At 49.9% G+C, this 57671-nt stretch carries 56 protein-coding genes and 2 riboswitches (1 of these 58 running past the window's edge); of the genes, 39 read left to right on the top strand and 17 right to left on the bottom strand.

The window, feature by feature from the left end:
• Window positions 1-181, bottom strand: the start of a protein-coding gene (locus tag HCN83_RS11175) for a PadR family transcriptional regulator (protein ID WP_168007315.1). Its footprint begins 359 nt before the window's first position; the window shows 181 of its 540 coding nt (coding positions 1-181); the start codon lies at window positions 179-181; its stop codon lies beyond the left edge, outside the window.
• A 145-nt stretch (window positions 182-326) separates the two neighbouring features.
• Here HCN83_RS11175 and HCN83_RS11170 point away from each other — a divergent pair, with 145 nt between their 5' ends.
• Window positions 327-1106, top strand: a complete 780-nt coding sequence (locus HCN83_RS11170; protein WP_168007313.1) for an SDR family oxidoreductase — start codon at window positions 327-329, stop codon at window positions 1104-1106.
• Between the two features lie 287 nt (window positions 1107-1393).
• Here the strand turns inward: HCN83_RS11170 and thpD are convergent, their stop codons facing one another.
• Entirely contained in the window at window positions 1394-2320 is a 927-nt protein-coding gene (thpD, locus tag HCN83_RS11165) for an ectoine hydroxylase (RefSeq protein WP_168007311.1), read from the bottom strand.
• A 557-nt stretch (window positions 2321-2877) separates the two neighbouring features.
• Between thpD and sat the strand changes: the two genes are divergently transcribed.
• The 8 genes from sat to HCN83_RS11125 are packed head-to-tail and all read left to right on the top strand — an operon-like array spanning window position 2878 to window position 11670.
• On the top strand, window positions 2878-4026 hold the full coding sequence (gene sat, locus HCN83_RS11160) for a sulfate adenylyltransferase (protein ID WP_168007309.1): 1149 nt from the start codon (window positions 2878-2880) through the stop codon (window positions 4024-4026).
• A gap of 21 nt (window positions 4027-4047) precedes the next feature.
• Entirely contained in the window at window positions 4048-5295 is a 1248-nt protein-coding gene (locus HCN83_RS11155; RefSeq protein WP_168007307.1) for an SLC13 family permease, read from the top strand.
• 13 nt (window positions 5296-5308) lie between these two features.
• A complete protein-coding gene (cysC, locus tag HCN83_RS11150; protein WP_425483615.1) occupies window positions 5309-5920 on the top strand; it encodes an adenylyl-sulfate kinase in 612 nt (203 codons plus the stop codon).
• Window positions 5921-5939: 19 nt separating this feature from the next.
• Entirely contained in the window at window positions 5940-6632 is a 693-nt protein-coding gene (locus tag HCN83_RS11145; RefSeq protein WP_168007303.1) for a phosphoadenylyl-sulfate reductase, read from the top strand.
• 1 nt (window position 6633) lies between these two features.
• A complete protein-coding gene (cobA, locus tag HCN83_RS11140) occupies window positions 6634-7377 on the top strand; it encodes a uroporphyrinogen-III C-methyltransferase (RefSeq protein ID WP_168007301.1) in 744 nt (247 codons plus the stop codon).
• An 11-nt stretch (window positions 7378-7388) separates the two neighbouring features.
• Window positions 7389-8144, top strand: coding sequence for a sirohydrochlorin chelatase (locus HCN83_RS11135; protein WP_168007299.1), 756 nt, complete (start codon window positions 7389-7391; stop codon window positions 8142-8144).
• Between the two features lie 36 nt (window positions 8145-8180).
• The gene (locus HCN83_RS11130) at window positions 8181-9941 is read left to right on the top strand and encodes an assimilatory sulfite reductase (NADPH) flavoprotein subunit (protein WP_168007297.1); all 1761 of its coding nucleotides are present in this window, start codon (window positions 8181-8183) and stop codon (window positions 9939-9941) included.
• Window positions 9942-9963: 22 nt separating this feature from the next.
• Window positions 9964-11670, top strand: a complete 1707-nt coding sequence (locus HCN83_RS11125) for an NADPH-dependent assimilatory sulfite reductase hemoprotein subunit (protein WP_168007295.1) — start codon at window positions 9964-9966, stop codon at window positions 11668-11670.
• On the opposite strand, the gene HCN83_RS11120 is transcribed toward HCN83_RS11125, so the two are convergent.
• The 7 genes from HCN83_RS11120 to HCN83_RS11090 form a co-directional block, all read right to left on the bottom strand.
• Complete coding sequence (locus tag HCN83_RS11120; RefSeq protein WP_168007293.1) at window positions 11649-12245, bottom strand: NAD(P)-dependent oxidoreductase; 597 nt, start codon at window positions 12243-12245, stop codon at window positions 11649-11651. The two genes, HCN83_RS11125 and HCN83_RS11120, sit on opposite strands and share 22 nt — an antisense overlap.
• A 258-nt stretch (window positions 12246-12503) precedes the next feature.
• A complete protein-coding gene (locus HCN83_RS11115) occupies window positions 12504-12848 on the bottom strand; it encodes a hypothetical protein (protein WP_168007291.1) in 345 nt (114 codons plus the stop codon).
• Window positions 12849-13223: 375 nt separating this feature from the next.
• On the bottom strand, window positions 13224-14228 hold the full coding sequence (locus tag HCN83_RS11110) for an aliphatic sulfonate ABC transporter substrate-binding protein (RefSeq protein ID WP_168007289.1): 1005 nt from the start codon (window positions 14226-14228) through the stop codon (window positions 13224-13226).
• 15 nt (window positions 14229-14243) lie between these two features.
• Window positions 14244-15005 carry an ABC transporter permease gene (locus tag HCN83_RS11105; protein ID WP_168007287.1) on the bottom strand — a complete coding sequence of 254 codons (762 nt, stop codon included), beginning with the start codon at window positions 15003-15005 and terminating at the stop codon, window positions 14244-14246.
• Window positions 14938-15783, bottom strand: a complete 846-nt coding sequence (locus HCN83_RS11100) for an ABC transporter ATP-binding protein (protein ID WP_168007285.1) — start codon at window positions 15781-15783, stop codon at window positions 14938-14940. Before HCN83_RS11100 ends, HCN83_RS11105 begins: the two co-directional genes overlap by 68 nt.
• 179 nt (window positions 15784-15962) lie before the next feature.
• Window positions 15963-17471, bottom strand: a complete 1509-nt coding sequence (locus HCN83_RS11095; RefSeq protein ID WP_246238205.1) for a sensor domain-containing phosphodiesterase — start codon at window positions 17469-17471, stop codon at window positions 15963-15965.
• Between the two features lie 30 nt (window positions 17472-17501).
• Window positions 17502-17711, bottom strand: a complete 210-nt coding sequence (locus HCN83_RS11090) for a hypothetical protein (protein WP_168007281.1) — start codon at window positions 17709-17711, stop codon at window positions 17502-17504.
• Window positions 17712-18305: 594 nt separating this feature from the next.
• Here HCN83_RS11090 and HCN83_RS11085 point away from each other — a divergent pair.
• From HCN83_RS11085 to HCN83_RS11060, 6 genes are all read left to right on the top strand, one after another.
• The gene (locus HCN83_RS11085; RefSeq protein ID WP_168007279.1) at window positions 18306-21524 is read left to right on the top strand and encodes an ATP-binding protein; all 3219 of its coding nucleotides are present in this window, start codon (window positions 18306-18308) and stop codon (window positions 21522-21524) included.
• Window positions 21511-22212, top strand: coding sequence for a response regulator transcription factor (locus tag HCN83_RS11080; protein WP_168007277.1), 702 nt, complete (start codon window positions 21511-21513; stop codon window positions 22210-22212). Before HCN83_RS11085 ends, HCN83_RS11080 begins: the two co-directional genes overlap by 14 nt.
• A 186-nt stretch (window positions 22213-22398) precedes the next feature.
• A riboswitch (cyclic di-GMP riboswitch) is annotated at window positions 22399-22486 on the top strand.
• Window positions 22487-22521: 35 nt separating this feature from the next.
• Window positions 22522-22668 (top strand): anti-repressor SinI family protein, encoded by a 147-nt coding sequence (locus HCN83_RS11075; RefSeq protein WP_168007275.1) that lies wholly within the window; start codon window positions 22522-22524, stop codon window positions 22666-22668.
• A 262-nt stretch (window positions 22669-22930) separates the two neighbouring features.
• Window positions 22931-23743 (top strand): pyruvate, water dikinase regulatory protein, encoded by an 813-nt coding sequence (locus HCN83_RS11070; protein ID WP_168007273.1) that lies wholly within the window; start codon window positions 22931-22933, stop codon window positions 23741-23743.
• Entirely contained in the window at window positions 23740-26406 is a 2667-nt protein-coding gene (gene ppdK, locus HCN83_RS11065) for a pyruvate, phosphate dikinase (RefSeq protein ID WP_168007271.1), read from the top strand. Before HCN83_RS11070 ends, ppdK begins: the two co-directional genes overlap by 4 nt.
• Window positions 26407-26634: 228 nt before the next feature.
• Entirely contained in the window at window positions 26635-27501 is an 867-nt protein-coding gene (locus HCN83_RS11060; protein WP_168007269.1) for a DegV family protein, read from the top strand.
• Window positions 27502-27580: 79 nt separating this feature from the next.
• On the opposite strand, the gene HCN83_RS11055 is transcribed toward HCN83_RS11060, so the two are convergent.
• Window positions 27581-27772 (bottom strand): hypothetical protein, encoded by a 192-nt coding sequence (locus tag HCN83_RS11055; RefSeq protein ID WP_168007267.1) that lies wholly within the window; start codon window positions 27770-27772, stop codon window positions 27581-27583.
• 128 nt (window positions 27773-27900) lie between these two features.
• Between HCN83_RS11055 and HCN83_RS11050 the strand changes: the two genes are divergently transcribed.
• Complete coding sequence (locus HCN83_RS11050; protein WP_168007265.1) at window positions 27901-28557, top strand: MOSC domain-containing protein; 657 nt, start codon at window positions 27901-27903, stop codon at window positions 28555-28557.
• Entirely contained in the window at window positions 28554-29243 is a 690-nt protein-coding gene (locus HCN83_RS11045; RefSeq protein ID WP_168007263.1) for a pseudouridine synthase, read from the top strand. The genes HCN83_RS11050 and HCN83_RS11045 overlap by 4 nt, the downstream gene beginning before the upstream one ends.
• Before the next feature lie 61 nt (window positions 29244-29304).
• Here HCN83_RS11045 and HCN83_RS11040 read toward each other — a convergent pair whose 3' ends face one another.
• Both HCN83_RS11040 and HCN83_RS11035 read right to left on the bottom strand, forming a co-directional pair.
• A complete protein-coding gene (locus HCN83_RS11040) occupies window positions 29305-30129 on the bottom strand; it encodes a squalene/phytoene synthase family protein (RefSeq protein ID WP_168007261.1) in 825 nt (274 codons plus the stop codon).
• Window positions 30130-30224: 95 nt separating this feature from the next.
• On the bottom strand, window positions 30225-30557 hold the full coding sequence (locus HCN83_RS11035; protein ID WP_168007259.1) for a thioredoxin family protein: 333 nt from the start codon (window positions 30555-30557) through the stop codon (window positions 30225-30227).
• 168 nt (window positions 30558-30725) lie between these two features.
• Here HCN83_RS11035 and HCN83_RS11030 point away from each other — a divergent pair, with 168 nt between their 5' ends.
• Together HCN83_RS11030 and HCN83_RS11025 are read left to right on the top strand one after the other, a co-directional pair.
• Window positions 30726-30965 carry an indolepyruvate ferredoxin oxidoreductase subunit alpha gene (locus tag HCN83_RS11030; RefSeq protein ID WP_168007257.1) on the top strand — a complete coding sequence of 80 codons (240 nt, stop codon included), beginning with the start codon at window positions 30726-30728 and terminating at the stop codon, window positions 30963-30965.
• A 15-nt stretch (window positions 30966-30980) separates the two neighbouring features.
• Window positions 30981-31283, top strand: coding sequence for a HesB/YadR/YfhF family protein (locus tag HCN83_RS11025; protein ID WP_168007255.1), 303 nt, complete (start codon window positions 30981-30983; stop codon window positions 31281-31283).
• A gap of 103 nt (window positions 31284-31386) precedes the next feature.
• On the opposite strand, the gene HCN83_RS11020 is transcribed toward HCN83_RS11025, so the two are convergent.
• Complete coding sequence (locus tag HCN83_RS11020) at window positions 31387-32268, bottom strand: SDR family oxidoreductase (protein ID WP_168007253.1); 882 nt, start codon at window positions 32266-32268, stop codon at window positions 31387-31389.
• Between the two features lie 170 nt (window positions 32269-32438).
• Here HCN83_RS11020 and HCN83_RS11015 point away from each other — a divergent pair, with 170 nt between their 5' ends.
• The 3 genes from HCN83_RS11015 (at window position 32439) to HCN83_RS11005 (ending at window position 33684) form a co-directional block, all read left to right on the top strand.
• The gene (locus tag HCN83_RS11015) at window positions 32439-32639 is read left to right on the top strand and encodes a DUF2188 domain-containing protein (RefSeq protein ID WP_168007251.1); all 201 of its coding nucleotides are present in this window, start codon (window positions 32439-32441) and stop codon (window positions 32637-32639) included.
• Window positions 32640-32708: 69 nt separating this feature from the next.
• Window positions 32709-32975 (top strand): TIGR03643 family protein, encoded by a 267-nt coding sequence (locus HCN83_RS11010; RefSeq protein WP_168007249.1) that lies wholly within the window; start codon window positions 32709-32711, stop codon window positions 32973-32975.
• Between the two features lie 34 nt (window positions 32976-33009).
• A complete protein-coding gene (locus HCN83_RS11005; protein WP_168007247.1) occupies window positions 33010-33684 on the top strand; it encodes a hypothetical protein in 675 nt (224 codons plus the stop codon).
• A 127-nt stretch (window positions 33685-33811) separates the two neighbouring features.
• Here HCN83_RS11005 and nei read toward each other — a convergent pair whose 3' ends face one another.
• Genes nei through HCN83_RS18425 form a run of 3 tightly spaced genes read right to left on the bottom strand, consistent with a single transcriptional unit; the run spans window position 33812 to window position 38430 of the window.
• Complete coding sequence (nei, locus tag HCN83_RS11000; protein WP_168007245.1) at window positions 33812-34639, bottom strand: endonuclease VIII; 828 nt, start codon at window positions 34637-34639, stop codon at window positions 33812-33814.
• A 50-nt stretch (window positions 34640-34689) separates the two neighbouring features.
• The gene (locus HCN83_RS10995) at window positions 34690-35433 is read right to left on the bottom strand and encodes a sulfite exporter TauE/SafE family protein (RefSeq protein ID WP_168007243.1); all 744 of its coding nucleotides are present in this window, start codon (window positions 35431-35433) and stop codon (window positions 34690-34692) included.
• Between the two features lie 18 nt (window positions 35434-35451).
• On the bottom strand, window positions 35452-38430 hold the full coding sequence (locus tag HCN83_RS18425; protein WP_246238202.1) for a hypothetical protein: 2979 nt from the start codon (window positions 38428-38430) through the stop codon (window positions 35452-35454).
• A 230-nt stretch (window positions 38431-38660) separates the two neighbouring features.
• On the opposite strand from HCN83_RS18425, the gene HCN83_RS10985 reads away from it, so the two are divergent.
• From HCN83_RS10985 to HCN83_RS10970, 4 genes are all read left to right on the top strand, one after another.
• Complete coding sequence (locus tag HCN83_RS10985; RefSeq protein ID WP_168007241.1) at window positions 38661-39482, top strand: alpha/beta fold hydrolase; 822 nt, start codon at window positions 38661-38663, stop codon at window positions 39480-39482.
• A complete protein-coding gene (locus tag HCN83_RS10980) occupies window positions 39479-40444 on the top strand; it encodes a GGDEF domain-containing protein (RefSeq protein ID WP_168007239.1) in 966 nt (321 codons plus the stop codon). Before HCN83_RS10985 ends, HCN83_RS10980 begins: the two co-directional genes overlap by 4 nt.
• A gap of 217 nt (window positions 40445-40661) precedes the next feature.
• The gene (locus tag HCN83_RS10975; protein ID WP_168007227.1) at window positions 40662-41789 is read left to right on the top strand and encodes an acyl-CoA dehydrogenase family protein; all 1128 of its coding nucleotides are present in this window, start codon (window positions 40662-40664) and stop codon (window positions 41787-41789) included.
• A gap of 88 nt (window positions 41790-41877) precedes the next feature.
• Window positions 41878-42507 carry a hypothetical protein gene (locus tag HCN83_RS10970; protein WP_168007225.1) on the top strand — a complete coding sequence of 210 codons (630 nt, stop codon included), beginning with the start codon at window positions 41878-41880 and terminating at the stop codon, window positions 42505-42507.
• Window positions 42508-43532: 1025 nt separating this feature from the next.
• Here the strand turns inward: HCN83_RS10970 and HCN83_RS10965 are convergent.
• Window positions 43533-44699 (bottom strand): TraB/GumN family protein, encoded by a 1167-nt coding sequence (locus HCN83_RS10965; RefSeq protein ID WP_168007223.1) that lies wholly within the window; start codon window positions 44697-44699, stop codon window positions 43533-43535.
• A gap of 186 nt (window positions 44700-44885) precedes the next feature.
• Here HCN83_RS10965 and HCN83_RS10960 point away from each other — a divergent pair, with 186 nt between their 5' ends.
• The 13 genes from HCN83_RS10960 (at window position 44886) to HCN83_RS10900 (ending at window position 57076) form a co-directional block, all read left to right on the top strand.
• Window positions 44886-45782, top strand: coding sequence for a F510_1955 family glycosylhydrolase (locus HCN83_RS10960; RefSeq protein ID WP_168007221.1), 897 nt, complete (start codon window positions 44886-44888; stop codon window positions 45780-45782).
• Window positions 45783-45863: 81 nt separating this feature from the next.
• Window positions 45864-46463 carry a YpjP family protein gene (locus tag HCN83_RS10955; protein WP_168007219.1) on the top strand — a complete coding sequence of 200 codons (600 nt, stop codon included), beginning with the start codon at window positions 45864-45866 and terminating at the stop codon, window positions 46461-46463.
• 108 nt (window positions 46464-46571) lie between these two features.
• A complete protein-coding gene (gene cydD / locus HCN83_RS10950) occupies window positions 46572-48293 on the top strand; it encodes a thiol reductant ABC exporter subunit CydD (RefSeq protein ID WP_168007217.1) in 1722 nt (573 codons plus the stop codon).
• Window positions 48290-49990 carry a thiol reductant ABC exporter subunit CydC gene (gene cydC / locus HCN83_RS10945; RefSeq protein WP_168007215.1) on the top strand — a complete coding sequence of 567 codons (1701 nt, stop codon included), beginning with the start codon at window positions 48290-48292 and terminating at the stop codon, window positions 49988-49990. Before cydD ends, cydC begins: the two co-directional genes overlap by 4 nt.
• A gap of 50 nt (window positions 49991-50040) precedes the next feature.
• Window positions 50041-50151: riboswitch (TPP riboswitch) on the top strand.
• Window positions 50152-50224: 73 nt separating this feature from the next.
• On the top strand, window positions 50225-50797 hold the full coding sequence (locus HCN83_RS10940; RefSeq protein ID WP_168007213.1) for a thiamine phosphate synthase: 573 nt from the start codon (window positions 50225-50227) through the stop codon (window positions 50795-50797).
• Entirely contained in the window at window positions 50785-51834 is a 1050-nt protein-coding gene (locus HCN83_RS10935) for an NAD(P)/FAD-dependent oxidoreductase (RefSeq protein ID WP_168007211.1), read from the top strand. The genes HCN83_RS10940 and HCN83_RS10935 overlap by 13 nt, the downstream gene beginning before the upstream one ends.
• 3 nt (window positions 51835-51837) lie before the next feature.
• A complete protein-coding gene (gene thiS / locus HCN83_RS10930; RefSeq protein ID WP_168007209.1) occupies window positions 51838-52041 on the top strand; it encodes a sulfur carrier protein ThiS in 204 nt (67 codons plus the stop codon).
• Window positions 52042-52044: 3 nt separating this feature from the next.
• Complete coding sequence (locus HCN83_RS10925; protein ID WP_168007207.1) at window positions 52045-52812, top strand: thiazole synthase; 768 nt, start codon at window positions 52045-52047, stop codon at window positions 52810-52812.
• On the top strand, window positions 52812-53846 hold the full coding sequence (locus HCN83_RS10920) for a ThiF family adenylyltransferase (RefSeq protein ID WP_168007205.1): 1035 nt from the start codon (window positions 52812-52814) through the stop codon (window positions 53844-53846). Before HCN83_RS10925 ends, HCN83_RS10920 begins: the two co-directional genes overlap by 1 nt.
• A 142-nt stretch (window positions 53847-53988) precedes the next feature.
• Complete coding sequence (locus tag HCN83_RS10915) at window positions 53989-55443, top strand: amidase family protein (RefSeq protein WP_168007339.1); 1455 nt, start codon at window positions 53989-53991, stop codon at window positions 55441-55443.
• A 63-nt stretch (window positions 55444-55506) separates the two neighbouring features.
• The gene (locus HCN83_RS10910; RefSeq protein ID WP_168007203.1) at window positions 55507-56067 is read left to right on the top strand and encodes an RNA polymerase sigma factor; all 561 of its coding nucleotides are present in this window, start codon (window positions 55507-55509) and stop codon (window positions 56065-56067) included.
• Window positions 56064-56894, top strand: coding sequence for an anti-sigma factor domain-containing protein (locus tag HCN83_RS10905; protein ID WP_168007201.1), 831 nt, complete (start codon window positions 56064-56066; stop codon window positions 56892-56894). The genes HCN83_RS10910 and HCN83_RS10905 overlap by 4 nt, the downstream gene beginning before the upstream one ends.
• A 26-nt stretch (window positions 56895-56920) precedes the next feature.
• Window positions 56921-57076 carry a hypothetical protein gene (locus HCN83_RS10900; protein WP_168007199.1) on the top strand — a complete coding sequence of 52 codons (156 nt, stop codon included), beginning with the start codon at window positions 56921-56923 and terminating at the stop codon, window positions 57074-57076.
• Window positions 57077-57671: the final 595 nt, after the last annotated feature.

The following is a 57671-nucleotide window of genomic DNA, read 5'->3' as shown; positions in this document are numbered from 1 at the left end:
CTTCTCCTTCGACTTCACCTGCCTCCACTAGAACGTTCAGCGTCGGATAAATTTGGCCGAAGCTGATCTTCCAAAAGTGGTTCAGACTCCCGTCGATCTTTTTTTTCATTTCATAGCCAGTCAGACTTTCAGAAGCAAGAAGGCCAAGCAGCGCAAAGCGGGTCCGGTTTTGTTTAGCCATACGTCACTTCCTTTATATCAAATTGATAGTATCTAATTGATATAATAAACGCATGTTTATCGTTTGTCTATAGGAAAGGAGAGAGGTTTGATTTCACGCTAATAGGGAAAAAAAGACCCAAGATAAGGAAAAAGGAGTGGGTCACATGGATACATATACATCGTTAAAAGGGAAAACAGCTGTTGTAACGGGCGGAGGATCCGGAATGGGGAAAGCGGCAGCGCTCCAGCTTGCAAAGCAGGGTGTCCGGATTTGCCTCGTAGATGTAGATGGAGAAGCCCTTCGCGAAGCCGAAAAGGAATTTGACGGAGATGTCATTTCAGCAGAAGTTGATACAACAGACGAGCAGCAGGTAAAGGATGCGTTTCAGCGCGCAGCGGATACATTTGGCTCCGTGGATATCGTTTTTGCAAACGCTGGCGTGAACGGAACGGTTGCCCCCATCGAGGACCTCGAATCATCCGAGTGGAATAAAACGATTGAAATTAATTTGAACGGAACATTTCATACGGTAAAAGCAGCCATCCCTCATATGAAAGAAAACGGCGGGAGCATTATTTTAACGAGCTCAGTTAACGGTACGCGTGTGTTTTCAAACTTTGGGATGTCTGCCTACAGCAGCACAAAAGCCGGACAACTCGCTTTCGGCAAGATGGCGGCGCTTGAACTGTCCAATTACGATATCCGGGTCAACGTCATCTGTCCGGGATTTATTGAAACGGACATCGGCAGCAAAACATATCCTAAGGAAAAAGAGCTGGAAAAAGTCGAAATTCCGGTCGAATATCCGGAAGGAGACCAGCCTCTGGAAGGACCGGGCGATCCGGAGCAGGTAGCCGATCTCGTATCCTTTCTCGCGTCAGACGCATCCCGTCATATTACTGGCACGGAACTGTTTATCGATGGAGGATCCTCCCTGCTGTAACAAGTAAAGGAGATTTTTATAACAAGGCGGCAATCGTGAGCGCGATTGCCGCCTTGTTTAACGTATAAACACCCGTTCTGAAGTGGCGGGGAGAAGCCGGAATAAATCGACATTTTTCCTGTAACTCACAAAAAGCGAAGAACAAACAAACTCTTCTTATATAGAACGGGAAAACCCTTATCTGTCTGTAATCCGAAAACATTCCGTCTCATATGAACACAAAGAGCAGCCCTAAAACAGGGCTGCTCTTGTTATATGCCTGGGATTGCTGAAGGTATAGCCGCAGGTTACGATCTTGCTGTGGATTTATTCGACACTGGCTGGATCGGCTGAATGTTCTCGCGGTTAGCGAGGAATTCCGGGCGCGGTTCTTTGCCGCTGAACGGCTGTTCCAGTTTATTTTCAATCGAATTGTAAACAAAAAATACGTTGCTGCGCGGGTATGGGGAAATGTTGCCCGCGGAACCGTGCATCGTATTGCTTTCAAACAGCAGTACGGAACCAGCTGGACCAGTGGCGCGATCAATTCGTCCGCCAGCCTGATCAACGAGCCAGCGCATGCTGTCTTCATCCGGGACTCCGACCTCCTGCTTCTGCAGCGACGATTCGAAATTATTATCCGGCGTTTCGCCTGCAGTCTGTACATACCATTTATGAGAACCCGGTACGAGCATGAGCGGTCCATTGTACTCGTAATTATCTGTCAGGACAATCGAGCAGCTGAGTGCACGCATTCTCGGCATGCCGTCCTCAACGTGCCAAGTCTCAAAATCAGAGTGCCAGTAGAACTCTTTTCCTTTAAATCCCGGCTTGAAATTAATGCGGGACTGATTGATATAAACCTGGCTGCCTAAAATTTGCTCCATAATAGAGACGAGCCGTTCATCTTTTGACAGGTTTTCAAAGTAGCTTTTATCTTTATGAACCTCAAAGATGGAACGAATTTCGTTGCTGCTCGGTTCTTTGATAATATCCGGACCTTCTTTATGCTGGTGGTCCTCCATCGTGCTGTCAAGCTCCTGCTTTAGTTTTTGCAGCTCTTCTCCCTGGAAGAAAGATTTCAGTAAAATGTAGCCGTTCTCCTCGTAGAAGTCGATCTCTTCTGCAGAAAGCGGCCCTTCCGTTCGGGCGTTCTCGTTGTGAATAACGGGATCCTGACGTCTGACGATCTGTGAAGTTTCATTGACTCGGGACGGATAAAGATCTTTTACCATTCTAAATTCCTCCTAAAAAAGTGTTGGGAAAACAGCGCAGTTATCATCTTATGAACTACGAATAGAGAGTGTAATTAAAATACCTAAGTATGATGAATTACCAAATAAATGCTGTTTTCACCTGTCGAATCTGTACCCGTTGTTAGTTTAACTAAACGAATTTTCTTTATATTAAGACTTTTATACTGTGACAAAAAATGATCATAGGTACAACGATTTGTTTAGTGCCGTGAAGAAAGCAGGGGAGTCCCTGGAGCGAAAAAAGCAGGTGATACAGCGATTGAAGCTAACGCTCTTCTGACGTCCGAACACTTTTCAGATGAAGGCAGACGTTCATACAGGCTAAAGGTAGATTAGAAAAAATAACGTGCTTCATTTTTATAACCGACTATTTTAATGCGAATAATATGTAAAATATGTTTTTTGGCAGATTTAGTATTGATTTTTCTTGTTTAATCTATTAATCTTCAATACATCACTTAAAACCAACTGACATTTTTTCGCTTTAAAGTTGAGTAAATTGGTAAGAATAATGTGTTAAGAGAGGGGACGTTACGATGGTAAATCAGGCGCACGGAAGTACCTTAATCAATCGACTGTCCGAAGATCAGGCTGACAGGGAGCGTGCTGCTTCACTGCCGGTCGTGAAACTTCGTTCGTGGAATTTATCAGATCTGGAGTTAATCGGTCTAGGCGGTTTCAGTCCATTAACAGGCTTTATGGATCAGGATGACTATGAGAGTGTGCTGACCCATACGAGACTGACGGACGGAAGCTTATGGCCGGTGCCTGTCACGCTGCCCGTCACGGAAAAAGAGGCGGCTTCCTTATCCGCTGGACAGGAAGCGGCCTTAGCTGATGAAAAAGGGTCGATATACGGCATTATTAAAAGCCGGGGAACGTTCCGGGCTGATTTGAAGCGGGAGGCTGAAATTGTTTATGGTACGGCGGACCCTGCACATCCCGGGGTAGCTGCGTTATTCAGCAGAGGAAGCCTGCTTGTTGGAGGGGAGATTACACTGTTAAAACGTCTTCCGCATGCATTTGGTGACTACCACCTTACTCCTGCGGAAACCCGCCAGCTTTTTGAAGCGAAGGGCTGGAAAACGGTGGTCGGCTTTCAGACGCGAAACCCGGTTCACCGTGCCCATGAGTACATACAAAAGAGTGCTCTGGAAACCGTGGACGGCCTGCTGCTGAATCCGCTCGTAGGCGATACGAAATCTGATGACATACCGGCTGACGTCCGCATGAAAAGCTACCAGGTGCTGCTCGATCATTATTATCCAAAAGAGCGGACAGCGCTTGTCGTATATCCAGCAGCGATGCGATACGCAGGACCTAAAGAAGCACTGCTGCACGCCATCGTCCGCAAAAACTACGGCTGCACCCATTTCATCATCGGAAGGGATCATGCCGGAGTCGGTGACTATTACGGTACGTATGAAGCACAGGAATACACGGCGCCGTTTGAACAAGAGCTTGGGGTCACCTTGATGCGTTTTGAACACGCCTTTTACTGCAAAACGTGCAAAAACATGGGGACAGCAAAAACGTGCCCGCATGACGGCGACCACCATGTTCATCTGAGCGGAACGAAAGTAAGAGAGCGTCTGCGAAACGGCGAATCCCTGCCGGAAGAGTTCTCCAGAAAAGAAGTTGCGGAAGTGCTGATAAACGGATTGCAAAAAGCAGCGGTGCAGTAAAAGCGAGGAGGGGGGTCCGTCATGACGGTTGAAATCGGGTTTGTCCTGATCGTGATTTCGGTCATGGTCGCCCTGCTCATCACAGAGTGGCTGCGTGCTGATATGATCCTGCTTGCTGCGTTGCTCGTGCTGTGGATCGGCGGCGCGATTGATACATCGCAGGCGGTAAGCGGATTAACGAACGAAGGGATGTGGACGGTGGCGCTGTTGTTTTTAGTAGCCGGAGCTGTTCAGAGTCATCCTTCCTTAAAGCGACTTATCTTTTCAGGCCTGGGGAACGGTAAACGAAAAAGGCGATCGCTTTTGTCGATGATGTTTCCAATTGCGGGAATGTCGGCATTTTTGAACAATACACCAATTGTCGCTATTTTTTCTCCAATGATTCAGCGCTGGTGCGAGCAGCGGCAGATTTCCCCATCTAAATTTCTGATGCCTCTCTCGTTCGCTGCGATTTTCGGAGGAACGATCACCCTTATTGGAACCTCCACCAATCTGCTGATACACGGCTTGATGCTGGATCGGGGGATGAGTGGATTTTCCATGTTCCAATTGGCAGCAGTCGGTGTTCCCGCAGCCGTGTTTGGCATTCTTTACATGGTGACCATCGGTTATCGGATCATGCCGAATCACGAGCCGCAGCAGCCGGACCCTAAGCCGCCTCCAGTGATTGAAGGAAAGGGCGGTATACTGCCGCTTATTGTCCTCGCGGTGATGGTAGGAGCGGCTGCTCTTGAACTTCTCTCGATGTTTGAAGCGGCGTTCGGTGCTGTCATTGTGCTGCTTGCTGGTCGAATTCTTCCATTAAAAGGCTTGCACCGGTTCATCCGGGTGGATGTGCTGCTCGTCATTATTTATGCGATCGGTATTGGCACAGCAGTTGAACAATCAGGCACGGCGGTCTGGCTTGCTGAGCATCTGGTCGCTGTATCAGCAGGGCTTGGTGTGATGGGGGTGCTTGCTGCCGTTTACCTGATGACTTCCATTTTCACCGAATTTATTACGAACAATGCGGCTGCTGTCGTCATGTTTCCGATTGCAGTGGCGGCAGCGCTTCAGTCCGGACAGGATCCGGCAGGATTTCTCACTGCAGTGGCCATCGCTGCTTCAGCAAGCTTTGCGACACCGGTCGGGTATCAGACCAATCTGATCGTGTTCCGGCCAGGAGGCTATCGGTTTATGGATTTTGTCCGCGTGGGGATGCCGCTTAATTTGCTTTATTTTATTGTCACGATGATTGTTGTCAGTGCAATTTGGATAGATTTCAGCTGAAAGGGTGAAACATGTGAGTAATCATTTAACTTGGCACGATTCGCACGTTAGAAAAGAAGACCGGGAAAAGCTCAACGGTCATCGCGGCTTTGTGCTTTGGTTTACAGGCTTGTCTGGTTCCGGTAAGTCCACGCTGTCTGCAGCGCTTGAACTGGAGCTGCACAAGCGGGGGATAAAAACATACAGGCTGGACGGAGATAACGTCCGGATGGGATTGAATCAGAATCTAGGCTTTTCAGCAGAAGACCGGGCTGAAAATATCCGGCGAGTCGGAGAGGCAGCGAAGCTGATGGCAGACGCCGGATTAGTGACGTTGACCGCCTTCATTTCTCCGTATCAGCAGGATCGTGAAGGTGTTAAGGTGTCGCTCGGAGAAGACGTTGCCGAAGTTTTTGTGAAAGCTCCGCTTGCGGTTTGTGAGGAGCGGGATCCGAAGGGACTTTACAAAAAGGCCCGGGCGGGAGAAATCCGTAACTTTACCGGGATTGATGATCCGTATGAAGAGCCTGAAGCACCGGACTTAACGCTTGATACAGGCAAGGATTCTATCCAGAAAAATGTGTCCGTGCTGATCACGTATCTGCAGGAAAAAGGTGTGATTTCAACAGAAGCGAACATCCGCTGAATGAAAGGGGGCAGATCGTATGCAACGATCGTTTAACCAGATAACGGACGAAACGAGAGGAGCGGAGGATGTTCTGCGCTGGGCGGCAGAGACGTACAAGGAAGATCTCGTATATGCGTGCAGTTTCGGAGCAGAGAGCATGGTACTGATTGATCTGCTTCATCGATTCAGCGTTCCGGCTGAAATTGTATTTCTGGATACGCATCTTCACTTTGACGAAACCTATGAGCTGATTGAACGGGTTCAAAAACGGTACCCTGAGCTTCGCATAACCATGCAGCAGCCTGAGCTGTCGCTTTCAGAGCAGGAAGAAGCGTATGGACCCGAGCTTTGGAAACGCGATCCGGACCAGTGCTGCTATCTGCGGAAGATCAGACCGCTTGAACGTGCGCTTCATGGTGTGCCGGCCTGGATTTCCGGGCTCAGACGAGCGCAATCCGAGTCGCGAAAGCATACGGAATTTGTTCAGGAAGATGCGAGATTTAACAGTGTAAAAATATGCCCGCTCATTCACTGGTCGTGGGAGGACATTTGGAACTATATCGATGAACACCGGCTGGATTATAACCCGCTGCACGACCGTTCCTACCCAAGTATCGGCTGTGTCCCCTGCACCGTTCCATCAGACGGAGGAGACAATCGTGACGGGCGTTGGGCCGGCACCGGCAAGACGGAATGCGGCCTGCATCTGCCGACGAAAAAGGAGGACTGACATGTATCCAGTAAAACTGACAGGTGCTGGACCGGGAGACCCGGATCTGATCACCGTAAAAGGATTAAGAGCCATACAGGAAGCGGACGTTATCTACTATGACCGGCTTGTCAGCCGGGAGCTGTTAAAGGAATCCAGTCCGAACGCAGCGCTTGTTTACTGCGGAAAAAAACCGGGTGGGTACGCCGTTTCCCAGGAAGATATTAATGCGATGCTGGTGCGTTCTGCACTTAGCGGAAAGCGGGTAACGAGACTGAAGGGCGGCGATCCTTTTATCTTTGGCAGAGGCGGGGAGGAAGCGATTGCATTAAAAGAGGCCGGTCTCTCATTTGAAGTCATTCCGGGGATCACGTCAGGTGCCGCTGTACCGGCAAGTGCAGGCATTCCGGTCACCCATCGTCATGTCAGTTCATCGGTAGGCATCATCGCAGGGGTCACCAAGCTGGATGATGATGCATATTGGCATCATACGGCGAACAGCATGGATACGCTTTGCATCTATATGGGTGGCGGAAATATTAATCTTATTTGCGAGAAACTTATCCAGGCAGGAAAACCGGCGGACATGCCGGCTGCTGTTATCTCAAATGGAACGACTGCAGACGAAGTAGTGGTCACAGCTCCGCTTCATGCCATTGCAGAAGAAGCAGCAGAGGCGCCGCAGCCGGCGATGATTGTGATTGGAGAGGTGGTCGGCTTGATGAGCAGACTGAACGGCAGTCTCAGAGAAGAAGTGGTGAGCTGAAGGAGGAGCATATGCAGGGTGTACTTTACATCGGACATGGCAGTCGATCACCGAAAACAAAAGAGGAATCCATTCAATTTATTCAACAGGTGGAGGCAAGAGTCGAAGCGCCGCTCCAAGAGCTCTGCTTTCTGGAGCTGGAAAGTCCCACCATCAGGGACGGGTTTACCAAGCTCGTGGAAAACGGAGCGACGTCCATCGCTATTGTGCCGCTCCTGCTTTTGAGCGCCGGGCATTACTATGCTGACATCCCGGAGGAGCTTGAACACGTTCGCGAGGAATTTCCGGATATTCGAGTGACATACGGGCGGCCTCTGGGGGTTCAGCAGCGTACTGTCGAAGCATTGGCCAGGCGTGCAGAAGAAGCAGGTGCCATTACAAAAAACACGGTCGTTTTACTTGTCGGACGAGGCAGCCGTTCGCCGGAAACAAAATCCGCCGTCCGCCTGACAGCTAAAAAACTGAAAAGGCGGCTCGGTGTAAGAAAAGTAGAAACGTGTTATCTGGCGGCGTGCAAACCATCTTTTGCAGAGGGCATGGAGAATGCAGCAAAATACGATGATGTCATTGTGCTGCCGTACCTATGGTTCACTGGATTGTTGTACGAGTCAATGGAGCGCGAAGTGGCTGCCTCACCGTTCAGGCTAGCGCCATATCTTGGAGCGCACCTGTTGATGATCGAGGTGCTCTCAGAACGAGCCGGACAGGCACTCCATGCGGAAACGATTGAGAACAGACTGGATGAACATATGGCATGGTGGATATAACTGGCCTTGATGGGCCGAAGAAAGGGGAGAATGAACTTGCAGGTTAGTGCACAAAACAGCCCGTTTACGGAAAAGCAGGCAGGCCTGTTAAATGAACTGCTGCCGGAGCTGACGGAAGCTCAGGTTCAGTGGCTGGCAGGATATACGGCTGCAGCCGGATCCGGATCAGCAGGCACCGCGGTGCTGGAGCGTCCCGCCCGTGAAACTAAAGGCCAATCGAGGAGCCTGACGATTCTTACAGCTTCCCAGACCGGGAATGGAGCAGCGCTTGCCCAGGAGGCTGCTGAAACATTCGGGGTGGAAGCAAGCGTCTTAGCAGCCGGAGATTTGAAGCCTAAAAAATTCAGCAGCCTGGAGGACGTCATCCTCATTGCAAGTACGCACGGTGAAGGCGACCCACCGGATGAAGCGCTGGATTTATATGATTACTTATTCAGCAAAAAGGCACCTGATTTGTCCCATATGCGTTTTGCCGTGCTGGCACTCGGCGACAGCTCCTACGAATATTTTTGTCAGACAGGCAAGGATTTTGACGGGATTCTGGAGAAACTCGGTGCAGAGCGAGTGCTTGAAAGAATCGACTGCGACGTAGATTACGAGGAGCCGGCAGCGACGTGGCTGAAGCAGGCAGAGCAGCAGTTTGCAGACGGAGAGCCGGTTTCGCCTGCCAGTGAGCCGGCAGCGCCGCAGGAAAAAGCAGCGTATTCAAAAAAACATCCGTATCCAGCAGAGATTGTCACCAACTTCTCCTTAAACGGCAGAGGGTCCGCGAAAGAAACGAGGCATATTGAACTGGACTTGGAAGCATCAGGGCTGACCTATGAGCCTGGTGACAGCCTCGGCATTCTGCCGGTTAACGATCAGGCGCTCGTAGAAGAATTGCTTGGCGTCCTGGACTTCAATGGCCAGGAAACGGTCCTGTCAGGCAAGGAAGAAAAGACGCTTGCAAAAGCGTTGGACCAGCTTGAAATTACGGTGCTGACAAAGCCGCTGCTGGAAAAGCTTGCTGGCTATTCAGATCAGCTGGCTGCGTTGAAGGAGGCAGAGAGGAAAGCCTATATGGAAGGGCGGGATCTTGTCGACTTGATTCAGGACAAAGCGCCGTGGACCTTTACGGCCCAGCAGCTGGTCGACAGTCTTCGTCCCATACCGCCTCGTCTATACTCGATTGCGAGCAGCCTGTCTGCAAATCCGGGTGAAGTGCACCTCACGATAGGTGCTGTGCGCTATGAGACGCATGGACGGGAGCGTAACGGAGTCTGCTCGATTCAGTGTGCGGAACGGGGAGATCCGGGGTCGACACTGCCGGTTTTCATCCAGTCGAACAAGTCATTCAAGCTTCCTGCAGATGAGAAACCGATTATCATGATCGGTGCGGGAACCGGAGTTGCTCCATACCGTTCGTTTATGGAAGAGCGTGAGGAACGGGAAGCGGAAGGTGACAATTGGCTGTTTTTCGGAGATCAGCACTTTACAACCGATTTTCTCTATCAGACAGAGTGGCAGGGCTGGTATAAAGACGGGCTCTTAACAAGAATGGATACGGCATTTTCAAGAGATCAGGACGAAAAAATATACGTGCAGCACCGTATTTTGGAACAAAGCAAGAGCGTGTTTGAGTGGCTGGAGCGCGGCGCCGTTCTGTATGTGTGCGGCGATAAGGATCGCATGGCGGGAGATGTGCATAATGCACTGCGAACGGTGATTGTACAGGAGAGCGGGCGTTCCGAAGAGGAAGCAGAAGGCTATTTAAAAGAGCTTAGAAGCGAGAAGCGCTATCAGCGGGACGTATATTGATGCAATTGAAAGGAGAGGTTCCATGAGTACAAGCGGCAAGCCGAGTGAAACGGAACATATAAAACAAGACAGCAGCTATTTGAGGGGAAGGCTTGAGGAGTTTTTCCAGGACCATATCAGTGCCGGCATTCCGGATGATCAGACAAAGCTGCTGAAGTTTCACGGGAGCTATATGCAGGATGACCGTGATTTGCGTGAAGAACGGCGAAAGCAGAAGTTGGAGCCTGCCTATCAGTTTATGGTGCGCGTCCGGCTCCCGGCCGGGGTAGCAACGCCGGAGCAGTGGCTGACGATGGACCGGCTTGCAGATGAATACGGCAACGGCACGATGAAGCTGACGACGAGGCAGACCTTTCAGCTCCACGGCATCCTGAAGTGGAATATGAAAACGAGCCTGCAGCAGATGAATGAGGCGCTGATGGACACCATTGCTGCATGTGGCGATGTGAATCGAAACGTCATGTGCGCAGCGAATCCCTCTCAATCTGATGCGCATCGAAAGGTATATGACTCCGCCGCGGATATCAGCGAACGTCTGCTTCCGAAAACGAGGGCTTACCATGAGATCTGGCTGGATGAAGAAAAGCTGATCGACACGAAAGAAGAGCAGGAGCCGGTGTACGGAAAAACGTATCTGCCCCGGAAGTTTAAAATAGGTGTGGCAGTCCCGCCGTCAAACGATGTTGATATTTATTCACAGGATATTGGCTTTATCGCCATTATCAGCGGAGGAAGACTGCTTGGGTATAACATTCTCGTCGGGGGCGGAATGGGCATGACGCACGGAGATGAAAAGACGTATCCGCAGCTCGGCAGAATGCTTGGCTTCGTCCCGGCTAAAAAAGCAGTGGAAGCAGCAGAAGCTATCCTGACTGTACAGCGGGACTATGGCGACCGCTCTGAGCGAAAGTATGCCCGGTTCAAATATACCGTCGACAGGCTTGGCATCGAGACGGTGCGGAACGAAGTCAATGAACGTCTCGGCTGGGAAGTAAAACCAGCAAAGCCGTATTCGTTTGAACGTAACGGAGATATTTACGGATGGGATGACCACAAGGAGGGCCTGTCTCATCTCACCTTATTCATTCAAAACGGCCGTATTGCCGACAGCGGAGGGTATGAGCTGAAGACTGCATTAAAGCGGGTTGCGGAGGTCCATGACGGAACGTTCCGGCTTACGCCCAATCAGAACGTTATTATTGCAGACGTTAAGCCGGAAAACCGGGAGCAGATCGAGGCAATTGTGTCCGAATATGGTTTGACAGACGGCTGTGAGAACTCCGCGCTTCGACGCAATTCCATGGCATGTGTAGCGTTTCCGACATGTGGACTTGCTATGGCCGAATCGGAACGCTATTTACCTTCACTGATTGATAAGCTGGAGGATATGCTGGATGCGAACGGTCTCCGCGAGGAAGAGATCATCATCCGGATGACAGGATGCCCGAACGGTTGTGCAAGACCGTCGTTAGGGGAAATTGCCTTTATCGGAAAAGGACCGGGTACGTACAACATGTACCTCGGCGCCGGATTTAAAGGGGACCGGCTGAACAAGCTGTACCGGGAAAATATCGGGGAAGAGCAGATTCTGCAGGAGCTGCAGCCGATCTTTGCCTCATTCGCAAAGGATAAGGAAGATGGAGAGCGGTTTGGTGATTTTGTGATCCGCCGAGGCATTATCGAAGCAACGACGGATGGCATCAATTTTCACGAAAAAGTGCGCAGCTGATCAAGTTTATGCTGCTGAAGCTTAGCGCTTCTGAAGCGGGGATGGAGCAGTGACTCCAGCTCCGCTTTTTTCTGATCATCGGAAAGAGAAGAGGAAGTAACCAGCTCGCGCGCAGTTGTTAAAAAAGAGACGTATTCGGCCTCCTCTGCAACGAGCGGTTCTATTTTGCTGCAAAGCGATTTAGCAAACAGCGGACCAGCCCCGCCGGAATGCACGGAAGCCTTTATCTGCCCGCGCTGGACGACGGCAGGGAAAACGATCGATCCTCTGCTGCTGTTAGCTGCATCATTAATCAGGCAGGCTTCAGGATTCCAGCTGTAAATCTCCTCGTGGACGTCCGATCCAGCAGCGAGAATAAGCAGAAAAGCTTCGGTATCGGAGGGTGCTGCTTTTCGTCTTTCCCACTTGATCTCGTGCTCTGTAATCCATTGTGTCATCTTATCCATGCATTCCGGACTGACGATTGTAACCAACGCCCCGGCAGAAAATACGCGCTTTGCACGGCGGAAGGCAACACTCCCTCCGCCAATGACGACCACATGCTTATTCGTCAAATTCAAACCGACAGGCTCCATTGAATCACTCCTTTTTAATTCCACTGTTTTTAACAGTATACCGCAGGCGCTGGACAGCTGGACAGAGAAGCTGAACGGTGCATACATACACTTCCGGCAAAGGCCGGTAGTTCGTGAGCAGCAGTATTTCCATTAGAATACAGCCAGCAGAATGTTCATTCTGCTGGCTGCCAGAGTGTGGATAAAGTCATTTTAAGTGAATAACGTTGCATCTGCCTGTATCTGCGGACACTCGCTTTCCGGAGGGAACGGGCTCAGCTAACCGCTTCCTCCTGCTGCCGGAAGCGCTGGATCTTCGCCTCGTTCTGATCCTCCTGGAGTCGAGGTCCTCCGATGTCGGCAGCTGTCAGTGCGTTTCAAGTGCCTGGTTATGAATGCACGATCGGCTTCCATACGGATAGAACTTTCCCGATGAGACGTTTCAATGTTGAACAGGGGTGTCCGTACTTCGTAGAATTCATTATGAAAGTACAAAAAGCAGTCGCGTCTGTCGTGACGTTGTTTTCCACGAAGCAGAGCCGTTTCCCCGATGTGTCCGGCGGAGACGCCAGTGGAAGCCGCGCAGCCTGAAGATTCCGTGCCGTTCAGATCTGCGAACGGCATCAACGCACGAGCGGAGCCGGACTGGGTCTTGAAGGCTTCTTGTAAGAAGCCTGTGTCCGAGTGAAGCCGTGCCTTTCTTCCCTTCATACAGGGGTCACCCTGAGAAATAGCTGAAGGCCAGCCCACGGCAGGCTCGGTAAACAGAGGGGAAATACAACCAAACGAATAAACATGTAAGTTGTAAGACTTTTTCAACAGCCTGACAGCCAGCAGAATGTTCATTCTGCTGGCTGTTTCTGTACGTATAGGGTTAATGGCAGTAGTCCATAAACCGGGTCGGATCAAATGGCTCCTCGTAGGCAGAGCCTGTAGCAGAAAACAGCAAGAACGCTGTGATGAGCGGCAGGATGAACCATTTCATCAGCAGAACCTCCTTTATTCGGCGACAATATCGTCAAGAATGCTCGTATCGACAAAGCCGTCCAGATCCGGGTCATCGTCGATGAATTCCAGTTCGTAGGATGCATCTGCCCATGCCTGCAGAGCATCGGCATGCGTTTCAGTCGTGATTTCCATACGCTCCCAAGCTGCTTCAAGCACGTTCTCCGGCAGTCGGGTCTGTGTAAGGCTGTAGAGCAGGTCATTTACTGTTACGAGCGTATCCGCTTCATTTTCTGCTGTGTAGTCTACAGCACGCTTATGAGCGCGGAGGGCACCTTCCACAGCCTCCGGATTTTCTTCCAGAAATTCATTTGTCGTTACGATCACCACGCTTGCAAGCTCTTCACCAAGAAAGACCTCATTCCATTCGGTGACCACGTTCGCGTTATGTTCCTCAACGAGAAGCGTTCCCCAAGGCTCTGGTGCCGCTGCGGCATCAATCTGTCCCTGTTCAAACATTGCGACCATACTGGCCGGATTGACGCGTGACTGATGCTCCACTTCTCCGCCGAGGCGGTTTGTTTCCATGCCTTTGTCCTTCAGCATCATTTCGAGCTGGACGTTATGTGTGCAGCCGTTGCCTGGCGTGCAAAATGATTTTCCAGAGAAGTCTTCGATCGTTTCAATACCGGAATCCTCACGGGATACGATTAAGGTCGCTCCGTTCGCAGCTGCACCGACGACGACGACATCCCCTCCAGCAAGGTGGTAGTTGATTGCAGGACCTGGTCCGACATATCCCATGTCAATCACACCGGTATCAAGTGCCTCAATAAAATCGTTGCCGTTTGGAAAGTTGAGGTAGTCGACATCCGCGTCAATTTCTTCTTCAAAGTAGCCTTTTTCTTTTCCAACAATGCCCGCTGCGTGATCAAGATTAGGGAAATAGCCGATCTCAACGGCATCCGTTCCGCCAGCAGCTCCGGCTGAGCCATCCTCATCTGTTCCGCATGCTGTCAACAGCAGCGCGCCGGCTGCCAATAGTCCCCACTTTTTCATGTGTCACTCACTCCTTTATGTATTTGTCTGCAGTCCCCATCGGGAAAGAACGCGTTTTTCTACTTTACTAAAAACAAAATACTCAACTATAAGTCCGATCGTAGCAATGATGATCATGATGGCAACGACGAGATCCATGTTATAAAAATCACGTGCATCCATCAAAGTACGTCCAAGGCCTCCGCGGCCAATCAGTTCAGCCGCCATCAAAGCCCGCCAGCCAAATGCCCAGGCCAGTCTTGCGCCGGTAAGGACGTTTGGAACTGCGGCAGGAATCATAACCTTCCAGACTAGCTCACTGCCGCTGTAGCCCATCGTACGCGCTGCCCGCATAAGGATCGGCTGAACGTTTTTCATTCCCATCCGCATGTTCATTGTCATCGGCCATGTAGCTCCGAGAACGACGACGAACAAGATGGCTCCGCCGCCGCCCTGAAATAAAATCAGCGCAATCGGCAGCCAGACGATACTTGGAACAGACTGAAGGGCTATGACAAGCGAACCGAGCGTTTCATCTGCAAGTCTGGATACACCCAGCAGGACGCCGAGAAAACCGCCGATGATAAGAGCGAGGATAAAGCCGAAGACGATTCTGCCGAGGCTTTCTCCAAGCGCCACGCGCAGGATGCCTGTATCAAACAGGCCGATGTACAGCTGCTCCACCGATCCGAGAGGGGAAGGGAACATAGCTGTCTGCTGTGAATAAATTCTATATATGATCTCCCATATCGCGATTAGAACGATAAAGAAAACCAGCCTTCTTACTGCGGAAGTCATCCCCCATCTCCTCTCTCATCACTTTTTCGATCTCTTTTTCCAGCATTTCCATGATCTGCTTTTCCAAAGCGGTAAACGCCTCGGAGGACGGATCACGGGGGCGCGGAAGGTCAACGTTAAATTCGCCGCGTATGCCGCCGGGTCTCGTGCCCATGAGAACGATACGGTCAGATAATAGAATCGATTCACGGATGTTATGAGTAACGAAAAGAACGGTTTTGCCTGTCGTTTCCCAAATATACTGCACTTCTTTATGAAGCATCATTCTCGTCTGCTCATCGAGTGCGCCGAACGGCTCATCCATGAGGAGTACTTCCGGATCCATCGACAGGGCACGTGCGATCGATACCCGCTGCTTCATCCCGCCGGAAAGCTCATGAGGGTAGGCCTTCATGAAACGGCTCAAGTGTACGAGTTTCAAATAATCCTCTGCGCGTGAACGGGCTTCCGTTTTGGAATACTGCTTCTTTAAAGCAAATTCAACGTTTTCCCTGACGTTCAGCCAGGGCATCAAAGCGGCTTCCTGAAAAACAACACCGCGGTCTGCCCCAGGTCCGGAAACTGTTTTTCCGCCGGCGGATACGTGCCCCTCTGTTGCGGGTTCAAGACCAGCCACGATATTTAACAGAGTGGATTTCCCGCATCCGGATGGACCTAGCAGGGAAACAAATTCGCCGTCCTGAATGGTTAAATCGATGTCATCAAACACGGTGAATGGTTCGTTATCCTTCGTTGCCGGAAACGTTTTTTCAACATGTTGTATAGTCACTTCTGCCAAAGCATTCACCTCTTAAACTTATAATACTGATTAAATTAGTTGGAATAATATAGCTAAGTATACCATTATGGAACCTTCTGTCAATGATTTTTATAAAACCTGATAAGAATAGTAGGGTATGTAGCGTGTGCAATGCACTTTCGCAACACTGTATCATGCAAAAATGGACCCCCTGCCGCTTAGGCAAGCGGGGGCCCGGTTTCATTTGAAAAGGTGGGGTCGTGCTTTAAATAGGCGGCCAGAATGGGAAGAGAGACCGGCTTAGCGCAGTAAAAGCCTTGTACATATCCGCAGCGAAGCTCACGCAGACGGCTCCACTGGCTGCTTGTTTCAACCCCTTCTGCAATGACATCGAGCTCAAACAATTCAGCCACTGCGAGCATCTGCTCGACAATTTTTTCGGATTGAAAAGACCCGTTCAGGGAGGCGATAAAGCTTCGGTCCAGTTTAAGGGAATGAAGCGGAAGCTGCTGAATATACGTCAGGCTGGAATAACCGGTGCCGAAATCATCCAGAGCAGTGCGAACACCGAGACCCCGAAGCGACTCAATAAAACTTTTCAGGTTTTCAATTGATAATGGGGCAGACGTTTCGGTCAATTCAAATTCCAAAAGCGAAGGATCAATTTCCGTCTCCTTCAGCACTTCTTTAATATAAGAGATCAGATACTCTCCTTTTGAAGGGAAGGAGGATACGTTAATAGCCAGTCCGACCGGAACAGAAAGAGAAGCGATCTGCCGGCAGGATTCAAAAATGACCCACCTGTCAATGGCGTGCATGAGCCCCGCTTCTTCAGCGATCGGCAAAAAATCGGAGGGACTGACGTTCCCAAGCTCTGGATGATGCCAGCGGATCAGCGCCTCGACTCCGCGAAGTTCTCCGCTTGCAGTATGAAACTGCGGCTGATAAACGAGTGAAAGACGTCCTGATCGCAGTGCTTCCGGCAGATCGCGGATGATTGTCCGCTTGTACGAGTAAGAGGTGTGCATCCCCGGCTCGTACAACACGGTTTGATCATACCCTCGTTTTTTAGCCTCCTGCAAGGCGATCGCCGCTTGCTGCAGCAATTCATCCAGCTGAATATCCTGGTCGGCTGAAGCGGAAGCTCCGATGCTGCACGTCAGGCGCACAGGTCTGCGGCTGATGGAAAACGGCTGCCCGCAAGCCGTATGAATTCGTTCTGAAAGCCGCTGTATGCCGCTTTCTGTGAGCGGCTGTTCCACGAGGAGAATAAACTCATCGCCGCTGATCCGTACAGATAATCCTTCCGGCACCGCTTGTTTCAACCTATCGGCAAGCTGGTGGAGCAGCGTGTTGGCATCTTCAAGACCTAATGAATCACTGTGTAGTTTAAAATGGTCGATATCGACATGAAAGACGGTCGTTTCTTTCAGCGACGAGGCAGCCCGCTGCTGCAGAAATGAATAATTATAAGCATTCGTCAGCGGATCATGAATGTTCACGTATTCTAGCTCAATCGCATTGGCTAGGAGGGAAGCCATGTTTTGCAAATGTTCCACTTCGGACGCTGTAAACGAGCGGGGTCTGTTATCTAAAATACAGATCGTACCGAATACAGTCCCGCTTGAAAGAGTAATCGGGGCTCCTGCGTATGCCTGAATGCCGAGTTTTTTCGTCACCTTTAGACTGCATACAACATCGTGTCTGCGGGAGTTTGAGATGATCAGCGGCTGACCGTCGCCGTTTTTAATAAGCTGTCAGTAGGCATCTTCAAGGGGCATGGAGGACCCTGGCTGAAGCGGAATGGACCCATCTCCAGCCGCTGCGATGACGGTAAATGTTTCGTCTGTTGTGTGGCTGATGAATACGGTTCCGCGGCCAATAAGTGCTTCCAGCGTCTGCAGTGTAGTAGCGCTAAATTGATGAAGAGAACGGTAATAAGGCAGTTCATTTGGTTGTATATGCACAGGAATTCCTCCTTTATATATGGCACGCTGATCGGAAATAATACGCCTGCGGCTCCTTTTTCTGCGCTGGTTGCTGAGAAATCCATCCGTTGTCCCGTCCTTGCGTCTGGGATGATGCAGGTGTCTGCACTGTATTCGCTTTTCCTGAGCGGAGAGAGAGAACGGAACAATTCTTTTTGTTTTGTAAAATAGCAACGAAAGCCCGGGCAAGAACGAGCATGGAAGCGGAGTAATTTCTCTGCGGCAAGCATGCTGAGCTGCAGGGTATGTTTTCTTCTGTCAACAGTGTGCAAAGCTTTAAAAATAGGCCAGGCATATTGAAAAGGTTCTATAATCAGATGTTTAAGTCCTGAAATACAGTTCTCATTCACGGTTTCAAGTGCGCAGGTACTCAAAATGCTGTCTGAATAGTAAGTTATTTCTATCATCATCATAATACAGATATGATATAATTCAATAGTGGGATAAAGTTGAAAGCCTTTGAGGCTTTGCTCTTAAAATCATCGTTGTACTGCCTCGTACGCACCCCTTTTGATGCAGGAATGCGTTATTGTATAAAAGGACTTTTGTGCCGGCAGAGGGTGGTGGAGTGAAATGAAGCTGTTCATCTTTCTTATAAGTTTGCTGCTGTTTCCTGCAGCGGCTATTTCTGCTCCTATTGAGCCGGGAACAGATGGAGAGCGCATCATCGTGCATGAGCAGATGGAGATCTTAGTCGACGAAACCGGGGAGCAGACTTTTGAGGAGATCCGCGGTTCGGCCTTTGACACGTTTACCGGTAATGCACCGAGTTTCGGATACACGACTGACGTATATTGGGTCCGATTTCAAGTGGACGCATCAGCCGCCGAGGATGAATGGTTTTTAAAGCTGCTCAGTCCAACGATGGACGCAGTTACCTTTTACACGGAGTTTCCGGATGGCGCCGTTACATCAGTAGAAACAGGCGATCTCGTCCCTTACAGAGAACGTCCGCGAAATAACCGGAATTTCGTGTTTCCCGTTGAATATGCTGAAACGAATGGGGTCGTCACGCACTACATGCGTTTTGAAACAGAAGGTGCGATGCAGTTTCCGCTGGAGTTGAATGACCAGCAGCTTTACAGTGAACAGACGCAGTGGGATTATTTAATACTGGGCTTACTTGCCGGGCTGGCAGCTGTCATGGCACTTTACAATTTTTTTATATACTTGTCTCTACGTCACCCAAGCTACTTGTTTTATGTTCTTTTCATTATCGTGAATCTGTTCACGTTCCTGTCTTTCACAGGACTCGCGTATCAGTTTATCTGGCCGGAGGCAGTATGGTTTAATAACCGTGCCATTTTGTTTTTCATGCTGCTCTCTAACATGATGGCAATTATTTTCGCCGTTAACTTTCTCGAATTGAGGCGGGAAGTACCGAAGTCACTCGTTTACATGTATACGGCATTCTCCATTAACCTCATTTTGCTTGCGGTATGGGCTTATTCGTATCCACTGGCGCTCAATCTGATCGTGATTGCAAGCGTTGCCACCGTTCTGACGGTTTTGTCTGCAGCTCTCATCCGCTACCGGCAGGGGTTTGGTCCGTCGATTTACTTTTTGTTTGCCTGGCAGTTTTTTGTAATAGGCGTGCTGATTTCCATTTTTACTGACCTTGGATTCGTGCCTTATTCTTTTTTTACGAAATATGCGTGGCAGATTTTCACTTCCGTGGAGCTAGTGCTGTTTTCATTTGCGCTTGCAAATAAAATCACAGCCATTCAGAAGGAAAAAGAAGAGGCCCGCCAGGAGTCGCTCGAAGCGCTGCAGCGGACGGACAGGCTTAAAAATGAATTTTTACAGATGACGACGCACGAACTGCGTACACCGCTGAACGGAATGATCAGCATTGCTGAATCGCTCCGGGAAGGGGTGGCAGGGGAACAGAACGAGGATGCGAAAAAGCATCTGGACGTGATCATCCGCAGCGGAAGCAGACTTGCCTATCTGATCGGGGATATTGTCGATGTGTCGCGAATGGAGAACCAGGATTTTAACTTGCGCGTCGAAGAAGTGGATCTGAAGCCGGCCGTGGAACTTGCCTGCGAAATGGTAAAGCCGCTTGCAGCCGAAAAATCACTTCGTCTGGTGAATGAAGTCAATCAGCTGCCCAATGTATCAGCAGATGAACACCGCCTTCAGCAAATTTTATATAATCTTCTCATCAATGCCGTTCATTATACGAGAGAAGGAACAATTCGGATCCGGGGTTCACAAAGCGGAGATACGGTAACGATTTATATCCGGGACACCGGGATCGGGATCTCAGAAGAGGAGAGGAAGCACCTGTTTGAACCGTTTGAGCGGGGAAGCGATGCAGAGGGGCACTACCAGGAAGGAATGGGGATTGGCCTGCACTTAACAAAGCGTCTCATAGAACTGCAGGGCGGCCGGATCGATGTGGAATCAAATCCTGGTAAAGGATCGATGTTCTCATTTACGCTGCCGGCTGCGAAGCAGAAGGCCGGTCAATTTATGCCGGCGGCTGATTCGATAGCTGCGCTGGAACATGGCCGCTCCGGAGCGAAGCGTATTCTGGCAGCTGATGATGATCACGTAAACCTGCAGGTGCTTGTCAACTATCTCCAGCTGGAAGGCTATGACGTCACTGCGGCTCCTGATGGTCTGACTGTGATGGAAAAGCTCGAGAAACAGTCGTTTGATCTTGTTATTATGGATGTGATGATGCCGGGGCTTTCAGGCTTCAGCGTATGCAAGGAGCTGCGCACCCGCTTCTCTTATACGGATCTGCCTGTCCTGCTACTGACAGCTCAAAATTTAATCGAAGACCGCCTTGCAGCCTACCGGGCCGGAGCGAACGACTATCTCGTCAAACCGATCGACAGGCGCGAGCTGATCATCCGGGTAGACACTCATCTGAAGCTGGCCGGAGCTGTGCAGGAGCTGGAATCCAGAAGACGTGAGCTGGAAGATGTCAATGAAATGCTCGAAGGTATGGTAGATGAACGAACGGCAGAGCTCGGACGCAAAAACGAAGAGCTGGAAATAAAAAATGATCAGCTGACGAACATGGAAGCAGCAAGGGTTGAAATGCTCTCTAATATATCACATGAGCTCGGAACACCTGTTACGTTCTTGAAAAACTACATTCATACGGTAAGAGAGGGGTTTGTCGATCCGTCTGACGAGAATTACCTCCAGATTGTAGATAAAAAAATACAGCTGCTCGACCGGCTCATTTTTGATTTGTTTGAGCTGGTTAAACTGGAAAGCGGTCAAATGAATATGGGTATCGAAACGGAGGAACTGACCACCTGGCTGAACGACGTGCATCAGACATTCGCAATGGAGCTGCTTGAAGCGGGGATTCATTTTCCGGCTATTACCTATCGGCAGATTGAAGAAGGTCAATGGTATGTTTCCATCGATAAAGGGCGCATGATGCAAGTGTTTAACAATTTGATCGGCAATGCCCGTAAATTCACGAGCGACACGATCCTTATTTCTGTGGAGACGATGCAGAATGCAGGGTACAGCGAATTCGACGGGGGGGCTGTCATCCGGATCACAGATAACGGAAGCGGCATGGAAAAAGAGCAGCTTGAGCATATTTTCAAACGATTTTACAAAGCAGCAGGAGACCGCGGGAAACCATCAACCGGAACAGGGCTCGGGTTAGCTATCACGAAAGAGATTATCGCACGCCATCACGGTGAAATATGGGTGGAAAGCGAAATCGGTACCGGTACGACGTTCAGCTTCTGTATCCCGGTATTAGCCGCGAGCGCTCAATTTGAAGAGGAGGCAAGCAGCCATGGATCATCATAAAATCATGCTTGTAGAAGACGATGAAGATATTCGTGCAATTACAACGCTGTACCTGGAGAAGAAGGGCTACGACGTTCACGCTGTCGGCAACGGCATAGAAGCGGTCGACAAAGTAAAACAGGTTAATCCCGAACTGATTTTGCTTGATATTCTTCTGCCAGGGATGGAGGGCTTTGACGTCTGCCGCAATATGCGTGAAGTGACAGAGAGTCCGATTATTTTTATCAGCTGCAAGCGCTCTTCTGAGGACAAAATTGAGGGACTGAATGCAGGCGGAGACGATTATTTAACGAAGCCGTACGATCTTGCAGAGCTGGAGGCGAGAATCAAAGCAAACCTTCGGCGAAGCGGTCCCCGTGAAGATCATAATGAGTTGCGTGCGGGCCCCATCACGGTTGACCTGGAGCGATATACTGTATCCGTTAATGGAAAGCCGGTGTCTCTGTATGCAAAGGAATACCAGCTGCTCGTTTATTTAATGAAGCATCCAGGCCAGGTATTCAGCGCAGAGCAGATATATGATCAAATTTGGGGCATCGATATGTACGGAGATTTGAAAACGGTCTCTGTCCATATTCGAAACCTTCGCAAGAAAATTGAAGAAGATCCGAAATATCCGGATTATATTCTAACTGTGCGCGGGTTTGGCTATAAATTTGCGCCTGACTCGGTGAGCAGGAAAGTCTGAGCATTCGTTCAGTCATAAGAATAATAGCGAAACAAATAAAGTCGGATATTTTTTTAAAATATTTCGATTATTTAACCTTATTTTAACTTTTGTTTTGTAAAGTGAACACATACAGATCGATGCAGCTACTTTTCAGAGCAGAGGCCGGACAGACGCAGAGGGAAAAGGAGTTCCGCAACATTCTGCAGAGAAAAACGGCAAACCTGTCGAAAGTCAGGGGCGCAAAGCTTCGGGTCTAAGGGCGTGGGGTGCCTAAGACGGCCGGGCCGCCTATGTGGAGCAAATACTTAACATAGGGTGGGATAGGGCATGAACGACACGAAACGGGCAGAGAGCTGGGTACAGTTGGTTATGGAAGCGCGAAGCATGGGCCTTACTCCTGAAGAAGTAAGAGCGTTCTTTCAAACGAAGCAGGAAGACAACCATTCGTTGAAGGCAGATCATCAGTGTATGTAACCGTCATGTGAAAACCGGAATCGGCATCAGCTGCTGATTTCGGTTTTTTTGTGCTTGTTGAACATCTGCCTGAAGGTTCGAAATCGTCGATGAAAAACCGGATTCGTCTTCATACCGGCAGCCGGACAGGCACAAGATGTCATCAACTATTTTGGATCTCCAATACTGATCTTTTTTAACTGAAATTTCCTCTTGATAGGAAAAAATAATGTGCTATACTTATTTTTATTAGTATGTCACATTAGGCGGAGGGAGGAAGCAAATGAGACTTGTATTTGTAGTATCTGACTCAATTGGAGAAACGGCAGACCGCATGGTGCAGGCAGCGCTTACCCAATTTACGGAAAACCGGACAGAGGTCAGACGGTATTCACATGTTCAAACGCCGGAAAAACTGGAACGTATCGTAGCAGAAGCCGAAGCAGAGGGAGCTGTCGTAGCCTACACGCTCGTTTTAGGAGAACTGCAGCAAAAAATGCGGACGCTGACAGAGAAAACTTCCGTTCCTTCCGTGGATTTACTGGATCCGCTGCTGACGATGCTGAGCGATTCGTTCAACGAACAGCCAAAGAAGGAACCAGGGCGGATTCGTCAGCTGGATGAAGCATATTTCAGAAGAATAGAAGCTGTGGAATTTGCAGTGAAATATGATGATGCTCAGGATACATCCGGCTTAAAAAAAGCAGACCTTGTCTTAATCGGCGTATCCCGCACATCGAAAACGCCGCTGTCCATGTACTTAGCCCATAAGCAGTTTAAAGTAGCCAACGTGCCGCTCGTACCGGAGGTGTCGGTTCCGGATGAGCTGTATGAGCTGCCGCGTGAGCGCTGTATCGGACTCGTTATTTCCCCGTCGAAGCTGAATGATATCAGGAGAATCCGGCTTCGCACGATGGGGCTGACAGAAAAAGCTGATTATGCAAGCCTCGATCGAATCTTAAAAGAGCTGGAGTATGCAGAGAAAATAATGAAGCGGGTCGGATGCCCGGTAATCGATGTATCAAATAAGGCGGTTGAAGAAACAGCAAGCTATATTCTGGAAGTACTTAAACTGGAAAGGAGACATATTTCATGACATTTGTATACGCATTTGAAGAGGGCAACCGCCATATGAAGAAGCTGATTGGCGGTAAAGGGGCCAATCTGGCGGAAATGACAAACATCGGACTCCCGGTACCGGAAGGATTTACGATTTCGACAGAGGCCTGCCTTGATTACTATAACAACGGAGAAACACTTTCAGATCAGGTAAAGCAGGAAACATTTGCAGCATTAAAGGCCTTGGAGAAAAAGACAGGTAAAGAGCTTGGCGGCAAGGAGGATCCGTTGTTTGTTTCCATCCGGTCCGGTGCTGTTGCATCGATGCCGGGAATGATGGATACGGTACTTAACCTTGGGATGAATGACGAGACGGTAGAGGCGATGGCGTCATTGACAGACAATCCGCGCTTTTCCTATGATTCCTACCGGCGTTTTATCCAAATGTTCAGTGATGTCGTTCTAGGAGTTGAAACATACTTTTTTGAACGGGAGCTTGAAAAGTACCGTGAAAAAAAGGGGTATACGTCTGATCCGGAAATGACCGCAGCAGACTGGCAGGAGCTGATTCAGACGTACAAACAGCTCGTGGACACACATACCGGACGACCGTTCCCGATAGATCCGCATGAGCAGCTGCTGCTTTCAGTCGAGGCCGTTTTTGATTCCTGGAACAATGACCGAGCCGCGATTTACCGAAAGCTTCATCAAATCCCGCACGATCTCGGAACGGCCGTTAATATTCAGAGCATGGTGTTCGGCAATATGGGAGATGATTCCGGAACCGGTGTTGCCTTTACCCGCAACCCGTCTACTGGAGAAGCACTTTTATACGGGGAGTATCTCGTTAATGCGCAAGGAGAGGATGTCGTAGCAGGTATCAGAACGCCGCAGCCGATCTCCACGATGAAAGACGTCATGCCGGAAGTGTTTGAGGAGTTTCAGGCAGTCTGCAACCGCTTGGAAGCTCACTACGAAGACATGCAGGACATAGAGTTCACGGTAGAACGAGGAAAGCTTTATGTGCTGCAGACACGCAACGGGAAACGGACGTCACAGGCTTCTGTTCAGATAGCGGTGGATATGGTGGAAGAAGGTGTGCTGACGAAAGAGCAGGCCGTCGACCGCGTCGACCCGGAACAGCTTCATCAGCTTCTTCATCGGCGGATTGATGACGGCTATGATCGTCAGCCGCTCGTGAAAGGACTGCCGGCTTCGCCTGGTGCCGCGACGGGCAGAATCGTTTTTGACGCTGATGAAGCAGACCGGCGCCATAAAGACGGGGAGCGTGTGATTTTAATCAGGCCGGAGACGACACCGGATGATATCCACGGCATCATTGCGGCTGAAGCTGTTGTAACAAGCCGAGGAGGCATGACCTCCCATGCTGCAGTTGTAGCGCGAGGAATGGGCAAAGCGTGTATTTGCGGCTGTGAAGGCATGAAAATTAACCTTCAGGATAAAACGATTCAAATCCAGGAAAGAAAGCTCGGACATCTGGATCTGATTACAATCGACGGGTCGACCGGTGAGGTGTTTGAAGGAGATGTACCAATGGTTGAGCCGGAGCTTTCCGGAGAATTTCAATTGCTGCTTAACTGGGCGGATGACGTGCGCCGCCTTGGCGTCCGTGCGAATGCAGATAATCCTGCCGATGCCGCTAAGGCAGTTGAATTCGGAGCTGAAGGAATCGGTTTGTGCCGGACCGAGCACATGTTTATGGAGCAGGAGCGGGTGCCGGTCGTGCGAAGTATGATTCTTTCAGAAACGGCTTCTGAACGAGACGAAGCGCTCAGGCAGCTTCTGCCCATGCAGCAGGAGGACTTTGAGGGTATTTTCAAAGCGATGGCAGGGAGACCCGTTACCATCCGACTGCTCGATCCGCCCCTTCATGAGTTTCTGCCGGATCTGGAAGAGCTTCTCATTGAAACGACGAAGCTGGAAGTTACCGGTGAAAATCTAGAACTGCTCCAGCAAAAGCAGCGGCTGCTTCGAAAATTAAGAGAGCTGCATGAATTTAATCCGATGCTCGGTCACCGAGGCTGTCGTCTTGGTATGACGAATCCGGAGATATACGATATGCAGGCAGAAGCTGTTTTCAGAGCTGCAGCAGCGCTTGAACAGAACGGAATGAACGTGGAGCCGGAAATCATGATCCCGCTCGTTGGACACGTGAACGAGCTTCGCGACATGCGCCGCGTAGTAGAAGAAGCAGCAGCACGGGTAACAGACGATACCGGCGTCCGCTTTACTTATACGATCGGAACGATGATTGAAGTGCCGCGTGCTGCTCTAACAGCAGATCATATCGCGGCTGAGGCTGATTTCTTTTCATTTGGAACAAACGATTTAACGCAAACGACGTTCGGCTACAGCCGGGATGATGCAGAAGGAAAGTTTCTTCAGCGTTATGTTGATAATGGCACGTTAGATACTAATCCATTCGTGACGCTTGACAGAGACGGTGTCGGAAGGCTCGTGCAGGAAGGCGTCACGCTTGGCCGCCAAGCGAAACCGGATCTGAAAACGGGTATTTGCGGAGAGCATGGAGGTGAGCCTGCTTCAATCGCTTTTTGCGAGGAGCAAGGTCTGGACTATGTCAGCTGTTCCCCATTCCGTGTTCCGGTCGCAAGACTCGCGGCAGCTCAGGCAGCGATTCGTGCAGGCAAAAAAGCCAGCAGTGCGGCAGTGTCAGGCTGATCTGCTCAAGAGAATGAAAGTGTTGACTAAACTGTACCTTAAATGACCGGAAGGACTCTTCTTAAATAGGAGAGTCCTTTCGTGCCGTTCGAAAGTCAAAGCGATTAGTATGAATCATCGTGTATGTAAAATAAATGACAAAATTTGTTATCAACCTTTATAACCTAGTAATAATTCCTGGCAGCGTGTATAATGGTGAAAACGGTTTAAGGAAGCGAGTGGATAGCCATGACACAGAAGAAAGTTGCCTGGGTGACAGACAGTACAGCGTATATTACAGAAGAAATGGCGGCGCATCCGGATGTATATGTTCTGCCTTTATCTATCACGTTTCAGGAAAACACGTACGACGACGGTGTGGAACTGACTACGGACCAACTTTATGAAAAAATTCGTACAAATAAAGAAGTACCAAAAACGTCTCAGCCTTCTCCCGGGAGATTTGCAGAGCTTTATGAATCGCTGAAGGGTAAGTATGATGCGGCTGTAGCTATTCATATTTCAAGTGAGCTGAGCGGTACGTATTCCAGCTCTGTTCAGGGACGCGATCTGGCCGATTTCCCAGTAGAAATAGTCGATTCTCTTTCCATGTCGTATGCCATTACAACGCTGATGGAAAAGGGTATGCACCTTGCCCAGGAAGGGATGGAGCCATCGTTCATAGGAGAGAAACTGCAGGCGCTTGCCTCCCATTCAGAAAGCTATATACTGCTGGGAAGTTTAGAGCAGTTTTATAAAGGCGGGCGTATGTCAGGAGCTTCTTACCTGCTCGGTAATATCCTGCAAATTAAACCGATTCTGCGTATTACAAACGAAGGAAAGTTCGATCTGTTCCAAAAAGTACGTTCTGAAAAGAAAGCCGTTCGCCGGATGATGGAGCTGCTTGAACAGGCACGGGACCGCGCTAAAATTCGTCAGGTGCAGATCATGCACGGGAATGTACTTCCAAAAGCAGAAGAGCTTCGTAAAAATATCATCAACGCCTTTCCTGATTTGAAAGTTACTGTCGGAGAAATCAGTTCCTCCATCGCTGTTCATGCCGGAGAAGGAACGCTCGCTTTGATCTGGAATAACGAAATCGACCGAAATGTATAATTAAAAACAACGCCGGACTTACAACAGTCCGGCGTTGTTTATATGCTTTGCAGTGAACCAGTGAGCGTAATGCCCCGGTTTATTCTTTACGGAGAAGAAAGCGGGCATATTCCCGGGGTGAGGAAGCAGGAAGCTGCTTTTCGCGGCGCAGCTGGTGCATGAGTCCGGACTGACGAATGCGGTTATATGCTTCCTGTTCTGACAGGCCTGCTTCTGCCATGATAAAGAGTGCCGTCTGTTTGACGTATCCATCTCGTTCAAAAGCCTTCATAATAAACAGCCTCCGTATATCGATTTGACCTCTGTTGAGAAGAGCGGGGTGAATCCGTACCATTCATTTCTTTGCACCCTCACAGAATATAGTAGAATATAGATCAGGTAAAGAAAGGGGAGCTGGATATGTATGTAGCAGAGCTGAGTGTAGGTCGACCTGAGACGCACCAATGGGGCAAGCGGCCGGTCACGACAGCAATCGTAAAAAAGCCGGTTCAGGGACCGCTGAAGTTGTTTGTCCAGCAGTTCGAAGGAGACGGACAGGCAGATCTGCGGCATCATGGGGGAGAGGATAAAGCCGTCTGTGTTTATCCTGCTTCTCATTATGAATGGTGGGAACAGGAACTTGAGCAGACACTTCCGCTGTCAGCGTTCGGTGAGAATATTACCGTAGCAGAGCTGACGGAGGATACGGCGCATATCGGGGATATTTATCAGCTCGGCAATGCAGTCGTTCAGCTTTCCCAGCCGCGTCAGCCCTGCTTTAAGCTCGCTGTAAGGTACAACGATACATCCCTTCCTGTGAAAGTCCGGGAAACAGGGTGGAGCGGCTGGTATTTCCGCGTTCTTGAGGAAGGGATCGTGGCAAGAGGCGATGAACTAGAGCTGCTCGAAAGACCGGCTGATGCTATCACCGTGATGGCAGCAAACCGGATTATGTACCAGCAGGAGGGCGGGCTTGAAGCAGCAGAAAAACTCGCTTCTCTCCAGCCGCTTGCAGAAGCGTGGAAGCAGCAGCTCCGCTCCAGAATCAAGAAAGCAGCAGGTGATCAAAAAACGTGATTATTTTGTACGAAGACAACCATTTAATAGCAGTTGAAAAAGCTGTAAATATTCCGGTCCAGGGGGACGAATCAGGGGATCCGAGCTTAGTAGACATGGTGAAAGAGGATATTAAAGTCCGCTATCAGAAGCCGGGAGCGGTCTATCTCGGCTTACTGCACCGCCTTGACCGTCCTGTAGGCGGTGCAATTTTATTTGCAAAGACATCAAAAGCAGCATCACGTGTATCCGACATCATCAGGCGGCAGCAGATGGAGAAAACGTATCTGGCTGTTTTACGGGGCGTACCGTCGAAGCGTGCCGGAAAACTGGAGCACTACTTATGGAAAGACCGGCAAAAAAACGAAGTATACGTCAGAAAGCCGGGAACGGAAGGGGCTAAACAGGCGCTGCTGGAATACGAAATACTTGCGCAGCACCAGTCCTTGTCGCTCGTCCGGATACATTTGATTACCGGCAGATCTCATCAGATCCGGGTACAGTTTGCTGACATTGGCTGTCCGCTCTATGGGGACCAGAAGTATGGAGCTTCCGTCAATAAGCCAGGAGAACAAATTGCACTTTGGTCGGCGAGGATTGGGCTGGAGCATCCGGTCAAGCGGCAGCCGCTTGAAGTTTTGTCTTCACCCCCTAAGGAATACCCGTGGAATCAGTTCGGCAGCGCTGCTTTCTCCTATTCAAATTAGGCAAATTAAAAAGCAGGAGGGAGCCATTTACAGCCCCCTCCTGCTTTTTTGACGATAACGGCTAAACGTCACGCTGAATTCGTGCTACTGTTTCTTCCACTTCAGCACGCGACATTTTTTCGCGGCCGTCCTTCAATGCTTTTAACGTTTTTTCTGCCAGGGCAAGCGGAATCCGGCAGAACAGTAATATCGTTTTTGTGGAAACCCCGTTCATGTACTCCCGGCCGAGCCGGAGATTGCCTTCTGCGTAATCAAACATGTCGTCGAGTGTCCAGCCTTTTGGAATAAATGAAACCCCGCGCTCTGCATCCTCTTCCACGTTACGGAGAATATTTACGGCCTGAAGCCCTCGCCCATAGCCGATAGCGAGATCTCGGTCAGTGACCGTTCCGTCGTGCCACTCCCAAATATCAGAAAGCATGACGCCGACGAGGCCGGCAACATAGTACGTATAAGAGTCCAGATCTTCTTTCGTCTGAATATTCCAGTTTTGCTCGGCCCAGTAAGCCATACCCCCGGCCATTTCAGCCGTGAACTGCTTTACCTTGTGTACATAATCAGGCGGGCAAGTGTCCAGCCAGTCTCCAAGACGGAGAGCTACTTCGGGAAGTTCAGCAGCAACGGGAGCCGTCAGTTTTTCATATGCTGCTGCATCAAACTGTTCCTGTTCAAGCAGCAGCTCTGTCTGTTTCAGAAGAGTCGCTTTAACGTTATTGGCAAGGATTTCGCTGTCTTCGATTTCATCGATTGCCCGCATGCACAGATAGGCAGAAGCCACTGTTTTTTTTAATTCCGGATGAAGAAGCGTGATCGGAATATAAAATGTCCGGCTCGTATCCTTCAGCATCTTCATCGCTTCTTTTTGCTGCTGCTTTTCCGTCTGCACACAAATTCCTCCTCAATATTCGATCCGCTCAGAGTGCGGTACTATCCGTAAATAACCATCCAGTAGTTCAGTATAACGCATTATGCCCCGTATTTCTAATGATGACCGTCCAGCAAATCGTTCCACTGACGCAGAACCTTGCGAACTTCCTCTTCACGGACAAAGCGGGCACCGCGCCATTTCTCCCGGCCTTCTGCAAACAGGATAACAGCAGGAGCGGTGAATACTTCGAAGCGTCCGGCTGCTTCAGGAATGTCATCGACGGAAACTGCCAGCGGCTGAAGCCCTGATTCTTCGAGTACCCACTGCTCCAGCTGCGGCTTCAGAGCATGACAGACAGAGCATTGCTCACGGGAAAGATAAACTAGAGCGAGCGGCTCCGCTTCAATAACTGATTCGACTTCTTTCAGACTGCTCATCGGTCTCATGCCATCCACTCCGATCCAGATTCATCTGAGCTATATTTTCTCATAACTTTACGGATGCCGCTACTGTAAATCCACAAAAGAAAGCGCTCTTCCAATCTCTTCCCATGTTTTATGAGCATGAAAAAGAGGAACGGTACCATAATAGTTTTCGGAAGGAGGGAAGGCTTTATGGCATTCGTCATCACTAGTCCCTGTGAAGGGGAAAAAGCTGGAGAGTGCGTCGATGTTTGTCCGGTGGATTGTATAGAAGAGGGAAAAGCGCAATTTTATATTGACCCGGATATTTGTATTGACTGTGGTGCATGTGTCGTTGTCTGCCCGGTAGATGCAATTGTGGATGAACACGAGCTTGCTCCAAAAGACGAGGTTTACTTGAAGAAAGCAGAAGAATTTTTCCAAGGAAAGTAATGGAGGTGCCGCCGCATGAATCTTGATATAACGGATGAAGCATTGAAATGGTTCAAAAATGAAGTGGAAGCAGATGAAGGAGATACGATCAAATTCTTCGCGAAATATGGAGGAGAAAGTCCGATTCAGAGCGGCTTTTCCATAGGTTTTGCCCTTCATGAAACACCTGAATCCGCAGGAGTAAAAAAAGAGAAGGATGGTATCACATTTTTCGTTGAAGAAAAAGATCTGTGGTACTTTGACGGCTACGATCTGACAGTGGAGTTTGACGAAGAAAAGCAGGAAATTCATTACAATTATCACGAAGGCAGTGAATGATATTGCTTGATCATACAAGTGTAAAAAAGTGCCGGGATCTAAGTCTGGATCCCGGCACTTTTTTGCTTTGCGTTAGCAAGATCTTGGTCCTCGGGCTAATCCATCAGCCGTTAACGACAGACCCTCCATTGACGTGCATCACTTGTCCGGAGACATAAGAGGAATCATCAGAAGCAAGATAAATATAGCTTGGTGCAAGCTCTGCGGGGTGGCCGGGCCTTCCCATCGGACTGCTTGTTCCAAATTCAGCTACTTTATCTTCCGGGAATGAAGCGGGAATCAACGGTGTCCAGATCGGACCGGGCGCGACACCGTTGACGCGAATGCCTTTTGAGACCAGGTTTTCTGAGAGGGAACGTGTCAGTGCAACAAGAGCACCCTTCGTTGCCGCATAGTCCATCAGCACGGGCATTCCTTTATACGCCACGATGGATACTGAATTGATGATGGAGCTTCCGGGCTCCAAGTGATCGAGAGCCGCTTTTGTCATGTGGAACGTGCCGTAAACATTTGTTTTAAACGTACGTTCCATTTGCTCTGTCGAAATATCACGTAAATCCTCGGCAAAATGCTGCTCGGCCGCATTATTAATTAAAATATCAAGCTTGCCAAACTGATCGATCGTCTTTTTGACGATTTCCCGGCAGTGTGCCTCGTCTCCAATGTCACCGTCGATTAATAAGCAGCTGACTCCTTTTTCTTCAACCAGCTTTTTTGTCGTTTCCGCATCCTCATGTTCGTTTTTATAGGAAATGACAACTGACGCACCTTCTTTTGCCGCGGCGATCGAAACCGCTCGGCCGATTCCGCTGTCGCCGCCGGTGATCAGCAGAACTTTTCCTTTCAGCTTGTCGCTGCCTTTATAATCCGGATCATCAAATATCGGCATCGGCTCCATTTCGCTGTCTTCCAGTCCTGGCTGACGGCTTTGGTGCTGGTGGGGCTGACCGTCTGTCTGCAATTTCTTCACTTCATCATATCTCATTGTTGAACACGACCTCCATTTTTTTAACGTTATGCGTATCATTTCCAATATATCCAATTTCTAAACGCATATTCCGCTGGCACGCCTTGCTTTATCGTTAAAAAAAGTCGTTTAACGTACTTACAATCCGGAAATAGCAAGAGTAACAACGATTTGAAGGAGTGGATTGGATGCGCGAATATTCAGTAAGACCTAACAAAGATGCAACAGCCTGGATGGTGAAAATTGAGGATGTTGCACCGGAAACATCATTTGATCAAAAAGATGAAGCAATTGCGCATGCTGAAGAAATGGCAAAGGATAAAGCGCCAAGCCGGCTGCTCATTTATAACAACAAAATGGAAGTCGAAGAAGAGCGTGACTTCAGCTGAAGCTGAAAGGGCAGCCGGATATCACTTCCGGCTGTCATTTTTTCGTCTGAACAGGAAAGGAAGGCGGCTATGAGCAAACGACCTGATTTATCTGCAGAAGAAACCGATCGCGTAATTGAAATGGCGTGGGAAGACCGGACGCCGTTTGAAGCGATTGAACTGCAGTTTGGTCTGAAAGAAAAAGAAGTGATCAAGCTGATGCGCCGGGAAATGAAACGATCTTCTTTTAATATGTGGAGACAAAGAGTTTCCGGAAGAAACACAAAACATAGCAGGAAACGGCCATCCGGCGTGGAAAGGTTTAAGGCACCGGATCAAAAACGAATCAGCTACTGAGCTGAATGCTCCGGCTGGAAGGGAGGATGAGAAAGTGAAGAAGGAAAACGTACTCGTATGTATTGCGAACTATCGGAATGCGGCAGCTCTTATTGAGCGGGGCATGACCGAAAAAAAAGCATTCAAAAGTGATTGTATTGTATTACACGTTTACTCAACAGAAGACGGAGACAGCATGGACAAAATTGAGGAACGGGATCATATTCAGCGCTGGGCAGATGAATACAACGCAACGATGGTTTTTCGTCCGCTGAGAAAAGGAGAAACAATTGCGGGTATTATCGGAGATACAGCTACGCAGTATGACGTGAATCACATTATCATTGGCCAGGCTATCCAGAGCAGATGGGACCTGATCGTTCACGGTTCGCTCGTCAATGACTTGTTTCATGAGCTCGATGAAGTAGATGTTACCATCTACAAAGTAAGCCGTTCCAATGTTGCTAAGGAGCCGGAGTACGATAAAGGCATAAGCGGCTGGGTCTATCGGGAGAATGGTTCATTTATTTTCTCCCTCGGTGAACCATCCTGCAAGTGCTATCAGGGAACTTTTTATCAGCTGATCCATACTGATTTTACGACAGGCATATTTAAGGTGCAGCTGAATGGCGAACCACATATCCTGCACATTATTTTAGGTGATATTCATCCCCAGCACGAGGAAGCACTAAAGGAAGCATTTAATCAGATGGAAGGGCACGTTTCCTGATTAATGCTGCCAGCTTGTCATGCTGTTGATTTTGGTACGAGCCTGCAACACCTCAATCAGCAAACTGACAATGAGACAGCGGCGCCGCTGCCTCATTGTTTTTGTTTATCTAGCTGTATGATTCAGGTCACGATGGTTCCGGCTGGCACGATTCGCAGTAATACAGCCTTCTGGAGGCGGCCTGTATTTTGGTTACTGGTGTTCCGCACAGGTGGCAGCTCTGCTCAGCTCTTGAAAACACCCAGTGCCTGTATTCATTTCGCTGCCGTCCGGCCTTTTTCATCTTTTCCGCGAGCGACAAATCGTTCGTAATGCCGGCATGCCGGTATGACTGCCACATCATGTGTATGACGGCCTCTGCCGCTTTCGTAACTTGTTCTTCGCTACAGTCGGACGGGCGCAGAGTAGGATGGATGCCTGCAGCAAATAGCACTTCACTTCGCAAGTAGTTGCCGATCCCGGCAACAAATGCCTGGTCCAGCAGAGACGAAGCCCAGCGCCTGTTGCGAAACGTTTTACTCCAGAATCGTTTTTTCAGCATATCGGCCGTCACGTCTTCACTGAATACGTCAGGTCCGACTTTACGGATGAAAGGATGTTCAGCAACTTCTTCGTCCGGAAGCACTTCAATATCAGAAGCGCTGTAAAGCAGGGCTGATTTCTTTTCATTATGGACAGCGAAGCGAAGCTGCCGGTTCGTCTGTGGATAATTGTAGGCGTTGCGAATTATCCATTTTCCGTAAAGCTGATTATGTGAATAGACGGTATATCCGTTATCAAAACGGGTCAGCATCGCTTTTCCTTTTGTATCAACCCCCGTAATGACGGCACCCCGCAGGACATCTTCATATCCTTTTAAATGGTCATGAGCAAAGTAAATATCCGCTGCTTCTTTGTCCTTCACTGCTTTCTCAACACGATCAGCAGCTTTTCGAATCTCCGGACCTTCAGGCATACAATCTCTCCTTTTACATCGATGGTTTCATTTCCCGGGAAATAAGACAGCTACGCCCCCAGCAATAGTCTTAAACCGCCGGCGAGCGCCAGTATGAGAATCAGCACAGAAAAGAGTTTCTGCGGAATCAGACGGATCAAGCGAATTCCGGCCCACGTTCCCAACAGAATAAATGGAAGCATCATCGCATTAAGCGTCAGAGAAGAGGCTGTGATGAGTCCAAGTGAGGTATACAGCGGTACTTTAATTAAGTTGACGGTCAGGAAAAACCAGGCTCCGGTGCCGATAAACGCCTGCTTCTGAAGTCCGGCAGCCAGAAGAAAAATTGCCATAACCGGACCCGCTGCGTTGCCGATCATCGTCGTGAAGCCGGCAAGAGTACCAATGACAATAAGGAACAGCTTTGAATAATCCGCTTTTGTCGTTGGAGCTTTGCGCATGTTACGGACTTGCAGCACGACCATCGCTGTAATGATCAGACCGAGTGCGATTTCAATGGCGCGTCCGCTCTCCATCGTAAATAGAAAGAAGAAGCCGACAGCGAGTCCGCCGCTCACCCAGGGAAGCAGACGAAACAGCGTTGGCCAGTCGACGCTTCTGCGGTAATAGAAGACAGCGACAAGATCTGCTGCTATCAGCATCGGCAGGACAATTCCTATTGATTCCCGTGCAGGAAAAATCGTCGCCATAACAGCGACGACAAAAATCCCGAGCGTTGGCAGTGCAGTTTTGGAAATACCGATCAGCAGCGCGCACACGGCGGTGATGATCAGCAAACCTGTCGGCAAGTCCATCATTGTCCTCCACGTAAATCAGTCTTCAAATGCATCCTGTAAATAATAATAAGAATCTTTTAATCGTTCTTCTGACATAGGCAAGTCCCATGTTTCCCATGTGTATCCGGTATCAAACTGATACAAATCACCATTCTGTTCAATTGCGATATTAATGGCATCAATAGCAATGCGGTCGGAAAAGCCATCCTCCCATACGTCTCCTAAAAATTCTCGGTTACCTGGATCTGTTGCATTCAGCATGAGCCATGGAATTCTTACTTCTGTATATGTTCCATTTGTTTCAAAATCGTGCAGCGAGCTCCAATTATCATCATCAGGATCAGCGGAGCCTTTTAGTAAAACACCTGTCTCATCGTATTCGAACGGCAATGTTTCCCCCGTATCCGGTCTGACCATTTCTTTGTTGAGTGCCAGCCGGATCGGATGAAAATCATCGGTCAGGGATTCAGACCAGCCGCCCTCTTCGTTCAGAGCTTCCTCTGCATAATCCACATAAAACGGATCGTAGTCTCCTGCTACCTCCAATTTGCCTTTTTCAGAGCCTAACGACATGCGATAATCTGCAGGGAATCCGCTGATATCGACTCCTTCATCTTCTCGTATGCTGAGGTACACCGTAAAGTCATCTGCCTCAGCGCCATCAAACTGCAGATACAAATAGGTCTCGTCGTGCTCTGCCGCTAAGCTTACTTGCTCCGGAGAGGTTCCGAGCCCCGTGCGGCTCTCCCAGTCATTTTCCCCGTTAATTCGTATTTTATGACGATCGAAACTCAGCAGTCCAAAATGCTGCTCATTCGTCTGAATGTCGGACCAGTAAGGTCTTCTGTCCGGATCGTCGTAGTCCATCGTATTCCATGTTCGTTTAAACCACTCGTCCTGCCAGGAAAACACAAGCCCTCCCATCAGATCAAACGATTCAATCGTTTCAAACAGATGGGCTGTGATCTGCCCTTGTTCCTGTTCAGATATATGACCTTGATCCCAGCCAAACGGGTTGGCGTGCGTGCGTCCTCTTGATGCAGGGATGCCGAACTCAGCAATCAGCAGCGGAAGTCGATGTGCAGCTTTTAAGTCATCCAGGTATCCGGCGTAGTTGTTTGGCTCTCCGGTATGATCTTCGTACTCTAAATACCTATCTTCCAGATTTAAGAAATCCGGGTAGTAGGGGTAGACGTGATAAGAAGCAAACTGACCGGCTAATTCTGCAGGGCCCTGCAAGTAAATGGTATCCGGGTCAACGGAAGCAAGGTCTTCCTGTTCCAGCGGCTCTGCTTCATGCTCCAGTTTGTCTGTTGTCACCCAGTTGGTGAAGCTGACCGGTCGAACGGCTTCATACGTATCGTATTCATAGGCCAGCAGCGTTTCAAATCGATCGGCAAGCCATATCTCAAAGGGGGCGGCATCTTCAGTATAGACAAATTCACCTTCCATATCAGGCAGGTCCGGGTACGTTTCATCCATGTTCTCCACCATGAATGGATACCATTCAATTCCAATCACCCAGGCGCTCACATATGGTGACACATCCGCTTCATAAACACCGGAGGCATGACCGGGCACGTGCTCGATAACTGCATTTCCGTGAATAACGTCGACTACATCTTTCATTTCTGATTCAAAAACCGTGATTATTTCTTCATCAAAAGCATCAAGCGTTTCCTCCAATGGTTCTTCATCGATCCAGACCCCGTGCATCACATACAATGGTTCATCGGCCGATTGATTGTAGGCCGCCAGTTCTTCATAAAAGACAGGAGGATGAATTGTATAAATTCGAATCGTATTGGCATTCATCTCTCCGATTTGCTCAAACCATCGCCGGTACTCGGATCGGTTAATCGCCGCTTCACCAGGAAAGTATCCGGGCTTTCCCATTCCCATGTTTACTCCCTTTACAGGCAGATGCTGCCACTCCCCGTCTTGATATACCTCCATATGCTGCTCGTTCATTTTGGCATGGTAAACGGCCCCTTCAGCCTCGAATCCTGCCGGCAGCTCGACGTCCGCTGCTTCAGGATCATCGGGTTCTTCAGCTGCATTGATCGCGTGTGTAAATACGTTTTTACCACTCAGCCAGAAAAAGCGATCCTCCGGTTCACCAGGCACAGCTGCTCGTATCCGATCGACGAAAGCCGGATGCTTATAGCGGTGGGACAATGGAGCAGAATCGAGGTCGGAGAAGGTACCACTTAAAAAGGTAATATTAGATCCGCTGCGGCGAAACTGCTGGATTGCTGCGGGCGACACGGGAATAGACGCATCGTTCAGAACGAACTCTTCGGCTTCGCTCAAGTTCAAGTCAAACGAGGCTGCGAGATGATCGCTGCTGTCTGCTTCTACGAGCTGGAACCAGTCGCTGTAAAGGGGAGATTGCTCCAAATCATAAAGCTCCTGTCCTAATTCAGTAAAAGCAAGAACCGGTCCGTTCCCATCTGACTCCACCGCCAGCACGTCACTTGTACTTTCACGCACGAAAACGTATCCTGTACCGGTGTAGTTCCAGTCTTCTTCTTGCTCATACAGCGCAATCAGGTCTTCTGATACGTCAGAATCCGCTTTATCCAGAGAGGGCATCCAGCGTCCGCTCCAGCCAGACCAGGAAGACTCCGTAAAAGAAAGAATGTCACTGCGCACGTCAAACTCGGTCGAACCGGTCAGCAGCGCCGATTCCATGATTAAATCTGTATCACCGCTCTCAACGGCAGATTTCACGTTCAGCCAGACATCTTGTGAAAAAGCGTCACTGTTTCCATTATCGAGAGCTGCAATAAAACCAGCTTCCTCATACATGCCATCAGAAATAGCAGAAGTATTTAATTTATTGTGTGGAAAAAGCCATGCTGGCACGCCGCCAGCCTCATCCGTTTCAGTAACACCATCTCTTGTCACTACAGCTGCCTGCAAGTCAGAGTCAGCAGATATATACCACCAGATAAAAGGGGTTGCAACGACTATTGAAGCCAGAATACCTAAAGAAATCGTGAAAGTTCTCACTTTTTCGCCACCTTTAGAAATAGGATATATATACTATATCACAGGAAGTTCAATTTACTATGTGACATTATTAGCAATAATCATAGGCAGGCAGTTGAAAAGAGGCTCACCTTTGATTAAATATAGTACCAACTGGTAAATATGAATTGAGATAGTCCTGATTTGTTCACAGAAGAAGGAATCATCGAGCTTAACGATATGCTATACTGAAAAAAAAGGGGGGCATTCAAATGGCGCTTTCTACATACAAACAAAACCACGTTCAGGAATACGGAAATGGACCAGAAACGCTGATGCTGGCTCATGGCTTCGGGACCGACCAGCAGGTATGGCAGGAAATGATTCCCCGCTTATCAGAATCGTTTCGCGTGATTACTTTTGATTATACAGGCGCAGGCCAATCTGACTTGTCGGCTTACGATCCTATCCGGTACAGCAGCGAGTCAGGCTATGCGGAAGACATTATTTCCATTTTGGATGAACGGAATCTGACGGATGTTCATTTCGTCGGGCACTCCGTAAGCGGCATGATTGGTGCAGAAGCTGCGATTGAGCGTCCGGACTTGTTTAAGACTCTCACCATGATCGGGCCGTCCGCTCATTATTTGAATGACGGAACTTACTACGGCGGATTCGAGCGCGATGAAATCAATGAACTGCTGACGCTGATGGAACGAAACTATAAGGAATGGGCGAAAATGCTCGCGCCGGTAGCGATGGGGCCATCGAACCCGGATCAGCTCACATTGGAGTTTGAAGAGCGACTGACTCGGAACAATGCAGCCATTACCCGTCAGTTTGCAGAGGTGACGTTTCAGATTGATATGCGCGATCGTATTCAGGAGCTGCATAAGCCGGTATTGATTCTGCAAGGGCAGGAGGATACGATTGCCCCGCTCAAGGCCGTTGAGTTCATTCATGATCAGCTTTCAGACAGTGAACTCGTGCTGCTTGAAGCAACAGGCCATAACCCGCATCTGAGTGCACCGCTGGAACTGGCTGCCCATATCCTCCGCTTCGTCCAGGCACGAGAGGCTGGCATCACTGAATGAATCGGCTCTATAACGACCTTCCGTGCGGACTGCTGGAACTGGACATGAATGGCAGTGTTTTAGGAATGAACATGACGATGGATGCGCTGCTGGGCCGCTCTGACATAGCAGGAAGCCACGTTCATGACTTGTTAACGAGACCATCACGTATTTATTTCCAGACTTTTTTTGCGCCGCTCATGATGGTTCATGGTGAAATTGCAGAGATGCATCTGACGTTCAGACACCGGGACGGCTCAGCCCTTCCGATGCTCGTAAATGCAGCTCGACAGGGAGACCGTATTCTCTGTGCGCTCGTTAAAATGAGTCAGCGGGAAGAATACGAGCAAGAGCTGATGCATGCTAAAAGGCAGTCTGAGCAAATTCTGGAAGATAAAGATACAGCGTTTCGGGAGCTGCAGACGTTAATGCGGGAGTATGAAGACAAACGACGTGAACTCATTGATTTAAACAGAAAGCTGTCGCGGTTATCGATCACGGATGAATTAACCGGCCTGCCGAACAGGCGCTTTCTGGAAGAACGCCTTAAATCGCTGCTGCACGCCGCAAATGTGAATCATGTGCCGTTCTCTGTTATGCTGATCGACATCGATCACTTCAAGCTGGTGAATGACCGCTACGGGCATCTCGTCGGTGATGATGTGCTGCGTGAACTTGGTCGTGAACTGCAGGCCATTATCCGTGAGGGAGATACGGTCGGACGACTGGGCGGAGAAGAATTTTTCGTTCTGTTCAGCTCGGTTAATGCAGTTCAGGCTGAAGCAGCGGGAAACGATATCCGCCTGCATATGGAATCGCGAAAATGGGAGAGCTGTCCGATTACGGTCAGCGGCGGGATTGCTGAATGGCGCCCTTCAGACTCAGCCGACACGATCATGCAGCGGGCCGACCAGGCCTTATACGCCGCCAAAAACGGGGGAAGAAATCAAATAGTCGTCTTCAATGATGAAATGAATTCTTAATCGCTTCAAGTAAGCGTACGAATTCTGAGCACAAACAGACGGGGGCACGACTCAGAAGATGAATGCAAAGCTTGCTCAGTCCGGGTTTACCTTTGCCTCTTTGCATATATATCTGCAACGGGCAGTCTCTTGTAAAGAGGCTGTTTTTTTTGCGTGCGTTTAAGTAGCTAAAGCAGAAAGGTAAGGTGTAGCATATGGGTATGTGGAGGTGACGGATGTGAAAGAAAAAATGATGACCTGGCTGCTGGAACAGGAAGAGACGATAGCAGCATCCGGTGACAGACATGATCGGGAGGGGACATTCCCGGAAGAGACAGCTGATATGCTGAAAACAGCAGGTTATTCCGCTTTGACCGTACCGGAGGAGCTTGGCGGCTTAGGGATGAACCTGCCGGATTTTTTAAAGCTGCAGCAGCAGCTTGCCCGGGCAGACGGAGCTTCTGCTTTGTGCATGGGGTGGCATAACGGCCTGCTGTATCATATGCGAGAACACGATTTATGGATCGATGAACAGCAGCAGTTTCTAATGCGCGAAGCCGTTTCCGGAAAACTATTTAACGCAGTCGCTTCCGAGCGGGCGTCCGGCAGTCCTGCAAGAGGCGGCATGCCGGAAACAACAGCTGAACAATCGGAGAACGGTTGGATACTGAACGGTCATAAAGCCTTTGCCTCCATGGCTCCGGCACTCGATTACGCGGCTATTACCGCAGATATAGAGGGAGATGGCCCTGCGCAATTTCTCGTGCCGATGAAGACGGCTGGTATTACAATCCAGGATACGTGGGATTCAGTAGCGATGCGGGGAACGGCAAGTCATGATTTGCGGCTTGAGAACGTCGAATTGAGCCGGAATGCAAAGATTCAGCTGAAGTCCCGGACCGTTCAGCCGGTCAACGGATGGCTGTTGCACATCCCGGCCTGTTATTTAGGAATTGCAGAGCGTGCATTTCGGACAGCGGCTAAGTTCAGTCGTTCCTACTCTCCAAACTCGCTGAATGGAACGATCAGTGAAACAGCCCACGTACGGGCAAAACTCGGAGAAATGGAGCTGCTGCTCCGTCAGAGCGAAGCGGTTTTATACCGGGCAGCTGAGCAGTATGAAGCAGCCAGATTTGAAGACAGAAAGCTCGTGCAGCCGGAACTCTCAGCTGCGAAATATACTGTGACAAATAACGGCATGCGGATAGTCGATCTGGCGATGCGGATCGGCGGAGCAGGCAGTCTCTCGGAACAAAGCACCTTGCAGCGCTGCTACCGGGATATTCGCGCAGGTCTTCACAATCCGCCGATGGACGATATTGTGCTGGACCAGCTTGCGGATGAAGCGTTGAAACGCTGGGAATAAAACAGCGCAGCAGCATGAAACCGTTTCCTTGTACGTGTATTATACAAGGTGTACAATACAAGTAACATCTAAGAAAAGGGTGAACGCTATGCTGCCACATGACAGAAAGCGGCCGAACCCTCCGGCTCCCTCGCAGCTGCAAAAAAAGCGGCGTTATCACGATATTGACCTTCGACGAATGTTCCGGGATGGAGAGATACAAAAGGACGGAAGCGGCTATTATATGTATGAAGTCGAACTGAATCCAAAAGGAATTCCACATGATCACCGGAAAGTTTATTTCAACAATACATTTAGCCAGCTGGAGAGCATGATTTACGGTCGTTACGAAGAAAGCAAAGAAGTGACGGAAGCGATAACCAAGGCGAAATCGAAAAAAGAAAAGCTGAGTTGGTTTCGAAGGCTGATGCAGCTCGATTATGAATTAATTTTTCTGCATGCCGTTTACGAAGGCGGCTCAGGCTACCCATTCCTGTCTGTTTACCAGACGAAGCAAATTCTTGAAGAAAAACTGTCACTTGGCATCGTCGGGGACGTACTGGAAAAAGCAGAGGCGACGCCGCTTGATTCTCAGGAGCGGATGCCGCAGCTGCTCGGGCGTACGTATACTCCGAAGCAGCTTGCTTCTAATGAAGCGCCCGGTTTTTTTCAACGCTTCAAGCGGGATGATGTCTATTTTTATACGATACCTTATGGTGCCAACCGTGAAAAACGGTAAGAGCGGTCAGCATACTTGCCGGCAGTCAAGCGCACATGAAAAGGCAGCCCTGACGCGATAGCGTCAGGGCTGCCAGAGTGTTGATAAAGTCATTTTAAGTGAATAACGTTGCATCTGGCTGTATCTGCGGACACTCGCTTTCCGGAGGGAACGGGCTCAGCTAACCGTTTCCTTCCGCTGTCGGAAGCGCTGGATCTTCGCCTCGTTCTGATCCTCCCGGAGTCGAGATCCTTCGATGCCGGCAGCTGGCAGTGCGTTTCATGTGCTGGTTATGAAGGCACGATCGACTTCCATACGAATAGAACCTTCCCGATGAGACGTTTCGATGTTGAATAGGGATGCCAATTCTTCCTACAATTCAGTATAAAAGGTAAAAAAAGCGGTCGCACCTGCCTGTCGTGACGCTGTTCTCCATGAATCAGAGCCGTTTCCCCGATGTGTCCGGCGGGGACGCCCGTGGGATCAGCGCAGTCTGAAGATCCTTTCTCAGGGGTCGCCCTGAGAAATAGCTGAAGGCCAGCCCACGGCAAGCTTCCGCTGGTAAGCAGAGGGGAAATACAATCAAACGAATAAATATGTAAGTTGAAAGACTTTTTCAACAGCCTGGCAGCCCTGACGCGATAGCGTCAGGGCTGCAATCGTCTTGAGAAAGCACAGGATAAGCACAGTCTGCGGTCTTTACGGTTGTTTATCGTCTTTATGTCACGTTAAGTAACGATTGAGCGGTCTTAAGTTCGTTTATTCGTTATAACGGCCTGTTAAGTTGCCTGAATCGTTTTTGACCTCCGTTGAGTGACATTTGCACTGCGTTAAGTTATTTTTTACGACGTTTGTGCATCTATTGCTCTGTGTTAAGTTGTTTTTAGGTCAAAGGATGCAGATGACCTGACGCTCAATCAGCAGCGGCTGGCAGGCCCTTTGTAAAGATAACCCGATTTAATGAGAAAGCCCTGCTGCGTCAATTCGCGGCAGGGCTTACTTTTGCAGCTGAAAACAGCTCGTATGGAGAGTTTAACCGACCAATCCTACAGATTTTCAAAAAACAACCGGAGGACATCGGCTCCTCCGATAAAGGTGCCGAGCGTGCTCCCAATATTCGTAAGGATGACAACGAGAAGCACTCTGGTAACCTTGTTTTGCCAGAAGCCTTTTAACGATTGCACGTCATCTGAGAGCACTTCCAAATCGCCAACGTTCGGACGGCGGATATACGCCTGGACGAATCCGGAGAACCAGCCTGCAGCCATCAGCGGATTAAGCGAGCTGAGCGGTGCGATGACAAACGCGGTTAAAACTGCGAGCGGATGACCAAAGGCGATGGCTGCACCAAGTGCTGAAAGGGATCCGTTCCAAAGCAGCCAGCTGATCGTTTGCTCCAAACCGGCCGCCGGATTATTCAAGAAGGTGTACAGAATCACAGAAATAATGGCGAGCGGAATGGCCCAGCCAATGATTTTAGGCAGCAGTGATTTTTTTGGTATTTCCGTCAGCTTCTTAAGGTCCTGCTCATGTTCAATTTCTTTTAAAATACCGGGGATGTGAGCTGCCCCTAATACGGCGACAACTTTCTTTCCGGGAGCCTCCTTTATTTTCTGAGCGAGATACTGATCTCGTTCGTCGATCAACGGCTCTTTCAGACGCGGGAAAGCCTGAGAAAATTCATGCATGGCGGCATTCAGCGTATCCTGCTTCTTCATCCGCTCAAGTTCCGCTTCTGAAATTTTCTCCTGAACAATCACGCTTCCGAAAATCGACGTGATCAGCTTGGCTTTGCCGCCAAAGCGAAGGTTTCCCCAAATGCGGGCGAAGGTCGTCTGAATGTCGCGGTCAGCAAGGACGAGATCAGCTCCAATGGATTCAGCAGATTCGATCCCCTGAATCATTTCCTGTCCCGGTTTAATGCCGAACTGTTTGGCCATCCGGTTTTGAAAGGACGAGATTGCAAGATTCATAAACAGCAGGGTTGCTTTCTTTTCACGGATCACCTTAAATATGTCCATGTTCTTCCATCTGTCACTGTCCATCACAGATTGATACCGCTGTTCATCGAGCTCGACGCATACAGAATCTGGCTGCTCTGATTCAATAACGTGCTTCACTTCTTCAGCGCTCGACTTGGATACGTGCGCGGTACCGATCAAAATCAATTCTTTATCGTTCACAGTTAGTCTTGTAATATTATCTTCGTTCATGCAAGGCCCTCATTTCTTTCGTCTCTTCATCTATATTGAACGAAACGCCCGCGTTTTTCAATGCCGGGCCACTCCAAACGATAGCAGACAGCCGCAAAATGTTGACAATAATCGTACATTTTCACTTAAACTCTGCCGCGGGGCAATGTATATGCTATAATGCTCTCAGAACAGGAGGGACTCGTTATGAAAAAGACAGCTGCAGCCGCTTTCCTGCTTCTTGCCGCCGGATGTTCACAGGCGGCAGGTCACGAGGTGGACACGTTTGAACATATACACGGACTGGAATTTGATCGTGAACAAGAGGACACCCTTCACGTATCGACGCATCACGGTGTCAAAACGATTGATGAAAACGGGATCTGGAGAGATCCTGCTGAACATGAGGAACAGCATGATTTAATGGGCTTTACGCTATTAGAGGATAATACAATGGTATCAAGCGGACACCCTTCACATGATTCAGAACTGCCGGATCCAATCGGCTTTATTAGGAGTACGGACGGCGGGAAACATTGGGAACAGATTGCGCTTGCCGGCGAGACGGATTTCCATCATATGGAGGTTAACCGTGGTGATGAAACCCGTATGTACGGTATTAACGCATCGGACTCTTCCTTTTACCGCTCCGATAACGGCGGAACGGACTGGGACCGGCTCGAGGCATCGAATCTGCCCGAGCAGTATCCGGACGTGATTTCGCTTGTATCCAATCCGGAGAACCCGGACCATTTGCTCATCAGCGGACGAGGCGGGATCTATGAATCACCGGATGCCGGTGAATCCTGGGAGCTGACGGATCAGTCCCGGGTAATGGTAAGTGCCGCGGCCGAAAACGGTGTACTGTACGCTTACACGGCTGATGCAGAAGGCGGAAGCCTCATGGTAAGCGAAGATTTTGGAGACAGCTGGGAGAGTGTTGGTTTCACGCTCGATGAAGACGCGGTGCTGCATATTGCACTCCATCCTGAGGACAGGGACCGTCTTGCTGTTGGAACGGCAGAGGAAGATATATATGTGACAGAAGACGGAGGACAATCCTGGATTCAGCTGGCAGAAAACAGCCAACCGGTTGAAAAGTAGGGAATAGTGAAAAAACTGCCAACCGGCTTCTTTTGCGTGTTAAACTGAATAAAAGGCCGTGCAGAAAGGGATGTGTCGTGTATGAAATTGTGGCTCAGAAGAATAACGATGATAACGCTGTCCATCCTGACTCTCGGTGCCTACGTTCCCGAAGATGAGGAAGGCAAAAAAGAGAAAAAAGATTCTGAACAGCCGGATGAAGTAAAGTATGATACATCTTCCGCATTTGATTCTGTCTCAGACAGCACCATTATGGAAGAGGAAAGCCTCTATTTAACGACAGAGGAACAGCTGGAAGATTTAACTTCGCAGGCGAAGGAGCAAATGTATTCCAAGCTCGGACCAAAAATACTGAACAAAGTTGAAGATAATATTTTGGAGGAAATCATTCCGAAAATGGAAGATGTCATCTCATCGATTTATGATGAAGATGAGATGCCGGTAAAGCTTTCCATTTCCGAGCATCCGTCAAGCGGATACGGGGAGAAGATCTTCCATATTTATGATGAAGAAGCAGAGACGGATGTGATCCGGTTTCACGTCAGGCGGGATATGAAGCCGAAGCAAGGGTATTATTTCAACTTTCACTACCATATGAAAGAGGATGATTTTGAAGAGCATCATACGATCGCTGATGTTTACTGGGATAAAAATACACCGCCCAAGTGGATGTCCCACTAGGGGTGCTCTGCAGGACCGGCCGGTTTTCCGGACCGGTCTTTTTCCTGTCGAAATCACGTCCGTTTCGTTTATAATAGGAGAATGACCCATGCATAAAGGAGAACGTTTATGAGTGTGAAAGAGAGGTTAAAAGAGCTCTCCAAAGAATATAAAAAGACGAGATTGCTGCTGATGACCGTCTCAGTTCTGATCGGATTCACGATCGTACTGCAGACGTACTTCATCGTCGCTGTCGTTGATGCTGTTTTTCTCGGCGGAAGCGGACCGGGTGATGTCATCTGGCTCCTGGGAGGGGCTGCGGCGGCACTGCTGCTGCGCGCTGCGCTTCAATATGTGAACAATCGAACAGGTGAATGGCTCGCAGCAGAAGTCAAGCAGCGTTTTCGCAGACAGCTGCTGGCAACGTTCAAAAAACAGCCGCTTCAGCAGGCAGGGAGCCAGCAGACTGGTCGAAAAGTCAGTACGCTGCTCGATGCAGTGGATGAAATCGATGCTTATTTCAGCAGTTATTACGTAGTCATGATGCAGTCGTCTCTTGTGCCGCTTATATTGCTTGGCGCTATTTTCTACATGAACTGGGTTTCCGGACTGATCCTGCTCGTCACTGCGCCGTTCATTCCGCTTGTCATGATTATGATCGGCAGGAGCACCCAGGCGAAATCAGACGAGCAGCTTGAGAAATTGCAGGCGTTTTCCGGAAAATTTTTAGACGTGCTGCAGGGGCTTGGCACGCTCCGTCTGTTCGGACGGGCGAGGCAGCAGGAACAAGAGGTAGAGGCGAGCAGTTTAGGCTACCGGGATGCGACGATGACGGTGTTGAAAGTGGCCTTTCTTTCCTCGCTCATGCTCGAATTTATTTCGATGCTCAGTATATCGCTCGTTGCACTTGAAGTAGGACTCCGCCTCGTGATTTACGATCAGCTGTCGTTTTTTACTGCCTTTTTTGTGCTGATACTTGCTCCAGAATTTTTTGCATCGCTTAAAGAGATGGGCAGTGCCTTTCACACGGGAAGGGGCAGTATGGCAGCAGCGGAGCGTGTGTATGCTGAGCTTGATGGAGAGACTGAGCCGGAACGGACAGGAGCAGCTGTGCTGGAAAAGGCGCCGGAGCTTTCATTTGAAGCGATTTCCTATACGTACGAGGACGGCCGCTTTCAGCTGGGGCCTGTATCAGAAACATTGGCGGCCGGCTCAAGCACCGCTGTCATCGGGAAAAGCGGCTCGGGGAAAACCACACTGATGCAGGCTGCATCCGGTCTGCTTGAAGCTGACGGACAGATAAAAGCAAACGGACTGGAGCAGGGAAGCTACAGTGAAGCAGGCTGGTTTCAAAAGACCGCCTATGTCACCCAGCATCCGTATATGTTCGCCGGTACGCTGCGTGAAAACATTGCTCTCGGAATGGCGGATGCACCTGAAAGCGACCTGACAGCTGCTGTAGAACAGTCTGGACTGGCGGCGCTTATAGAGGAGCTGCCGAATGGCTTGGAGACAGTGATTGGCGACGGAGGACGCGGGCTCTCGGGAGGAGAGAAACAGCGTGTCGCCCTTGCAAGAGCATTTATGAAAAAGCCGCACCTGCTCTTTTTTGATGAACCGACTTCCGGACTTGATGTCCGCACGGAACAGGTGCTGCAGCAGGCACTTGAAGAGCTCGGCCGCACGGCAACGGTCGTTACCATTGCCCACCGTCTGCACACGATACGACGAGCAGACAAAATTTTAGTGATGGAACAAGGCCGGGTGGTGGAATCCGGCACACATGAAGCACTGTTGGAAAGCTCGGTTCGCTACAGACAGATGCTGAATCGGCAGGAGGTGGAAATATGAAGCTGATCCGATCGTTTGTTTTACGTGAAAAACGGGACGTGTTCCTGTCTGTCCTCTTTGGGTTCCTTGCCGGGATGGGCGCTGTTGCTTTGTTTGCAAACAGCGGCTACCTTATCTCAAGAGCGGCAATTGAGCCGCCTCTGTACGTGTTAACAGTGACGATTGCGTTGTTAAAGCTGTTCAGCTTTACGCGTGGGCTGAGCCGCTATGGTGAACGGCTTTATTCGCACCGGGCAACGTTTACGATGCTCAGCAGCGTACGAACTCATTTTTTCCGGCAGATTGCACCGCTCGCTCCACGGATTACACACCGATTTCAAAGCGGTGATCTGCTGTCCCGGATTGTCGGAGACGTAGAAAGCCTGCAAAACTATTTTCTGCGCGTCTTCTATCCGCCTGTCGTGATGGCTGCTGTGTTTACAGCAACGATTGCTTTTACAGTTTTCTTTTCTCCGGCAGCAGCGGCTCTTCTTGTCGGCGGGGTGCTTCTTGCAGGCTGGATCCTGCCAGCAATTTACCGCGGCAGACAGCAGCGGGCATCTGCCGGCATCAGGGAAGCAAGAGGAAAGCTTTCAACGGATGCAGCGGAGTTTTTTTACGGCTATCAGGATCTAAAGTTGTTTCAAAAGCTGGATGATAAAGAAGAGGAGCTGTTAGAAGCAGCGGACAGCTATGTCGGCAAGCAGCGCAAGGCTGCAGGGAGCAGACTGGCGGGACTCACATGGAACCAGAGCACGGCATTTCTTATTTCCTGGCTCGTTCTCGTAACCGGTGTGGTGATGACAGCAAATGGCACGTTAGACGGTATTTATCTGGCAATGCTCATGATGATCAGTCTTACCGTATTTGAGAATGCCGTGCCGATGGCCCAATATCCTTCCTATGCAGAAGAGAGCCGCCAGGCCGCAGCAAGGCTCGACGAAGCGATAGAAGAAGAGCAGCAGGAACAGCCGCAGCGGAGCGGCACAGCACTGAAACGAGCGGATGTGCCGATTCGGTTTGATGCGGTACAGTTTACGTATCCTGGTGAAGTTCGTCCGGTTATTAAAGACGTTTCCTTCACACTGCCGGCTGGATCGCGGACAGCTGTGGTCGGTGCAAGTGGTTCAGGTAAATCAACGCTGGCGCAGCTGATGCTTGGTATCTATTTGCCTGAACAGGGGACCGTGAGCTACGGAAATGTATCGACTGGTGCTCTGGATGAAACGACGATTTGGCCGCACGTCAATGCTCAGCTGCAGGAGCAGCATTTCTTCGCTGCGACAGTGCGTGACAATTTATTTGCCGAGGAGGCAGATGATGCTGATTTGCAGCAGGTTCTGGAGCAGGTCCGGCTCGGCTACTTAAGTCTGGACACGTTGCTGGAGGAGCGGGCTGCTAACTTATCCGGCGGGGAGCGCCGGAGACTTGGAACAGCGAGACTGCTGCTTCGTCAAAAGCCGGTCTGGATTTTAGATGAGCCGGCAGCTTCCGTTGATGCAGCGACCGCAGCGGAAGTCGGAGCGGAAATAGAGCATGCATCAGCCGGAAGCACGTTCTTTCTTATCTCTCACGATTTAAGCGGCCTCGAAGCGATGGATCAGATTCTTGTGATGGAGGAAGGCAGACTGGTTGAATCAGGCACGTATCAGGAATTGATGCGACGGCAAGGCAGTTTCTATCAGATGAAGCTGGTGGAAGCGGAAGTCGTTGCCTGATTGTAACGATTGACAAAGGACGCCGGCGCGACTAAACTGGAAATTAAATAGAAGCTCACTGGAGGTGCCCCGTATGAGGGGGCTGAGATCGAAGCGGCGCTTTGGGACTCCCGGAACCTGATCCAGATTGTACTGGCGTAGGGAAGTGACATCAAAGACACACAACGTGGCTTTTGAAGCGCTTTCCTGTCATCAGGAGAGCGCTTTTTTCTGCATACAGAAGGGGGAGATAGCTTGGATCTGCACGCCATAAGTACGGGATCGATGCGGCCGGAGCAGCTGGCAGTGGTAATCTCGGAGCTTAATGAAAGCTTCGATGCAGTTCATCTTAGAGAACCGCAGTGGACAGTAGAGCAGAGCAACGCTTTTTTTCAATGGTATTTAGAGCAAACGTTTACGATCAAGCTGATCGTAAACAAAAAGACGCCGGGCTGGGAGGCTTGGAGCGGTACCGTTCATTCACCGTCCGGAAGCGTTAGTGAAACAGGTGGAGGCAAGTCGATCCACAGCGTGAATGAACTGCTGCAGGCAGAGACGGAAAAGGCTGCCTTTGTTATCAGCGGACCGGTCCTGCCGCCTTTGAGCGCACCAAAGCAGGTGATGCCTCTTCACGAGCAGCGAGAAGTGCTGAGGTGTGCTTCTGTGCCGGTAATCGGGATCGGCGGTGCTGAAAAGTCGACACTGAATTTGTTTTACGAGCGTGGTTACAGCGGTGCAGGTTTTTTATCAGCCGTGATGGAAGCTGAAGAACCTGGCAAAGTAGGAGAACAACTGCGAAAGGAGCGTGATCGGCTATGTACGATTTAATCGTGATCGGCGGAGGTGTCAATGGAATGGCTTCCGCAGTCCATGCGGCTCGAAAAGGATTAAAGACTATTGTACTGGAACGCGATAAGCCTGGTGCCGGAGCTTCTTCTGCTGCTGCAGGCATGCTCGGAGCCTCGACGGAATGGCTCCCGGATGAGAAAATTAGATCCTATGCAGAATCCGCACGTGACTATTTAAAAAAATGGGTTCCGGACTTGGAGAAGCAGACAGGCGTGCAGGCAGGACTAAAGAAAACAGGCGCATGGAGACTCGCTTATTCTGAAAAAGGGCGAGAGGAACTGGAAGCGCACGCAGAAAAAGCCGGTCTGACATTAGAGGAAGCTCCGGAGATAGACGGGGTCCGGCAGCCGCTTGCAGGAATCTCGTTTCCGCAGGAAGCCCAGGTGGAAGCAACCGCCTACTTAAACACACTAGCGGCAGCTGCAGAAGCTGCAGGTGTGGACATCATCTATCCGGCCCAGGCTACGAATGTCGCTGCTGAAAACGGCTTCTGGGCAGTGACCGCTGCTGGAAAGGTATACGTCGGACGACACGTTCTTTATGCGGGCGGCATTGGGCCTGCTCCTTGTCCGGGCATGCCGGAGATGGTGCCAGTAAAAGGAGAGTGTCTCCGTTTCCAGCCGGAATCCCCTGTATTAAATACAGTTCTTGTAACAGAAACCGTTTATCTGGTACCAAAAGCAGACGGTTCCGTTATTTGCGGAGCGACAGAAACACCTTATGATACGACGCTCCATGTGAAGCCGGCGTCGGAGGAATGGCTGTTAAACGAAGCAGTAAGAATTTGTCCGGAGCTTTCAGGCGGGGCAGTCAACCAAAAATGGGCCGGCGTCAGACCGAAAAGCGTTCACGGAAGACCTGCAATCGGTCGTCTCGCTGCCGGATTGTATGTGAATACAGGTCATTACCGGAACGGCATTTTGTTTTCTGGTTATACAGGAAAGCTGCTTGCAGAAGCCTGTGAGTCGGGAACGGTACCAGAAGCTCTTCAGCCATTTCATCCGGAAGGAGAATAAATCATGCACGTAATTGTGAATGGAAAAACGAAAGAGATCGATGGACAGACGAAAACGATTGCTGATCTACTTGCTGAACTGGAACTGAACGGAAAGCGCACCGCTGTAGAGCAAAATGGCACGATCCTCCAAAAAGAGGACTGGGAGAGCCAGCCGGTTCAGGACGGCGATCAGCTGGAAGTTGTACATTTTGTAGGAGGAGGATAAACGATGCTGAAATTAGGAGATTATCAGCTTCAGTCACGGCTGATGCTGGGAACAGGTAAATACAGGAATGCAGAAGAACAGGAGGCTGCTGTAAAAGCTTCCGGAACAGAAGTGCTGACCTTTGCAGTCAGACGAATCGACTTGGAAACAGCGGATCAGGATGTGTTCGCAGGGCTTGATCTCGATCAGTATCAGATGCTTCCGAATACGGCGGGAGCAGCTACTGCAGAGGAAGCGGTCCGCACCGCAGAGCTTGCCCGTGCAGCGGGACTATGTGACATGGTGAAAGTGGAAGTAATCGGCTGCAGCCGCACGCTGATGCCGGATCCGGTCGAAACGTTAAAAGCTTCTGAACAGCTTCTGGAAAAAGGCTTCACGGTGCTTGCCTATACGTCCGATGATATCGTGCTTGCCAAACGGCTTGAGGCAATCGGCTGCCATGCGGTCATGCCTGCAGCGTCTCCGATCGGATCAGGGCTCGGCATTTTAAATCCGTACAACTTAAAAATCATCACTGAGGAGTTGTCCTGTCCGATTATTGTGGATGCCGGTCTTGGAGGAGCAGCGGATGTATGCCAGGCGATGGAGCTCGGTGCAGACGGTGTTTTGCTTAACTCCGCTGTAGCAGGAGCAGAGGACCCGGCTAAAATGGCCGAAGCAGTGCGGAAAGCTTGTGAGGCAGGCAGAGCAGGCTATGAAGCTGGGCGCATTGCCAAATCAGCGTCAGCATCAGCCAGCAGTCCATCTGCAGGAATGAGCCGTAGGTCGTGATGGAACGATATGCGCGACAAATGCGTGTTCCGGGCTTCCAGGGGCGGGCACAGCAGCTGATTCAGGAGAGCCACGTGCTGGTTGCCGGAGCAGGAGCGCTCGGCAGCAGCATCGCGGAAAGTCTTTGCAGAGCCGGTGTCGGACGGATCAGCGTCGTAGACCGCGACATCGTCGAGCTGACGAACCTGCAGCGGCAGCAGCTTTATACCGAACGGGATGCGGAGCAGAACCGCCCAAAGGCAGAAGCTGCGCTTGAGCGTCTGCAGCAGATTAACAGCTCGGTCCGGGTAGAGGCGTACACAGCAGAAATCACTCCTGCTGTGCTGGAATCGTTTCAGAAAGTGTCATTGATCATGGACGGGCTCGATAATTTCGAAACGCGCCTGTTACTGAATGATTTTGCGTTAAAGCAACAAATTCCGCTCATCTACGGCGGGGCTCTCGCTGATCGCAGCATGACGTATACCGTGCTGCCGGATAACGACCAAGCTCCCTGTCTTCGCTGTTTGTTCGGGGAAAGCGATCAGGAAACGGAGTCGTGCGAAACCGCAGGCGTGCTCGGTCCCGCCGTTCAGATAACAGCGGGGCTGCAGTCAGTAGAAGCTTTGAAGCTGCTTTCCGGACAGGAAGATAAGCTCAGAAGCGGCCTGCTTCAGGCGGAGCTGCTTGACTTTTCAGTGCGGTCCTTTCAGGTTGGGCAGATGAAGCAGGAAAACTGTCCGTCCTGTGGAAAAAATCCCGAATATCCTTCCTTAAACAAACAGGAGCAGGGTCTTGCAGTGATGACGCTCTGCGGCAGAAATACCGTGCAGGTACGTCCGGCAAATCTCACGTATGCGCTCCGTTCGTCCGTACTGGCAGATAAAGCTGTCAGAAAAACAGCGGCATTTACTGAACTCCTGATTGAAGGACGCCGGGTGATGGTATTCCAGGACAACCGGGCACTCATTCACGGCACTGCTGATAAACAGGAAGCAACGCGACTTTATCATGTGTGCATGGAGCGTCAGACGCTGACGCAGGAGGCAGAATAAATGTGCTGTCCCGACCGGTGCTGCCGGAGGGACAGCTTTTTTAGGCTGCATTAAAAAACGCTCCAGGCTCATGCTCCGCAAATCAGTCGAATCACGCGATGACTTCGGGTATGATAGGTATCAGAGAAAGGACGTGCAGGCGATGAGAGTGGACGAATATCGAAGCATGGATGCTTTGGCATTAGCAGCAGCGATTTGGAAGGGAGAAACGACAGCGTTACAAGTTCGGGAAGCAGCTGATCAGGCAGTAAAGCAGTGGAATCCGCACCTGAATGCTATCATTCGGGCTGTCCCGCCGGAATCCGAGCAAAAGGGACGGTTTGCCGGTGTTCCCTTTGTAGTGAAGGACATTTCCCAAGCTGTAAAAGGCATGAGACTTTCAGCCGGCTCAACGCTGCTGACCGCTCCGGCTGAAGCAGACTCGTATCTCGTAAAAAGATGGAAGAATTCCGGGTTGAGCATCATCGGACAAACAAACACGCCCGAGTTCGGGCTGAAAAATGTCACTGAGCCAAAGGCGTTTGGAATCACTCGTAATCCGCACGACATCAGCCGCAGCCCCGGCGGTTCAAGCGGAGGGTCCGCAGCGGCAGTTGCAGCTGGGATGGTGCCTGCTGCCGGTGCGAGTGACGGTGGAGGCTCCATCCGTATTCCGGCCTCTTTTACAGGGCTTATCGGGTTGAAGCCGACTCGCGGAAGAACGCCTGTCGGACCGGGTTCAGGCAGACAGTGGCAGGGAGCAGCGATTGATTTTGTTCTGACACGGACCGTGCGGGACTGCGCAGCAATGCTTCAAACTTCGCAGCACTTTCAGCCGGAAGCAGCATTTCCCTGGCCAGAGCTTCCTGATTCTGCATTTCACTTAAAAGAACCGAAAAAAGTGCTTCGTATCGCATTTTCGCTGTCATCACCCGTAGGGACACCAGTTTCAGCGGAAGCGCAAGAGTCAGTCAGGCGGACCGCAGCGTTTCTGGAAGAACAGGGGCACTATATAGAGGAGAAGGAGCCGGGTATTGACGGACGTGCGTTAATCAGGCAATACTACACGATGAATGCCGGTGAAATGAGTTCGGTTGTCCGTCAGCTGGAACAAGCCGGGCTTACAGCCGGCGGAAGCGGGCTGGAACTCGAATCATGGATGCTCCAGGAAGCAGGCCGGTACGTCGATGCTGCAGCTTATTCAGCCAGCCTGAAAAGCTGGGACGAGATTGCAGCGCGCATGGAAGCTTTTCACGACACGTTTGATCTTTACATAACACCTGCAGCTGCTTCTCGTGCACCAAAAGCAGGCGAGCTGACGAGGACGGCAGCTGAGGAGCATGCTTTGCGAGAACGAATGCTCAGAGGGCAGGACAGGCTGGAGCTGATCGAAGAAATGTTTGAACCAAGCCTTGTCTACACGCCATTTACGCAGCTCGCGAATTTAAGCGGACAGCCAGCTGTATCGATTCCGGCCGGATCGGACAGAGGCATGCCGCTCGGAATTCAAATAATGGCCGCTAAAGGACAGGAGGAACTGCTCCTTCAAACTGCTTTCTTAGTTGAACAATCCTCTTTATGGACACAGTCTCTGCCCTTAATGCCAGATCAAGCATGATCCAAATGCGTATTTTATTCGTTATAAAGGCAGAAGCGCTGTTTCTGCCGGAAGGAGGGTGAAATGGGAAATCAGGAAGACGCGGCTCTTTACGAAAGGCTGAAGAAACAGGATAAACAGGCGATGGAAGAGCTTTATGACAAATACGCGAAGCTGTTGTTTTCTTTTGCTTATAAAATGGTACAGGACAGAAGCGCTGCAGAAGAAATCGTGCAGGAAGTGATGATTAAGCTGTGGCGAGGCAAAGGAGTGTATCATACGGACAAAGGGAGATTTTCTTCCTGGCTGCTCACTATCACTCGCAACACGGCAATTGATTATATCCGCAAGCATACGCGAGCTGCTTCAGAAGAAGTTCATACGGAAGCAGAAACGGTTGATGAAGGGCCGGGGGTCGATGATCTTGTCGAATGGAAGCAGCGGCGGGAAACAATTAAAGAAGCGATGCAAAAGCTGAAAAGCGAACAGCGCGTCATCATCGAGCTGTTTTATTTTAAAGGCTATTCCCATAAACGAATCGCAGATTCAGCAGGAATACCACTCGGTACAGTGAAAGGACGCATCAGACTTGCGTTGAAACATCTTAAACAGGAGCTTTATGAGGAGAGGGGGGATTGGCAGTGAGCAGCACAGAATGTCATCAGCTGATTGATTACTTCAACAGAGAAATGAATGAACAGGAGCGACGCGACTTTGAAAAGCATCTGGAGACGTGCGCAGAATGCAGAGAAGAGCTTCAGGAATGGGAAGAGCTCGCCGGGGAGCTTCCGTTCATGAGTGCCGCTGCCGAACCGCCGGAGGGAATGAAAGATCGAATTCTTGGGTCGGTTTTTGAAGAAAAGGAAACAGAAAACAGGCAAGAAGCTGCGCCGCCAGCAATCGAAGAAAAGATGAAAAAGAAGCGGAGTATCCCGGTCTGGGCAGCGGGACTGACAGCAGCAGCGCTTCTCATCTCGATATCAGGTAATATCTTTCAAGCTGCGGACCGTCAGCAACTCGCTGAAGAAACTTCCCAGCTGGAGGAAGAGCGGCAGGAGCTTGTATTTGAACGGGATTTGCTTGAAGCGGATTTTGAGGAGCTTCAGGCACAGCTGGAAGAACAGGACGGCGTATCGGACGTGCTGCTCGCATCCACCCTCAGTCCGGCAAGAGAAGGCTTTGAAGGAGACGGATCTGCCACGATTATCTCCGAGAACGGGCACATTGATCTGGTGATACAAGTGTCGAACATGCCTCAGCTTGAGGGAACAGAAGCATTTCAGGCATGGGTAATTGAAGGAGAAACACCGGTTCCGGCAGGCAGTTTTACGATCGATGAGAACGGGAACGGAGCTGTAACTTACAGGCTGACAGAAATGGAAGATACGCAGATTGATCAAATTGCCATCAGTCTGGAGCCTCAGCCGAACAGCCTGCAGCCGGAAGGCGAGATTCTGCTCGCCTCCCAATAGAACGTGAATAAAGGGGGGACCGTGTCATGTATCTGCCAGTATTTCTGATCCTTACTGCTGTCATCCTTCTGTTGATTGCCGGAGTATCCTGGCTGCTCTACAGGGCAAGGCTCAACAGGCAGGTAGATGCAAAGGATCTGCTGAAAATAAAAAAACACCGCAGCCGGGAAGGACCATCCTGACACCCCTCAGAAACCGCATCTGTTATGATGCGGTTTTACAGTTTGTTGAGAAAGTCGATTCAGGTGAATCATGCTGCATCTGCTTGTATCTGCTGGCACTCGCTTTCCGGTGGGGGGGGACGGGCTCGGGTTTCCCTCCTGCTGTATGCCGGATCTTCGTCTCGTTCTGATCCTCACGGAGTCGATGCCGGAAACTGGAAGAAAAGGTGAAATGTTTTATTTCTATTGGCACGAGCTTGTTCACTAGTGATTGGACCTTCCCTTTGCGAGTACCTTAAAGGAACGGTGATGCCTGTCCTTCACAGCATTCGCCGGGGATGCAGCGGACAGCCATCGAAATCAACGTCTCAGTGGTTGCAGGCGACTGTTAGCATTGCCTCGCGTTATGTTGCTTTTGCGAAGCCTTAAGTTGTTTTATTCGTTATAACGGTCTGTTAAGTTGCGTAAGTTACTTTTGACCGCTGGTAAGTAAGCGTCAAAGAATCTGTGCCTGTTTTCCCTATCACGCCTCTGGCATGCTGAAAGAAAGCAGAAAGGATGTGAGGATAATGGAGGAAGCAGCGTGGGAAAATCCCCATGATCGGCGAGTCAACCG

This window comes from Alkalicoccus luteus (assembly GCF_012034335.1).
GTDB lineage: Bacteria > Bacillota > Bacilli > Bacillales > Salisediminibacteriaceae > Alkalicoccus > Alkalicoccus luteus_A.
Note: the sequence above shows the minus strand (reverse complement) of the source record. Positions and strands in the feature narration are given on the sequence as shown.

Excerpts from the sequence above, each read along its gene's own strand:
- HCN83_RS11170 (WP_168007313.1), top strand. The coding sequence starts at position 327 with ATGGATACATATACATCGTTAAAAGGGAAAACAGCTGTTGTAACGGGC.
- thpD (WP_168007311.1), bottom strand. The coding sequence starts at position 2,320 with ATGGTAAAAGATCTTTATCCGTCCCGAGTCAATGAAACTTCACAGATC.
- sat (WP_168007309.1), top strand. The coding sequence starts at position 2,878 with ATGGTAAATCAGGCGCACGGAAGTACCTTAATCAATCGACTGTCCGAA.
- HCN83_RS11155 (WP_168007307.1), top strand. The coding sequence starts at position 4,048 with ATGACGGTTGAAATCGGGTTTGTCCTGATCGTGATTTCGGTCATGGTC.
- HCN83_RS11145 (WP_168007303.1), top strand. The coding sequence starts at position 5,940 with ATGCAACGATCGTTTAACCAGATAACGGACGAAACGAGAGGAGCGGAG.
- cobA (WP_168007301.1), top strand. The coding sequence starts at position 6,634 with ATGTATCCAGTAAAACTGACAGGTGCTGGACCGGGAGACCCGGATCTG.
- HCN83_RS11135 (WP_168007299.1), top strand. The coding sequence starts at position 7,389 with ATGCAGGGTGTACTTTACATCGGACATGGCAGTCGATCACCGAAAACA.
- HCN83_RS11125 (WP_168007295.1), top strand. The coding sequence starts at position 9,964 with ATGAGTACAAGCGGCAAGCCGAGTGAAACGGAACATATAAAACAAGAC.
- HCN83_RS11120 (WP_168007293.1), bottom strand. The coding sequence starts at position 12,245 with ATGGAGCCTGTCGGTTTGAATTTGACGAATAAGCATGTGGTCGTCATT.
- HCN83_RS11115 (WP_168007291.1), bottom strand. The coding sequence starts at position 12,848 with ATGCCGTTCGCAGATCTGAACGGCACGGAATCTTCAGGCTGCGCGGCT.
- HCN83_RS11110 (WP_168007289.1), bottom strand. The coding sequence starts at position 14,228 with ATGAAAAAGTGGGGACTATTGGCAGCCGGCGCGCTGCTGTTGACAGCA.
- HCN83_RS11105 (WP_168007287.1), bottom strand. The coding sequence starts at position 15,005 with ATGACTTCCGCAGTAAGAAGGCTGGTTTTCTTTATCGTTCTAATCGCG.
- HCN83_RS11085 (WP_168007279.1), top strand. The coding sequence starts at position 18,306 with ATGAAGCTGTTCATCTTTCTTATAAGTTTGCTGCTGTTTCCTGCAGCG.
- HCN83_RS11080 (WP_168007277.1), top strand. The coding sequence starts at position 21,511 with ATGGATCATCATAAAATCATGCTTGTAGAAGACGATGAAGATATTCGT.
- HCN83_RS11075 (WP_168007275.1), top strand. The coding sequence starts at position 22,522 with ATGAACGACACGAAACGGGCAGAGAGCTGGGTACAGTTGGTTATGGAA.
- HCN83_RS11070 (WP_168007273.1), top strand. The coding sequence starts at position 22,931 with ATGAGACTTGTATTTGTAGTATCTGACTCAATTGGAGAAACGGCAGAC.
- ppdK (WP_168007271.1), top strand. The coding sequence starts at position 23,740 with ATGACATTTGTATACGCATTTGAAGAGGGCAACCGCCATATGAAGAAG.
- HCN83_RS11060 (WP_168007269.1), top strand. The coding sequence starts at position 26,635 with ATGACACAGAAGAAAGTTGCCTGGGTGACAGACAGTACAGCGTATATT.
- HCN83_RS11055 (WP_168007267.1), bottom strand. The coding sequence starts at position 27,772 with ATGAAGGCTTTTGAACGAGATGGATACGTCAAACAGACGGCACTCTTT.
- HCN83_RS11050 (WP_168007265.1), top strand. The coding sequence starts at position 27,901 with ATGTATGTAGCAGAGCTGAGTGTAGGTCGACCTGAGACGCACCAATGG.
- HCN83_RS11035 (WP_168007259.1), bottom strand. The coding sequence starts at position 30,557 with ATGAGACCGATGAGCAGTCTGAAAGAAGTCGAATCAGTTATTGAAGCG.
- HCN83_RS11030 (WP_168007257.1), top strand. The coding sequence starts at position 30,726 with ATGGCATTCGTCATCACTAGTCCCTGTGAAGGGGAAAAAGCTGGAGAG.
- HCN83_RS11025 (WP_168007255.1), top strand. The coding sequence starts at position 30,981 with ATGAATCTTGATATAACGGATGAAGCATTGAAATGGTTCAAAAATGAA.
- HCN83_RS11020 (WP_168007253.1), bottom strand. The coding sequence starts at position 32,268 with ATGAGATATGATGAAGTGAAGAAATTGCAGACAGACGGTCAGCCCCAC.
- HCN83_RS11015 (WP_168007251.1), top strand. The coding sequence starts at position 32,439 with ATGCGCGAATATTCAGTAAGACCTAACAAAGATGCAACAGCCTGGATG.
- HCN83_RS11010 (WP_168007249.1), top strand. The coding sequence starts at position 32,709 with ATGAGCAAACGACCTGATTTATCTGCAGAAGAAACCGATCGCGTAATT.
- nei (WP_168007245.1), bottom strand. The coding sequence starts at position 34,639 with ATGCCTGAAGGTCCGGAGATTCGAAAAGCTGCTGATCGTGTTGAGAAA.
- HCN83_RS10995 (WP_168007243.1), bottom strand. The coding sequence starts at position 35,433 with ATGGACTTGCCGACAGGTTTGCTGATCATCACCGCCGTGTGCGCGCTG.
- HCN83_RS10985 (WP_168007241.1), top strand. The coding sequence starts at position 38,661 with ATGGCGCTTTCTACATACAAACAAAACCACGTTCAGGAATACGGAAAT.
- HCN83_RS10980 (WP_168007239.1), top strand. The coding sequence starts at position 39,479 with ATGAATCGGCTCTATAACGACCTTCCGTGCGGACTGCTGGAACTGGAC.
- HCN83_RS10970 (WP_168007225.1), top strand. The coding sequence starts at position 41,878 with ATGCTGCCACATGACAGAAAGCGGCCGAACCCTCCGGCTCCCTCGCAG.
- HCN83_RS10965 (WP_168007223.1), bottom strand. The coding sequence starts at position 44,699 with ATGAACGAAGATAATATTACAAGACTAACTGTGAACGATAAAGAATTG.
- HCN83_RS10960 (WP_168007221.1), top strand. The coding sequence starts at position 44,886 with ATGAAAAAGACAGCTGCAGCCGCTTTCCTGCTTCTTGCCGCCGGATGT.
- HCN83_RS10955 (WP_168007219.1), top strand. The coding sequence starts at position 45,864 with ATGAAATTGTGGCTCAGAAGAATAACGATGATAACGCTGTCCATCCTG.
- cydD (WP_168007217.1), top strand. The coding sequence starts at position 46,572 with ATGAGTGTGAAAGAGAGGTTAAAAGAGCTCTCCAAAGAATATAAAAAG.
- cydC (WP_168007215.1), top strand. The coding sequence starts at position 48,290 with ATGAAGCTGATCCGATCGTTTGTTTTACGTGAAAAACGGGACGTGTTC.
- HCN83_RS10935 (WP_168007211.1), top strand. The coding sequence starts at position 50,785 with ATGTACGATTTAATCGTGATCGGCGGAGGTGTCAATGGAATGGCTTCC.
- thiS (WP_168007209.1), top strand. The coding sequence starts at position 51,838 with ATGCACGTAATTGTGAATGGAAAAACGAAAGAGATCGATGGACAGACG.
- HCN83_RS10925 (WP_168007207.1), top strand. The coding sequence starts at position 52,045 with ATGCTGAAATTAGGAGATTATCAGCTTCAGTCACGGCTGATGCTGGGA.
- HCN83_RS10920 (WP_168007205.1), top strand. The coding sequence starts at position 52,812 with ATGGAACGATATGCGCGACAAATGCGTGTTCCGGGCTTCCAGGGGCGG.
- HCN83_RS10915 (WP_168007339.1), top strand. The coding sequence starts at position 53,989 with ATGAGAGTGGACGAATATCGAAGCATGGATGCTTTGGCATTAGCAGCA.
- HCN83_RS10910 (WP_168007203.1), top strand. The coding sequence starts at position 55,507 with ATGGGAAATCAGGAAGACGCGGCTCTTTACGAAAGGCTGAAGAAACAG.
- HCN83_RS10900 (WP_168007199.1), top strand. The coding sequence starts at position 56,921 with ATGTATCTGCCAGTATTTCTGATCCTTACTGCTGTCATCCTTCTGTTG.